At 35.4% G+C, this 57,671-nt stretch carries 59 protein-coding genes (1 of these 59 running past the window's edge); 41 read left to right on the top strand and 18 right to left on the bottom strand.

The window, feature by feature from the left end:
- The first annotated feature begins 88 nt into the window (after positions 1–88).
- From CD118_RS11935 to pglS, 3 genes are all read left to right on the top strand, one after another.
- Positions 89–262, top strand: coding sequence for a hypothetical protein (locus CD118_RS11935; protein ID WP_016425549.1), 174 nt, complete (start codon positions 89–91; stop codon positions 260–262).
- 244 nt (positions 263–506) lie between these two features.
- Positions 507–1,076 carry a hypothetical protein gene (locus CD118_RS00400; protein ID WP_060829662.1) on the top strand — a complete coding sequence of 190 codons (570 nt, stop codon included), beginning with the start codon at positions 507–509 and terminating at the stop codon, positions 1,074–1,076.
- Positions 1,077–1,134: 58 nt separating this feature from the next.
- Positions 1,135–2,187 (top strand): 6-phosphogluconolactonase, encoded by a 1,053-nt coding sequence (gene pglS / locus CD118_RS00405; RefSeq protein WP_050345407.1) that lies wholly within the window; start codon positions 1,135–1,137, stop codon positions 2,185–2,187.
- A gap of 106 nt (positions 2,188–2,293) precedes the next feature.
- Here pglS and CD118_RS00410 read toward each other — a convergent pair whose 3' ends face one another.
- The 4 genes from CD118_RS00410 to CD118_RS00425 all read right to left on the bottom strand — a co-directional run bounded on the left by CD118_RS00410 (position 2,294) and on the right by CD118_RS00425 (position 5,845).
- The gene (locus CD118_RS00410; protein ID WP_103356063.1) at positions 2,294–3,673 is read right to left on the bottom strand and encodes an aldehyde dehydrogenase; all 1,380 of its coding nucleotides are present in this window, start codon (positions 3,671–3,673) and stop codon (positions 2,294–2,296) included.
- Between the two features lie 323 nt (positions 3,674–3,996).
- Complete coding sequence (locus CD118_RS00415) at positions 3,997–4,278, bottom strand: GNAT family N-acetyltransferase (protein ID WP_050345408.1); 282 nt, start codon at positions 4,276–4,278, stop codon at positions 3,997–3,999.
- 32 nt (positions 4,279–4,310) lie between these two features.
- The gene (locus tag CD118_RS00420) at positions 4,311–5,237 is read right to left on the bottom strand and encodes a manganese-dependent inorganic pyrophosphatase (RefSeq protein ID WP_206167709.1); all 927 of its coding nucleotides are present in this window, start codon (positions 5,235–5,237) and stop codon (positions 4,311–4,313) included.
- Positions 5,238–5,293: 56 nt separating this feature from the next.
- The gene (locus CD118_RS00425; RefSeq protein WP_103356065.1) at positions 5,294–5,845 is read right to left on the bottom strand and encodes a cysteine hydrolase family protein; all 552 of its coding nucleotides are present in this window, start codon (positions 5,843–5,845) and stop codon (positions 5,294–5,296) included.
- An 82-nt stretch (positions 5,846–5,927) separates the two neighbouring features.
- Here CD118_RS00425 and CD118_RS00430 point away from each other — a divergent pair, with 82 nt between their 5' ends.
- Positions 5,928–7,034, top strand: coding sequence for a glycosyl hydrolase family 28-related protein (locus tag CD118_RS00430; RefSeq protein WP_103356066.1), 1,107 nt, complete (start codon positions 5,928–5,930; stop codon positions 7,032–7,034).
- Positions 7,035–7,171: 137 nt separating this feature from the next.
- Here the strand turns inward: CD118_RS00430 and CD118_RS00435 are convergent, their stop codons facing one another.
- The gene (locus CD118_RS00435; protein ID WP_103356067.1) at positions 7,172–7,975 is read right to left on the bottom strand and encodes a prephenate dehydratase; all 804 of its coding nucleotides are present in this window, start codon (positions 7,973–7,975) and stop codon (positions 7,172–7,174) included.
- Between the two features lie 44 nt (positions 7,976–8,019).
- Positions 8,020–9,090 (bottom strand): nitric oxide synthase oxygenase, encoded by a 1,071-nt coding sequence (locus tag CD118_RS00440; protein WP_060829666.1) that lies wholly within the window; start codon positions 9,088–9,090, stop codon positions 8,020–8,022.
- 433 nt (positions 9,091–9,523) lie between these two features.
- Here CD118_RS00440 and CD118_RS00445 point away from each other — a divergent pair, with 433 nt between their 5' ends.
- The 10 genes from CD118_RS00445 to CD118_RS00490 all read left to right on the top strand — a co-directional run bounded on the left by CD118_RS00445 (position 9,524) and on the right by CD118_RS00490 (position 21,051).
- Positions 9,524–10,999, top strand: a complete 1,476-nt coding sequence (locus CD118_RS00445) for a nicotinate phosphoribosyltransferase (RefSeq protein ID WP_050330522.1) — start codon at positions 9,524–9,526, stop codon at positions 10,997–10,999.
- The gene (gene nadE / locus CD118_RS00450) at positions 10,992–11,813 is read left to right on the top strand and encodes an ammonia-dependent NAD(+) synthetase (protein ID WP_103356086.1); all 822 of its coding nucleotides are present in this window, start codon (positions 10,992–10,994) and stop codon (positions 11,811–11,813) included. Before CD118_RS00445 ends, nadE begins: the two co-directional genes overlap by 8 nt.
- A 66-nt stretch (positions 11,814–11,879) precedes the next feature.
- Positions 11,880–12,449: a DUF2179 domain-containing protein gene (locus CD118_RS00455; protein ID WP_016425537.1), complete on the top strand. Its 570-nt coding sequence runs from the start codon at positions 11,880–11,882 to the stop codon at positions 12,447–12,449.
- Complete coding sequence (locus tag CD118_RS00460) at positions 12,439–12,612, top strand: NETI motif-containing protein (RefSeq protein WP_082165719.1); 174 nt, start codon at positions 12,439–12,441, stop codon at positions 12,610–12,612. The genes CD118_RS00455 and CD118_RS00460 overlap by 11 nt, the downstream gene beginning before the upstream one ends.
- Before the next feature lie 329 nt (positions 12,613–12,941).
- Positions 12,942–14,237: an adenylosuccinate lyase gene (gene purB, locus CD118_RS00465; protein WP_103356068.1), complete on the top strand. Its 1,296-nt coding sequence runs from the start codon at positions 12,942–12,944 to the stop codon at positions 14,235–14,237.
- 66 nt (positions 14,238–14,303) lie between these two features.
- Positions 14,304–14,606 carry a YerC/YecD family TrpR-related protein gene (locus CD118_RS00470; RefSeq protein WP_016425534.1) on the top strand — a complete coding sequence of 101 codons (303 nt, stop codon included), beginning with the start codon at positions 14,304–14,306 and terminating at the stop codon, positions 14,604–14,606.
- Between the two features lie 336 nt (positions 14,607–14,942).
- Positions 14,943–15,632 (top strand): heptaprenylglyceryl phosphate synthase, encoded by a 690-nt coding sequence (gene pcrB / locus CD118_RS00475; protein WP_050330524.1) that lies wholly within the window; start codon positions 14,943–14,945, stop codon positions 15,630–15,632.
- Positions 15,632–17,824 (top strand): DNA helicase PcrA, encoded by a 2,193-nt coding sequence (pcrA, locus tag CD118_RS00480; RefSeq protein ID WP_103356069.1) that lies wholly within the window; start codon positions 15,632–15,634, stop codon positions 17,822–17,824. The genes pcrB and pcrA overlap by 1 nt, the downstream gene beginning before the upstream one ends.
- A gap of 3 nt (positions 17,825–17,827) precedes the next feature.
- Positions 17,828–19,831 (top strand): NAD-dependent DNA ligase LigA, encoded by a 2,004-nt coding sequence (gene ligA / locus CD118_RS00485; protein WP_050345414.1) that lies wholly within the window; start codon positions 17,828–17,830, stop codon positions 19,829–19,831.
- Between the two features lie 11 nt (positions 19,832–19,842).
- Positions 19,843–21,051 (top strand): CamS family sex pheromone protein, encoded by a 1,209-nt coding sequence (locus CD118_RS00490; protein WP_050330529.1) that lies wholly within the window; start codon positions 19,843–19,845, stop codon positions 21,049–21,051.
- 216 nt (positions 21,052–21,267) lie between these two features.
- On the opposite strand, the gene putP is transcribed toward CD118_RS00490, so the two are convergent.
- Positions 21,268–22,821, bottom strand: a complete 1,554-nt coding sequence (putP, locus tag CD118_RS00495; RefSeq protein ID WP_060829670.1) for a sodium/proline symporter PutP — start codon at positions 22,819–22,821, stop codon at positions 21,268–21,270.
- Between the two features lie 357 nt (positions 22,822–23,178).
- Between putP and gatC the strand changes: the two genes are divergently transcribed.
- The 6 genes from gatC (at position 23,179) to CD118_RS00530 (ending at position 30,181) form a co-directional block, all read left to right on the top strand.
- Complete coding sequence (gene gatC / locus CD118_RS00500; protein ID WP_050345415.1) at positions 23,179–23,481, top strand: Asp-tRNA(Asn)/Glu-tRNA(Gln) amidotransferase subunit GatC; 303 nt, start codon at positions 23,179–23,181, stop codon at positions 23,479–23,481.
- Positions 23,482–23,483: 2 nt separating this feature from the next.
- Positions 23,484–24,944 (top strand): Asp-tRNA(Asn)/Glu-tRNA(Gln) amidotransferase subunit GatA, encoded by a 1,461-nt coding sequence (gene gatA / locus CD118_RS00505; RefSeq protein WP_103356070.1) that lies wholly within the window; start codon positions 23,484–23,486, stop codon positions 24,942–24,944.
- A 13-nt stretch (positions 24,945–24,957) separates the two neighbouring features.
- Positions 24,958–26,385: an Asp-tRNA(Asn)/Glu-tRNA(Gln) amidotransferase subunit GatB gene (gene gatB / locus CD118_RS00510; protein WP_050330535.1), complete on the top strand. Its 1,428-nt coding sequence runs from the start codon at positions 24,958–24,960 to the stop codon at positions 26,383–26,385.
- A 717-nt stretch (positions 26,386–27,102) separates the two neighbouring features.
- The gene (locus tag CD118_RS00520) at positions 27,103–28,035 is read left to right on the top strand and encodes a diacylglycerol kinase (protein ID WP_103356071.1); all 933 of its coding nucleotides are present in this window, start codon (positions 27,103–27,105) and stop codon (positions 28,033–28,035) included.
- Positions 28,036–28,189: 154 nt separating this feature from the next.
- On the top strand, positions 28,190–29,551 hold the full coding sequence (gene rlmD / locus CD118_RS00525) for a 23S rRNA (uracil(1939)-C(5))-methyltransferase RlmD (protein ID WP_103356072.1): 1,362 nt from the start codon (positions 28,190–28,192) through the stop codon (positions 29,549–29,551).
- Between the two features lie 75 nt (positions 29,552–29,626).
- The gene (locus tag CD118_RS00530) at positions 29,627–30,181 is read left to right on the top strand and encodes a metalloprotease family protein (RefSeq protein ID WP_050330539.1); all 555 of its coding nucleotides are present in this window, start codon (positions 29,627–29,629) and stop codon (positions 30,179–30,181) included.
- A gap of 172 nt (positions 30,182–30,353) precedes the next feature.
- Here the strand turns inward: CD118_RS00530 and CD118_RS00535 are convergent, their stop codons facing one another.
- Entirely contained in the window at positions 30,354–30,707 is a 354-nt protein-coding gene (locus tag CD118_RS00535; protein ID WP_060829673.1) for an SdpI family protein, read from the bottom strand.
- 289 nt (positions 30,708–30,996) lie between these two features.
- Here CD118_RS00535 and dinB point away from each other — a divergent pair, with 289 nt between their 5' ends.
- Positions 30,997–32,067: a DNA polymerase IV gene (dinB, locus tag CD118_RS00540; protein WP_103356073.1), complete on the top strand. Its 1,071-nt coding sequence runs from the start codon at positions 30,997–30,999 to the stop codon at positions 32,065–32,067.
- Here dinB and CD118_RS00545 read toward each other — a convergent pair.
- On the bottom strand, positions 32,062–32,622 hold the full coding sequence (locus CD118_RS00545; RefSeq protein WP_103356074.1) for a 3'-5' exonuclease: 561 nt from the start codon (positions 32,620–32,622) through the stop codon (positions 32,062–32,064). The two genes, dinB and CD118_RS00545, sit on opposite strands and share 6 nt — an antisense overlap.
- 228 nt (positions 32,623–32,850) lie before the next feature.
- A complete protein-coding gene (locus tag CD118_RS00550) occupies positions 32,851–33,354 on the bottom strand; it encodes a ferritin (protein WP_016425518.1) in 504 nt (167 codons plus the stop codon).
- Positions 33,355–33,548: 194 nt separating this feature from the next.
- Here CD118_RS00550 and murT point away from each other — a divergent pair, with 194 nt between their 5' ends.
- On the top strand, positions 33,549–34,868 hold the full coding sequence (gene murT, locus CD118_RS00555) for a lipid II isoglutaminyl synthase subunit MurT (RefSeq protein WP_050330543.1): 1,320 nt from the start codon (positions 33,549–33,551) through the stop codon (positions 34,866–34,868).
- Complete coding sequence (gene gatD, locus CD118_RS00560; protein ID WP_050345420.1) at positions 34,861–35,583, top strand: lipid II isoglutaminyl synthase subunit GatD; 723 nt, start codon at positions 34,861–34,863, stop codon at positions 35,581–35,583. The genes murT and gatD overlap by 8 nt, the downstream gene beginning before the upstream one ends.
- Before the next feature lie 93 nt (positions 35,584–35,676).
- Here the strand turns inward: gatD and CD118_RS00565 are convergent, their stop codons facing one another.
- Positions 35,677–36,675 carry an FUSC family protein gene (locus tag CD118_RS00565; protein WP_050345421.1) on the bottom strand — a complete coding sequence of 333 codons (999 nt, stop codon included), beginning with the start codon at positions 36,673–36,675 and terminating at the stop codon, positions 35,677–35,679.
- A 97-nt stretch (positions 36,676–36,772) separates the two neighbouring features.
- Here CD118_RS00565 and map point away from each other — a divergent pair, with 97 nt between their 5' ends.
- From map to vraR, 5 genes are all read left to right on the top strand, one after another.
- Positions 36,773–37,534 carry a type I methionyl aminopeptidase gene (gene map, locus CD118_RS00570; RefSeq protein ID WP_103356075.1) on the top strand — a complete coding sequence of 254 codons (762 nt, stop codon included), beginning with the start codon at positions 36,773–36,775 and terminating at the stop codon, positions 37,532–37,534.
- Positions 37,535–37,631: 97 nt separating this feature from the next.
- Positions 37,632–38,021: a hypothetical protein gene (locus CD118_RS00575; RefSeq protein ID WP_103356076.1), complete on the top strand. Its 390-nt coding sequence runs from the start codon at positions 37,632–37,634 to the stop codon at positions 38,019–38,021.
- Between the two features lie 12 nt (positions 38,022–38,033).
- Entirely contained in the window at positions 38,034–38,735 is a 702-nt protein-coding gene (vraT, locus tag CD118_RS00580; protein WP_050330548.1) for a cell wall-active antibiotics response protein VraT, read from the top strand.
- Entirely contained in the window at positions 38,732–39,775 is a 1,044-nt protein-coding gene (gene vraS / locus CD118_RS00585; protein WP_050330549.1) for a sensor histidine kinase VraS, read from the top strand. Before vraT ends, vraS begins: the two co-directional genes overlap by 4 nt.
- Positions 39,765–40,394 (top strand): response regulator transcription factor VraR, encoded by a 630-nt coding sequence (gene vraR, locus CD118_RS00590; protein WP_050330550.1) that lies wholly within the window; start codon positions 39,765–39,767, stop codon positions 40,392–40,394. Before vraS ends, vraR begins: the two co-directional genes overlap by 11 nt.
- 54 nt (positions 40,395–40,448) lie before the next feature.
- Here the strand turns inward: vraR and CD118_RS00595 are convergent, their stop codons facing one another.
- The 4 genes from CD118_RS00595 to CD118_RS00610 form a co-directional block, all read right to left on the bottom strand.
- Positions 40,449–41,021 carry a beta-class carbonic anhydrase gene (locus tag CD118_RS00595; protein WP_050330551.1) on the bottom strand — a complete coding sequence of 191 codons (573 nt, stop codon included), beginning with the start codon at positions 41,019–41,021 and terminating at the stop codon, positions 40,449–40,451.
- A gap of 33 nt (positions 41,022–41,054) precedes the next feature.
- Complete coding sequence (locus tag CD118_RS00600) at positions 41,055–42,314, bottom strand: YihY/virulence factor BrkB family protein (protein ID WP_060829677.1); 1,260 nt, start codon at positions 42,312–42,314, stop codon at positions 41,055–41,057.
- A gap of 291 nt (positions 42,315–42,605) precedes the next feature.
- Positions 42,606–42,893: a YtxH domain-containing protein gene (locus CD118_RS00605; RefSeq protein ID WP_060829678.1), complete on the bottom strand. Its 288-nt coding sequence runs from the start codon at positions 42,891–42,893 to the stop codon at positions 42,606–42,608.
- 7 nt (positions 42,894–42,900) lie between these two features.
- A complete protein-coding gene (locus CD118_RS00610; RefSeq protein ID WP_050345426.1) occupies positions 42,901–43,359 on the bottom strand; it encodes a low molecular weight protein-tyrosine-phosphatase in 459 nt (152 codons plus the stop codon).
- Between the two features lie 132 nt (positions 43,360–43,491).
- On the opposite strand from CD118_RS00610, the gene CD118_RS00615 reads away from it, so the two are divergent.
- From CD118_RS00615 to CD118_RS00625, 3 genes are read left to right on the top strand one after another with little or no spacing between them, the layout of a single operon-like run.
- Positions 43,492–43,695, top strand: coding sequence for a DUF1128 family protein (locus CD118_RS00615; RefSeq protein ID WP_050330555.1), 204 nt, complete (start codon positions 43,492–43,494; stop codon positions 43,693–43,695).
- 18 nt (positions 43,696–43,713) lie between these two features.
- Entirely contained in the window at positions 43,714–44,946 is a 1,233-nt protein-coding gene (locus CD118_RS00620; RefSeq protein ID WP_103356077.1) for an aminopeptidase, read from the top strand.
- A 20-nt stretch (positions 44,947–44,966) separates the two neighbouring features.
- Positions 44,967–45,488, top strand: coding sequence for an acyl-CoA thioesterase (locus CD118_RS00625; protein ID WP_060829679.1), 522 nt, complete (start codon positions 44,967–44,969; stop codon positions 45,486–45,488).
- Positions 45,489–45,682: 194 nt separating this feature from the next.
- Here the strand turns inward: CD118_RS00625 and yfkAB are convergent, their stop codons facing one another.
- Positions 45,683–46,819, bottom strand: coding sequence for a radical SAM/CxCxxxxC motif protein YfkAB (gene yfkAB, locus CD118_RS00630; protein WP_060829680.1), 1,137 nt, complete (start codon positions 46,817–46,819; stop codon positions 45,683–45,685).
- A gap of 113 nt (positions 46,820–46,932) precedes the next feature.
- On the opposite strand from yfkAB, the gene CD118_RS11940 reads away from it, so the two are divergent.
- Positions 46,933–47,094 carry an SE1561 family protein gene (locus tag CD118_RS11940; protein ID WP_164905411.1) on the top strand — a complete coding sequence of 54 codons (162 nt, stop codon included), beginning with the start codon at positions 46,933–46,935 and terminating at the stop codon, positions 47,092–47,094.
- 76 nt (positions 47,095–47,170) lie between these two features.
- Positions 47,171–47,686, top strand: coding sequence for a type 1 glutamine amidotransferase domain-containing protein (locus CD118_RS00635; RefSeq protein ID WP_103356078.1), 516 nt, complete (start codon positions 47,171–47,173; stop codon positions 47,684–47,686).
- 267 nt (positions 47,687–47,953) lie between these two features.
- On the opposite strand, the gene CD118_RS00640 is transcribed toward CD118_RS00635, so the two are convergent.
- Positions 47,954–49,699, bottom strand: coding sequence for a pyruvate oxidase (locus tag CD118_RS00640; RefSeq protein ID WP_103356079.1), 1,746 nt, complete (start codon positions 49,697–49,699; stop codon positions 47,954–47,956).
- A gap of 197 nt (positions 49,700–49,896) precedes the next feature.
- Between CD118_RS00640 and sgtB the strand changes: the two genes are divergently transcribed.
- From sgtB to CD118_RS00665, 5 genes are all read left to right on the top strand, one after another.
- Complete coding sequence (gene sgtB, locus CD118_RS00645; RefSeq protein ID WP_050330561.1) at positions 49,897–50,703, top strand: monofunctional peptidoglycan glycosyltransferase SgtB; 807 nt, start codon at positions 49,897–49,899, stop codon at positions 50,701–50,703.
- A 186-nt stretch (positions 50,704–50,889) separates the two neighbouring features.
- Positions 50,890–51,693, top strand: a complete 804-nt coding sequence (recX, locus tag CD118_RS00650) for a recombination regulator RecX (protein WP_050345429.1) — start codon at positions 50,890–50,892, stop codon at positions 51,691–51,693.
- On the top strand, positions 51,686–52,000 hold the full coding sequence (locus CD118_RS00655) for a YfhH family protein (RefSeq protein ID WP_037559167.1): 315 nt from the start codon (positions 51,686–51,688) through the stop codon (positions 51,998–52,000). The genes recX and CD118_RS00655 overlap by 8 nt, the downstream gene beginning before the upstream one ends.
- Before the next feature lie 14 nt (positions 52,001–52,014).
- Complete coding sequence (locus CD118_RS00660) at positions 52,015–53,544, top strand: ATP-binding cassette domain-containing protein (RefSeq protein WP_103356080.1); 1,530 nt, start codon at positions 52,015–52,017, stop codon at positions 53,542–53,544.
- 8 nt (positions 53,545–53,552) lie between these two features.
- Positions 53,553–54,326 (top strand): teichoic acid translocation permease, encoded by a 774-nt coding sequence (locus CD118_RS00665; RefSeq protein ID WP_103356087.1) that lies wholly within the window; start codon positions 53,553–53,555, stop codon positions 54,324–54,326.
- Positions 54,327–54,403: 77 nt separating this feature from the next.
- Here the strand turns inward: CD118_RS00665 and CD118_RS00670 are convergent, their stop codons facing one another.
- Positions 54,404–55,381, bottom strand: coding sequence for a metal-dependent hydrolase (locus CD118_RS00670; protein WP_060829685.1), 978 nt, complete (start codon positions 55,379–55,381; stop codon positions 54,404–54,406).
- A 90-nt stretch (positions 55,382–55,471) separates the two neighbouring features.
- Between CD118_RS00670 and mutY the strand changes: the two genes are divergently transcribed.
- The 3 genes from mutY to CD118_RS00685 all read left to right on the top strand — a co-directional run.
- Entirely contained in the window at positions 55,472–56,515 is a 1,044-nt protein-coding gene (gene mutY / locus CD118_RS00675; protein ID WP_103356081.1) for an A/G-specific adenine glycosylase, read from the top strand.
- Between the two features lie 63 nt (positions 56,516–56,578).
- Entirely contained in the window at positions 56,579–57,121 is a 543-nt protein-coding gene (ntdP, locus tag CD118_RS00680) for a nucleoside tri-diphosphate phosphatase (RefSeq protein ID WP_050330565.1), read from the top strand.
- A 420-nt stretch (positions 57,122–57,541) separates the two neighbouring features.
- Positions 57,542–57,671, top strand: the 5' portion of a protein-coding gene (locus CD118_RS00685) for an ABC transporter ATP-binding protein (RefSeq protein ID WP_103356082.1). 1,607 nt of this gene lie beyond the right edge of the window; the window shows 130 of its 1,737 coding nt (coding positions 1–130); the start codon lies at positions 57,542–57,544; the stop codon falls past the right edge of the window.

A 57,671-nucleotide genomic window follows, 5' to 3' on the forward strand; every position in this document is an offset into this window, starting at 1 on the left:
ATACAGTCAAGAATAGGGTATAAAGTTAATGATTGTAATATTTTATGTTATGATGATATTAAATAAATGATGATGAGGTGAAATATTTATGTGGAACTTTATTAAGGGCTTATTTAAGTTTATATTTATTTTCACAGCTACAGTGACTGTTGTCTTCGGTGTGGGTGCAGCTGTACTCGCATATGTTTTCAAAAAAGACTTTGAAGATATTGAAAATAAAACAAAAGAGATTGTATCCGATATTGAGTCTAATGTTAACTAAAGTATAACAACTAAACAATTCAATTTTAATGCGTGTCGATAAAGGTCACATTAAGTTGTTTTGAGCTCGTCTTTATACGTTGCTCCAATGTGATTTTTGGTTTACCGGATTAACTTTTACGGGAGGTAGCGACTTTGAAATCAAAATCAAATTTTAGATTTCGGTCCTACCTCTTTTTTATACAGACATTTAGGACACTGAAAGAATAAAGGCTTTGAAAATATTTATTATAAAGGTGATCAGTTTGTATCAAACACATAATGCATTAATTTCATATCAACTTAATGAAGCGACAAACTTTCAATTAGCATTGTTAAATCAACAATTATTAAATGAGCGTTATCAAGAACAACGTTTTCTTGACATGATTCAGGCCGTTTTCCAGACACACTATGAGACAAGCAATATCACAATTGGTGTAAGTGACGATAGACAATTAAGAGAAAATGCATACCAATTTAAACGCTTATTAGAAAAGGACTTGATGCATACGGGATGTTCAGAGTTTGTAATCAGGGTTGTAGAGTGGAAAGAAGATTGTAAAAGTATGAAAAAATTTGAGCGTGCTTTTGTTGAAAATGAGCCAGATGTATGGTTTGTCTTTTCGAAACCGCTTAGTTTTTGTCGATTGCTAAAAAGATTGTATCGAAATCCTCTTTTTGATCCTCGACGTACATATTGCATGAGTAATTTATGTTCAAATCATTTAGTTCAAACATTAGGGTTTAAATATTTTGAAGGTATGAAAGGCATCACATCAATGGGGAAAGTGTGGACAGCTGAAGACGGAGAGTTGCTAATTATACCTTCGTAATGGGACAGCGTATTAAAATTTGATAAAATAGCATTAAGAAATTTGAGAGGGGTACGACATGACAAAAGGATATATTGGTTCTTATACTAAGAAAAATGGAAAGGGCATTTATCGATTTGAGTTAGATGATCAACAAGGTAACATTGACAAAGTTGAAACAGGATATGAATTAAATGCTTCGACGTATTTGACGCAGTATCAAGATATGTTACTCGCCATTACGAAAGACGATCAAAATGCTGGCCTAGCTTCTTTTAAGATTAGTAAAGATGGGAGCTTAGAAAAAAAGAGTACTTGTTTAGAATCTTTTAAAGGCTCTGGTTGTTATGTAGCGGTATCACCAGATGGAAAATATGCTTTTGAAGCTGTTTATGGAGATGGTGTTGCACGTATTTATGAATTAGATGCTGAAAACCACACTATTAAACGTTTAATTAGAGAAATCAGTCATGATTATCCGCACGGGCCAAACGTGGAGCGTCAAGAAAAATCCCATGTGCACTATTTAGATGTCACGCCTGATCATCAATATGTGGTAGCTGTTGATTTAGGTTCGGATTTGTTAGTGACATATCATTATGGTTCCGAAGGCATGGAAGTTGCTTATCGCACACAATTAGAACCTGGTGATGGCCCTAGACATATTGCTTATCATCAAACGGGGCGTTACGCCTATGTAGTTAATGAACTTTCAAATACGGTTGTTGTGATGCAATATGAAGACGGTCGATTCACTGAATTGGAACGTCATTTAACAATTCCTGAAGATTTCTTGCAACCGACTAAATTAGCTGCAGTACATCTTTCACATGATCAACGTTACTTATATATTAGTAACCGTGGACACGATAGTCTTGCTATTTTCAAAGTATTAGCTGAGGGTAGCAAACTTGAGTTGGTTGATATTATCTCAAGTGGCGGTGTATTTCCAAGAGATTTCAATATTACTGCAGATGATGCATATCTCGTTGTGGCACATCAAGAAGAAGACTCTAAAATTGTCGTATTTGAAAGAAATCGAGACACGGGATTGTTGACATTAAAAGATGATCAACAAGTTGCAGAGGAAGGCGTTTGTGTTAAATTTTTAAACGAAACTGACCTCTATTAGCGAATAAAAGCACGATAAGATAAAGAAAAAGCACATGTTGAGAATGGCAAAAATGATGTTGTCATTTTCTCTCATGTGCTTTTATTAATGCGTTTGAAATAGAATATTACTTTTTAAACAACTTTTTAACGTAGCCCAGTTTACCTTTATAAGGTGGGAACAATAACCCGGTCTCCAATTTTGTTGTTTTAAAAATATAAGGTTTTTGATGTGAAAACGTTTCAAATGAATAACGTCCATGATAGCGTCCGATGCCTGATGCACCCACACCACCAAAAGGAAGGTTTGGATTTGCTAATTGAAGTAAAGTATCGTTAATGGCACCGCCGCCAAACGATAATTCAGTAAGTATTCGATTTGTTGTATTTTCGTCTTCGCTAAATAAGTATAACGATAATGGTTTAGGTTTTGATTGAATATATTGAATGGCTTCATCAAGGTTTTGATAAGTCATAATTGGTAAAATCGGACCAAATATTTCCTCAGCCATAATGGCATCTGAAGACACTACATTATCAATAAGAGTCGGTGCAATATAACGGTCGGTCGCGTCCGTTTCACCACCTAAAATAATTTTAGCTTCATGGGTTTGAATCAATTGTGCTAAACGATTAAAATGGCGTCCGTTTACAATACGCCCGAAATCTTCACTCTCACGGGGCGCGCGTCCATAAAACTCACGTATTGTCGTCGTCAAAGCTTTAATAAAATCTGCTTTTACTGTTTCATCAATCAACACATAATCAGGTGCTACACAAGTTTGACCTGCATTTATAAATTTACCAAAACAAATTCGTTCGCTCGCTACTTTTAAGTTGGCGGATTTATCTATAATTGTAGGCGATTTTCCACCAAGTTCTAATGTCACTGGTATAAGCTGTTTTGCGGCCGCTTCATAAACAATTTGGCCAACTTTTGCACTACCGGTAAAAAAGATATGGTCAAAAGGTAATTGTAAAAGTGCTTGAATCGCATCAGCACCACCTTGAACAACGCTGACGTATTCTGGCTCAAAACTTTTAGTGATAATGGTTTCAACGACTTCAGCAACATGAGGTGTGAGTTCTGACGGTTTAACGATAGCGGTATTGCCAGCAGCGATTGCACCAATTAAAGGTTCAAAAACTAATTGAAACGGATAGTTAAAAGGGCCAATAATCAACACGGTACCTAAAGGCTCACTAATGACAAAGCTTTTAGTAGGAAAGAGAAATAAAGGAGTGTCGACAGATTGTTTTTTGGCCCATTTATTTAATGACTTACGTGTATGTTTAATGCTATTCAATGTATAGCCTACTTCAGTTGCGTAAGCTTCTACTTCATTTTTGCCTAGATCCTTCTTTAAAGCCTCTAGTATGGCATCTTCATGTAATTTAATTTGCTTTGATAATTGTTTTAATGCTTTTTTACGATATTTGAGGGGCACGGTGATGCCTGATCGAAAATAGTCTTTCGTCGCATCAAATTGGTTTTGATAGCTGTTCAATGAGATAACTCCTTTCAAATGATATTTAATTAATAAGAGGGAATGCTGCTTAAGTTTGTATGGGATGTATACAATCAAATAAGAATGACACAGCATAACTTGAGTATCAATTTGATGATAACATCGGATACAAAGAAAGGGACCAGAATAGAAATCTGACTACGCGTTTAGATTTCGTATTCTCGGCCCCAAGTTAAAAAGATAAAGTGTTGGTGTACAAAATAAAAATGATATGGACACTTATAAATGGCTAAATCATTTAGATAGAATATACAACCACGCACCTTATGAGTCATCAAGGAAGACTTTTAACAAAGTTCTCCTTACTCAGCTAAAAGCGGTGCAAGAGATTCATCTTTTTCAAATTGACGCGCCACATAACTACAAGATGGAACAATTTTTAAGTTTTCATCTTCGGCTTTTTGAATGACTTCGTTGAATAATTTTTTTGCAACGCCACCGCCACGGAGTGATGGATCTACAAAAGTTTTGTTGACATCGATTGTATTTTCATCAAGATACTTAAATGTAATCTCAGCTTGCGGTGTGTTTTCATTTTCACCAATATAAAACTTGTGATGTCCTGCTTTAATTTGATTTGTCATGCAACCACATCCTATTCATTTGATTTTAAACTTTATGATAAAGCTTCAGTAATCGGTGGAACAATTTGTTTCTTACGTGATACGACACCAGGTAAGAATGCCGTATTGTTGTCGAGAGCAGTGTTGAAAGCTTCTCCGACTTTATCTTTTTCTGCACCAACAACAATAATTTTAGAATTGCTGTTTAAAATATCTGTAATAACAAGAACGAAGATATCATAACCGTTTTCTGCGCTTGCTTTATTCATTGCATTTTCAAGTGCTTCTTGGCGTACGATAACTTCATCGATATCGACAGTATTCACTTGTGCAATACGTACGGTATGTTCACCCATATTGAATGATTTTGCATCTGTATTTAATATGCTATCTTCTGTTTTGTTTGTAGTAGAAGCGCCTGCTTTTAACATGTTTAAGCCATATTCTTCTAAATTTACATCTGCAATTTTTGCTAATGCTTTTGCAGCATTAACATCTTGTTCTGTACATGTTGGTGATTTGAATAATAGGCTATCTGATACAATTGCAGAAACCATTAACCCTGCAATTTCAGGGCGGATTTCATAGTTGCGCTCATTATACATTTTGTATAAAATCGTCGCCGTACAGCCCACAGGTTCAGCGCGGTAATATAATGGACCAGCAGTTTCGAAGTTTGAAATTCTATGGTGATCAATCACGTGATTGATTTTTGCTTTCTCGATTGTTTTAGCACTTTGTTGGAATTCATTGTGATCCACTAAAATAACGTCTTTTCCTGTTAAATCATCTGTCAACAATTCAGGTACTTCTACATTAAAGTAATCTAACGCATATTGGGTTTCAGGCCCTAACTCTCCAATACGGAAGGCTTTGGCCTCTTTATTACCGTGTTGTTGTTCAAAGTCAGCCATGATGATTGCCGAACAAATGGCATCAGTATCTGGGTTTTGATGACCAAAAATATATGTTGTCATTATTCAATCTCCTTATTAATTTACTATATTCATATCTATTTTAGCATGGCAAACAGTAATTATTCTACCGCTGCGCCTAAAGTATCTTTAAAATGTGTTAAAGCCCATTCATGGCCCGTTAAATTAAATGATGCCACACCATTTTTAGGTATAATTAGTTGATAGTTTAAATTATATGCGCTCGCTGCTGTGTGAAGAACACAGATATCTGTACAAACCCCTACAATTTCAAGTGTATCTACATGGCGTTCACGTAATAAGCTATCCAACGGAGTACCATAAAAGGCATCGTAACGTCGTTTATCTATAAAATAGACGTGTGATTCGTCTTTAATTTGGTTATATATTTCTAGTACACGACCATAAAGATCACGTCCATGTGTTCCCTCAATGTTGTGTGGTGGGAAACTTTTTGTCTCAGGATGATAAGGATCATTTTCATAATGTAAATCCATCATAAAGAAAATGTTCTCTTTTGATTGATGGTAAGATTGAATGCGCTCTACGATAAAAGGTTCAATCGCTTGACCCGCTTCACCGCAAGTCAGTTTCCCATCATCAGCCACAAAGTCATAAGAATAATCCACTACAATTAAAGCTTTATTTGACATTAAACATCCTCCTAAAAAGGGTATATAGAAGTTAAACAACATTATTCACAGTATAACTTAATTCAGAAAGGATGGCACGAAAATGATTTTAAACATTTTAGATTTTGGTGCAACAGGAAAAAATAAGTTGCTCGACACGATTGGCATTCAACGTGCTTTAAATATAGGTAAAAAAAAGAATGTGACGGTTTATATCCCTGAAGGTACATACCATATCGCTAAAGCCTTAAAAATATATGAAGGTACAACTTTAATACTTGATGCAGAAGCGGAATTATTAAGGGTAAGTCGAGACGCATTATTAAAAAATGGCTCGAGCCGAAAAAAGTACTATCAATATGATGGTAATAGCCATATTAAGATAGAAGGTGGCACTTTCAATATGAATGGTGTGTACTATCCTTATAATAATACAGCAATGTGCATAGGTCATGCACAAGATATTGAATTAAGCCATATCACTTTTAAAAATATTGTAGGTGGGCATGGTGTGGACGCTTGCGGATTAGATGGTGTGTACATTCATGATTGTAATTTTTTAGGTTTTCATGATGTGAATGGTGACCGTTGGTTCTCGGAAGCAATTCAACTTGATATGTTTGTTGAAGGTGCTTTTCCGAAATTTGGAGTGCATGATGGCACGATTACTAAAAATGTAGTGATTGAGAATTGTTATTTTGGAAATTCGTTCGAGGGGCAAATGCAATCATGGAATCGTGCAATTGGTTCACATGCAAGCCGTTATAATTATTTTTATGAGAACATTGTTATCCAAAATAATATTTTTGACTCAACGCAAGATTATGCGCTCACACCTTTGAAAGGAAAAGATATCTTTATTCATAATAATTTATTTTTAAATTGTAGTGGGGGAATTCGGTATTTAGGTGTCTATAAAGGTCAAGATATGCAAACTTTAGATGGTACTTTTGAAGGAAAGCAAGGGGGAGAAGCGTTTTATGTCATGCACAATCAATTCCTCAATATTTCTGAGAAAGACGCACTGCATATTAGAAGTCATAAAGATGCACCACACAAAAGTGTATACATCATAGGGAATGAATTTTGGGGTGACAAGCAAGCGAATCAAATGACTGCTATTAATGAATTAACAATTGTAGAAAATAGACAGTTATCTCATATCAATCAACGTGATGTTAGTCAACTCATTTTGGATGAACTAGAATGAGCGCATAGAATGAAGCATAGGATGTAAAAGAGAGAGTAGATGATGGCAAAATGAATGACTTGAATTGGAAATGCTGAAGTTATAAGCAAATCCAATTACGTCATTTGATGTGGTATGAAAAGGAAAAAATAAAGAGATTAATTGAACCGACCCAAGTTTTTCAGTTCAAAGTCGAGTGTTTTTAAGATAGTTGTGATTTTATTGACAACTTCATCATTAGGACACTCGGCTTGTACAAAAAAGCGATACATACCAAGCTTAGTTTTTAAAGGTCGAGATTCTACCCATTTTAAGTTGACCTGGAACATCGCAAAAGTATTTAAAATATTTGCAAGAAGTCCTGGTTTGTCTTCAGTAGGTGTAATGACAAGTAACCAATCTTTACCTGACTGGTGCGCCACTTCAGATGCATGTTTGAGGACAAGGAAGCGCGTCATATTATGTGGATAGTCTTCGATATGCGTTTGAAGGGCATGGTAACCATACATTTCTCCGCTTCCAATAGGCGCAATCGCCCCGGTCGTTGCATTGATTTCTTTCAGTGAAGCGACTGTACTCGGCGTATAATCATAATCAAATTGATGCGCATGGATAAATTTTTGCGTTTGACTTATCGCTGGACTAATCGAATAAACTTTAGTAATATCCGCAAGCGATTGCTCAGGTAATCCATATAAAGCAAACGCAATATCTAACAAAATTTCATCCACGACGACAAAGGGATAATCGGTTAATATATCTGCAATGATATTGATTGTTCCTTCTATCGAATTTTCTATTGGGACAATGGCAGTTGCCGTTGTTTCTTTTTGTAGAGAAGTCATGACCTCATATAAATTATCTTTTTCAGCTAAACAGTCGTCTTGTTGTGATTGAGCCATCAATTTGAGTGCGGCTAAATAGGAAAATGTCCCTTTAGGACCTAAATAATAAAGTGTCATGCAATCATTCCCTTACCGATATTTGTACTTTATTGTACACGAATTTAGTGAAATGGACACCCAGATGATGACGATTTTTTATAAAAAAAGTTAGGGACTCTAATCTCATTTTGATAACCATGATGATAATTTGAAGTTAAAGTTGGAGATAATGGGGGTGCTAACCATGACCATTTTCCTGTTACAGTTCGTCCTTGTTGTTGTTCGGCTTGTTCAAATTTTTCAAATTGCTTAGCTGCAGTTAAATGGTCAACCATAGAAACGCCTGCATTTTTAAAAGATTGGTAGACAGCATCATTGATTTCAACTAACACCCGATCTTTATTAAATGAAGTGTTTCGTAAATTAGAAAATCCCATTGCTGTAGCAAATTTTTCTAATAAGTCATAACGGTAACTGTCTGTGAAATTTCTAACTGCAATTTCATTCACCATATACCAACCATTAAATGGCGCAGTTGGATAAGTAATCCCGCCAATTTTTAGATCCATATTTGAAATAATCGGCACCGCATACCATTTTATACCTAACTCAGAAACTTTAGGGAATTGCGCATGACTAATAGGAACCTCTAGGATTAAGTCACTAGGATATTCATAATATTTAATTTTTTGACCCGGTAATTGATACATTAAAGGTAATACATCGAAATCTGTATGTTCACCTGACCATCCAAGATGTTGGGCGAGTTGCGTCATTTCTTTTTCAGAGGGGTCTCCCTTTTCTTCGTAGCCCGCATAACGAATCAATTGATTATTAAATATTTTTGGTCCTTCAACGTCAGATTGCGCATAAATTGTAATATAAGGTTTAATACGGCCATGATTCGTTGCTGTAGAAATGTGCGAGCAAATCGAATCTATAAATGATGCTTCATCTTTAATATGACGCGCGTCTTCAACGATTAAACTCTCCCAAAAAAGACGACCGATACAACGATTTGAGTTACGCCATGCCACACGGGCACCATATGTTAATTCTTCTGAAGTATGTGTATAAGTCCCTGTCTCATTAATGGATAATGCAATTTCCTCTAAACGGCGATCACGCGCTTGTATTGGTAAATTTAATTCTTCATACATTTGTTTTATAAATGCTTGTGCTTCTTTTAACATATGCCCACCTCAATGGATATTATAATGAATTTATATGCCGTCGTGACACGTTTAGCTGAATTGTCACAATTTTGTATCAGTTGAACGTCATTAGTTGATAATATGGTTCTTACTCCCTCACTTTATCATGCTTTTGAATCAGGTTCGAACTTGTCGAACTTTTAATTTGAATACAATACGCCCAATGCCCATATCAAGCAGATTTCCTTAACTATTTAATTAACTATTTAATTAAACCTATTGTATGAGCACGCATCTGACCACGTTCATTAATTAAAGGATGCGAAAGTGATATATTTTTTAATGGATGTCCCAACCGCTTAAACAGACAAAATTCCACAGAATTGCAGTGTCGAATAAAGAATCCCACGATATTGTGTGATATTATAGGTATGATAAAAACGATTGTTAAAGGAGAAGTGGGAGTAACATCATGTATCAATATAAAGATGATAGTTTAATGTTGCACAACGATTTGTATCAAATCAATATGGCAGAGTCTTATTGGTTTGATGGCATTCATGAACGTAAAGCAGTTTTTGATTTATATTTTAGAAATATGCCATTTGGGAGTGGCTATGCTGTTTTTAATGGATTACGTCGTGTCATTGAATTCATAGAAAACTTACATTTTTCTGAATCAGATATTACTTATTTAAAGTCCATTGGTTATCAAGATGACTTTTTGAGCTATTTAAAAGAATTAAGGTTTACGGGTAATATCCGTTCAATGCAAGAGGGTGAACTCTGTTTTAGTAATGAACCCCTCATGCGTATAGAAGCACCTCTCATTCAAGCGCAACTTATTGAAACTGCGCTATTAAATATTATCAATTTCCAAACGTTAATCGCTTCTAAAGCAAGTTTAATTAAACAAGTTGCAGTCGACGATGTTTTAATGGAATTTGGGACTAGACGTGCGCATGAATTTGATGCTGCTGTTTGGGGTGCAAGAGCTGCTATTATTGGCGGTTTTGATTCAACAAGTAATGTTCGTGCAGGAAAATTATTTAATATACCGGTCTCTGGTACACACGCCCATGCATTTGTACAAACTTATGGCGATGAATATACAGCATTCAAGAAATACGCTGAAAGACATAAAAATTGTGTCTTTCTCGTTGATACATTTCATACGTTGAAATCTGGCGTACCGAATGCAATTAGAGTCGCTAAGGAACTCGGTGATCAAATTAACTTTATCGGTATTCGACTGGATTCTGGCGACATTGCTTATTTATCGAAAGAAGCCCGTAAAATGCTCGATGAAGCTGGTTTTAAGGATGCTAAAATAATTGCTTCAAATGACCTCGATGAGCAAACGATTGCCAGTTTAAAAGCTCAAGGTGCTGAAGTAGATTCTTGGGGTGTTGGTACAAAATTAATTACGGGTTACCAACAACCTGCTTTAGGCGCAGTTTATAAAATGGTTGCGGTTGAAGATGCCAATGGTCAACTTGTGGATCGCATCAAATTATCAAACAATGCTGAAAAAGTGACGACGCCAGGCAAAAAGAAAGTTTATCGTATCATTAATACGAAAAACAACAAATCTGAAGGGGATTATATTACTTTAGACAACGAAGACCCAAATCAAGAAGAACGGCTTAAAATGTTTCATCCTATTCATACTTATAAAATGAAGCGTATTAAGCATTTTAAAGCGATTGATTTGCACCATGATATATTTGAAGAAGGGCAACTTGTCTATGACTGCCCGTCAGAATTAGAAGCAAAAGCTTATTTGAAAAACAATTTAAATTATCTATGGGAAGAAAACAAACGCTATTTAAATCCTGAAGAATATCCAGTTGATTTAAGTACGTTATGTTGGGAAAATAAGCAAAAACGTATATTTGAAGTGGCTGAAAATGTTAAGGAGATGGAAGACCGTTATGACTATGAGTAAAATGCAGTCTATCATTGTAGATGAAATGAAGGTGAAACCTGTCATTGATAGTGCTGAAACGATTAAGAAAATTAAACATTTCATAGAACAATATGTGAAATCACACCCTTTTGTGCATACTTTAGTATTAGGAATCTCTGGCGGGCAAGATTCTACATTAACTGGAAAACTTCTTCAACTTGTAGCAGAAGAAATGAGAGCAAACTCTGGAAGAGATATTCAATTTGTTGCAGTGAAACTACCGTATGGTGTTCAAAAAGATGCCGATGAAGTTGAAGATGCGCTCAACTTTATTGCACCTGACCGTATTATCACTGTGAATATTAAGCCAGCTGTTGATCAAAGTGTTGAAACGTTAAAACAAGCTGGTATCGATTTGACTGATTTTCAAAAAGGAAATGAAAAAGCGCGCGAACGTATGAAAGCGCAGTATGCGATTGCTGCGAATTTATCCGGTATTGTCGTCGGTACAGACCACTCTGCTGAAAATATTACTGGCTTTTTTACAAAACATGGTGATGGTGCAGCTGATATTGCACCGCTATTCGGTCTTAATAAACGACAAGGGCGACAGCTATTAGCGTATCTGAACGCTCCAGCACATTTATATGAAAAGCAGCCGACAGCAGATTTAGAAGATGATAAACCACAATTGCCAGATGAAGAGGCACTGGGTGTTACTTATCAAGCTATCGATGATTATTTAGAAGGAAAAACAATTCGTCCCGAAGAAGCGGCTATCATTGAACAACATTATATAAAAAATGCACATAAACGTGAACTGGCTTACACACGCTATACGTGGCCTAAATAAATGTAATGACAAAATAATGTGAACTTGATACAATGAGCTAGATTTTATTATGAAAAGAGGTTGCGTATGAGTGTAATCAATGATAATCCTTGGATGATGCTCATTTCGATATTTGCCATCAACGTCGCATATGTGACAGCATTAACAATGCGAATGATATTAACACTTAAAGGTTATCGTTATATCGCAGCTGTTGTCAGCTTTGTGGAAGTACTTGTTTATGTCATTGGTTTAGGAATGGTGATGTCAAATTTAGATCAATTTCAAAACGTGATTGCTTATGCACTTGGTTTTTCTGTTGGTATTATCGTTGGTATGAAAATCGAAGAAAAGCTGGCACTTGGCTATTCTGTAGTGAATGTGACAACAGCAGATTATGAGTTAGATTTACCAAGACAACTCCGTGATTTAGGTTATGGCGTTACGCATTTTGGTGCACATGGTCGTGATGGCGACCGCTTAGTTATGCAAATTTTAACGCCACGTCGCTATGAATTGAAACTGATGGATACCATTAAACAATTGGATCCAAAAGCATTTATTATTGCGTATGAGCCACGTAATATCCATGGTGGATTTTGGGTTAAAGGTGTTAGAAGTAAAAAAGTAAAGGCGTATGATACAGATGAAATTTAAAGTGGAAGCGGATGAAACGATTCAAGATTGTTTAGCTAGAATGAGGGCAGCTGGCTATATGCCGGTTAAGCGTTTTGAAAAGCCTGTATTTAAAGAAAATGCAAATGGTGAGATCGAAGTATTAAGACAAGAAATAGAATTTACAGGTAAGAAAATGAGTTGAGATGTGATGTCGTCTCGACTCATTTTTTTTGCTGACTATGTGCCTATTTATCTGGAATGAAGTCATAATAAGCTTTTTGAAAGCAAAAGAATCTTTTGATTCACGCCCTAAATCTGAAACATCTGGTGATCTATCTAAGGTTGAAAGCGTACATTTATAATTAGAAAATCTTTATAGTTCGTGAATTAGGTGTTTTAAGCATCAATGTAATGTAAAATTAGCTATGTTTACACTTGATTACGAACGATAAATTTGTTTGAATAGATAATGTACATGATTTTTAGTTCTGATATAATGAAACTAAATTAGAAGATTGGAGTTTATATAAGATGATTGAACGTTATTCAAGAGAAGAAATGGCTCAAATTTGGACTGATCAAAACCGTTATGAAGCATGGTTAGAAGTTGAAATTCTTGCTAGTGAAGCATGGAGCGAACTGGGTTACATTCCAAAAGATGAAGTTAAAAAAATTCGTCAACATGCACGTGTAGATGTTGAAAGAGCAAAAGAAATTGAGCAAGAAACACGCCATGATGTCGTTGCTTTTACAAGACAAGTTTCAGAAACTTTGGGTGAAGAACGCAAATGGGTTCATTATGGTCTAACTTCAACTGACGTGGTTGATACAGCATTAAGCTATCAAATCAAGCAAGCGAATGACATTATCGAAAAGGACTTGGAACATTTTATTGAAATTTTAGCAGCTAAAGCTAAAAAATATAAAACGACTTTGATGATGGGACGTACACACGGCGTTCATGCAGAACCGACTACATTTGGTTTGAAAATGGCGCTATGGTATGCGGAAATGGAGCGCAACTTAGAACGCTTCAAACGTGTAAGAACAGAAATAGAAGTCGGTAAAATGAGTGGTGCAGTCGGTACTTTTGCGAATATCCCACCTGAAATTGAAGCATATGTTTGTAAACATTTAGGAATTGGAACAGCGCCAATCTCTACACAAACATTGCAACGAGATCGTCACGCATACTATATTGCGACATTAAGTTTAATTGCAACTTCTCTTGAAAAATTTGCTGTCGAAGTGCGTAACCTACAAAAAACAGAAACACGTGAGGTTGAAGAATCATTTGCAAAAGGTCAAAAAGGTTCTTCTGCAATGCCGCATAAACGTAATCCAATCGGCTCTGAAAACATCACTGGTATAGCACGTGTCATTCGTGGTTATTTAACGACTGCATACGAAAACGTAGCATTATGGCATGAACGCGATATTTCTCACTCTTCAGCTGAGCGCATTATGTTACCAGATGTTACAATAGCATTGGACTATGCCTTAAATCGTTTTGCAAACATTATTGACCGATTAACAGTATATGAAGAAAATATGACTGCAAACATAAATAAAACATTCGGTTTAATCTACTCACAACGCGTCCTTTTAGCATTAATTGATAAAGGGATGGTTCGTGAAGAAGCTTATGACCTTGTTCAACCAAAAGCGATGGAATCATGGGAAACAAAAACACCATTTAGAGAACTTGTAGAAGCAGATACGCGAATTACTGACAAGTTATCAAAAGAAGCTTTAGATGCTTGCTTTGACCCTAGACATCACCTCAATCAAGTTGATACAATATTTAAAAGAGTCGGCTTAGAGTAAATAGATGGCTCAAAAACGATTTAATTGGTTAAGTAGTGTTAGATTATATAAATAGGGGCTGTTTGCATGCAAATTGAAAAATTACGTGGAAAAGCATTAGATGAGTTGTTTGATGCGATTTTGACATTAGAAACACGAGAAGAATGTTATCAATTTTTCGACGATTTATGTACTGTCAATGAGTTACAATCTTTATCTCAAAGACTTCAAGTTGCCAAAATGATTAAGCAAGGTTATACCTATGCAACAATTGAAAAAGAATCTGGTGCTTCAACAGCTACAATTTCACGTGTGAAGCGCTCTTTACAGTGGGGCAATGATGCCTATACAATGATATTAGAGCGTATGAACATTGAAACAGAAATGTAAAGCACTAAAACACTATATTAATCGTGCTCCTTACAGCATTTCCATTCATGGAAGTTGTAAGGAGTATTTTTAAGTGTGCATCATATTTTGTAGAGAAGCATTCATTCTATTTTTGATAAACGAGATCGTATTGTTCATCGTATACGGTCTCGCTTTTTATGAGTAGTGCCATGAGGATAATGTGCCATTAAGAAGACATATATCAATGAGCTTTTCTCCATTTAAAAAAGGTTCAAAAAATGAATCGAAAAACTATATTGAAAAGGTGATGAACTTTAGATATCAATAGTCAAAAGTGTTATAATATAAGTTACGAAAAATAAAGGAGTCAGGTTCATGTATGATATAAAAGAATGGCGTCACATTTTTAAACTTGATCCAGCGAAAGAAATATCAGATGAAGATTTAGAGATGATTTGTATGTCTAATACAGACGCAATTATGATAGGTGGCACGGACCAAGTGACAGAAGATAATGTCATACATTTGATGAGTCGTGTGCGCCGTTACCCATTACCATTAGCATTAGAAATTTCAAATCTTGAGAGCACGATGCCAGGGTTTGATTTTTATTTTATACCTACTGTTTTGAACAGTAACGATGTAACATTTCATAACGGCTTGCTACATCGTGCCTTAAAGGCATATGGTCATATGATTGATTTTGATGAATTGATTTTTGAGGGTTATGTTGTGTTAAATCCAGATAGTCAAGTGAGTCGACATACGCAAGCATCGGCAAACTTAGATGAAGACGACGTTATTGCGTATGCACAGATGGCTGAAAAACTGTACCGGTTACCTATCCTTTATATCGAATATAGCGGTCAATATGGTGAACCTGAAATGGTACAAGCTGCCAAAGATGAATTAGAGCATACCCAACTCTTTTACGGTGGTGGGATTACCAATTTTGAAAAAGCGAAGGAAATGGCAGCGATTGCAGATACAATTATAGTGGGTAATGTCATCTATGAAGATATTAAAGCAGCTATTAAAACGACTAAAATAAAGGAGAGAACATAATGAATCCACTCGTAAAGAATATGAATAAAGAACAGAGTGAAGCGGTAAGAACGACAGAAGGACCGCTTTTAATTATGGCAGGTGCGGGATCAGGCAAAACACGTGTTTTAACACACCGCATTGCTTATTTACTAGATGAAAAAGATGTATCTCCTTATCACATTTTAGCCATCACATTTACAAATAAAGCAGCAAAAGAAATGAAAGAACGTGTTCAAGCGTTAGTGGGAGAAGCAGCAGAAGTGATTTGGATGTCAACTTTTCACTCGATGTGTGTGCGTATTTTACGCCGAGATGCAGATCGAATAGGGATTGAACGAAATTTTACAATCATTGATCCTACTGATCAAAAATCAGTCATAAAAGATGTGTTGAAGGCGAATAATATTGATCCTAAAAAGTATGAGCCACGTATGTTTATTGGTGCGATTAGCCAATTAAAAAACGAATTAAAAACACCTGCACATGCGATGGAAGAGGCGAATGATTTTTATAGTCGAATGGTCGCTACGGTCTATGAAGGTTATCAAAAGCAACTGATTCGAAATCAAGCGTTAGATTTTGATGATTTAATTATGACAACAATTAAATTATTTGAGCGTGTTCCTGATGTATTAGACTATTATCAAAACAAATTCCAATATATACATGTAGATGAGTATCAAGATACAAATAAAGCGCAATATACTTTAGTGAATTTAATTGCGCAAAAGTTTAAAAATTTATGTGTCGTGGGTGATTCAGATCAATCCATTTATGGTTGGCGTGGTGCAGATATACAAAATATTTTATCATTTGAAGAAGATTACCCAAATGCACGCACAATTTATCTTGAACAAAATTATCGTTCTACTAAAACTATCTTAACTGCAGCTAATGAAGTGATCCGAAACAACACTGAGCGTAAACCTAAAGGCTTGTGGACAGCCAATCAAGAAGGCGAAAAAATTCATTACTACGAAGCGGTAAGTGAAAGAGACGAGACAGAATTTGTCGTCAGAGAGATATTAAAACAACAGAAGAAAGGGAAACATTATAAAGATATCGCAGTTTTATACCGCACAAACGCGCAATCACGTGTGCTTGAAGAAACGTTTATGAAATCTAATGTACCTTATGTCATGGTGGGTGGACAAAAGTTCTATGATCGTAAAGAAATCAAAGATCTTTTAAGTTATTTACGTCTTATCGCAAATAGTGCTGATGATATCAGTTTACAGCGCATTATTAACGTGCCAAAAAGAGGGATTGGCCCATCGTCTGTTGAAAAAATTGCCACTTATGCAGCTCAAAATGATATGAGTATGTTTGAAGCGCTTGCGGAGGTTGATTTTATCGGTTTATCTAAAAAAGTGACTCAAGCTGCTGCAACATTTTATGAACTGATGAGTCATTTAATGAAAGAGCAAGAGTTTCTTGAGATTAGTGAATTAGTTGAAGAAGTGCTTGAAAAATCTGGATATCGTGAAATGTTGGAACGTGAACAAACGTTAGAAGCGAGAAGTCGATTGGAAAACATCGATGAATTTATGTCTGTTCCTCATGATTATGAAGAAAATACACCGTTAGAAGAGCAATCATTAATTAACTTTTTAACAGATTTATCATTGGTTGCAGATGTGGATGAAGCCAACTTAGAAGATGGCGTTACTTTGATGACTATGCACTCAGCGAAAGGATTAGAGTTCCCAGTTGTATTTATTATTGGGATGGAAGAGTCAATATTTCCACATATACGTGCAATCAAAAGTGAAGATGATCATGAAATGGAAGAAGAACGAAGAATCAGTTATGTGGCCATCACGCGAGCTGAAGAAGAGTTGTATTTATCCCATGCTTCATCTCGGACGTTATATGGACGACCACAATCCAATCCTAGATCTCGTTTTTTGAACGAAATCCCAGAATCCCTGTTGAATCTTCCTGAACAACGTCAATCTACAACAATAGGATCACGTAAAAAGCCAGTTAAACGTGGATTTAGCCAGCGTACAGTTCAAAATCGTAACCAATCTGCCGTTTCATCAGATTGGAAAGTAGGGGATAAAGTGACGCACAAAACTTGGGGTGAAGGCATGGTGTCCAACGTAAATAATAAAAATGGTTCGGTTGAATTGGACATTATTTTTAAATCTGAAGGGCCTAAACGTTTGTTAGCACAATTTGCACCGATTTCTAAAAAGGAGGATTAAGGGATGACAGAACTAAAGCAACGTGTTGAAACTTTGCACCGATTGCTACATCAGTATAACTATGAATATCATGTTCAAGATAGCCCAAGTGTCCCTGACAGTGAATATGATAAATTGTTGCATGAGCTTATTGATATTGAAGAAAATCATCCTGAACTAAAAACTTCTGATTCACCTACTGTCAGAGTAGGGGGGCAAGCACAATCATCATTTGAAAAAGTTCGTCATGATACGCCAATGCTGAGCTTATCGAACGCATTTAACGAAACAGACTTAAAAAAGTTTGATCAACGTGTGAGAGATGCTGTCGGAGAAGTGGAATATATGTGCGAGTTGAAAATCGACGGTTTAGCGGTTTCCTTGAAATATGTGAATGGTAAATTTGTTCAAGGATTAACGCGAGGCGACGGTACCACTGGTGAAGACATTACAGAGAATTTAAAAACGATTCAAGCCATTCCCTTAACTTTAAAAAAGAATATCTCTTTTGAAGTTAGAGGGGAAGCTTATATGCCACGAAAATCTTTCCTGAAGCTTAACGATGCTAAATCGGAACGTGGTGAGCAACCATTTGCCAATCCACGAAATGCAGCTGCAGGCTCTTTACGTCAGTTAGATTCAAAATTAGCAGCTGCAAGAAAATTAGATATTTTCTTGTACAGCATCAATGACTTTACAGAATTAGATGCTACGACCCAAAGCGAAGCGCTAGATGAACTGGATACTCTCGGTTTTAAAACAAATCCAGAGCGACGTAAAAAAGGGACAATGCAAGAGGTCATTAATTATATTCATTATTGGACAGAACAGCGTGAGCAGTTAGCTTACGATATCGATGGCATCGTTATCAAAGTTAATAACATTGATTACCAAGAGGAAATGGGCTTTACTCAAAAATCTCCAAGATGGGCGATTGCTTATAAATTTCCGGCTGAAGAAGTCATCACGGACTTATTAGATATTGAGTTGAGTATTGGTCGAACAGGTGTAGTGACACCAACGGCTATTTTAGAGCCAGTACGTGTGGCCGGAACAACTGTTTCAAGAGCCTCTTTGCATAATGAAGATTTAATTCATGAAAAAGATATACGTATCGGTGACAGTGTTGTTGTGAAAAAAGCAGGAGATATTATCCCTGAAGTGGTGCGTGTCATATTGGATAGACGGACAGATGGTGTAGTTAAGTACCATATGCCAACACATTGTCCAAGTTGTGGTCACGAATTGGTGCGCATAGAAGGCGAAGTTGCATTGCGTTGTATTAACCCTAAATGTCAAGCACAACTCGTTGAAGGGTTAATTCATTTTGTATCAAGACAAGCGATGAATATCGATGGTCTTGGTACGAAAATTATTGAGCAACTGTATGAGCAACAACTTATCAAAGACGTAGGTGATATTTTTTATCTGACAAAAGAAGATTTATTGCCATTAGAACGAATGGGTGAAAAGAAAGCGCAAAATTTACTCAATGCGATTGAAAAATCAAAAGAACAGTCGTTAGAACATTTATTGTTTGGTTTAGGTATTCGTCATTTAGGTGTAAAGGCGAGTCAAGTCATCGCAGAAAAATATGAAACGATGGACCGATTATTTAAAGCAACAGAAGCAGAACTTGTTGCAATTTATGATGTGGGTGAAAAATTAGCACAGTCCTTGATTACTTATTTAGAAAATGATGATATTCGTGCGCTCATTGAAAAGTTAAAGGCAAAAGATGTGAACATGACTTTTAAAGGACAAAAACTATCTGAAATCGAGGGTCATCCTGAGTTTGCAGGTAAAACGATTGTTCTCACAGGTAAGTTACAACAAATGACGAGAACGGAAGCTTCTAATTGGTTGAAATTACAAGGTGCAAAAGTTACAAGCAGTGTCACAAAATCAACAGATTTAGTTATTGTAGGTGAAGATGCAGGATCAAAATTAACAAAAGCAGAATCACTTGGTACAATGGTGTGGACGGAACAAGATTTTATAGAGAAACAATCCGAAATTAAAGCGTAAGGAGTTAGGCGATGAAAAAGTCAATTGTGCTTGTTTTAGGTTTATCGCTTGTGTTAACAGCGTGTTCACCTGTTAATGATAAAGATTCCAAATCTTCAAAGCAAAACACCGAATCTCAACAACAAGATCGTAATAAAGTGAAACAAATTGCGACTGATAAAGATGTTCAAGGAGACGATTACCGAACAATCCTTCCTTTTAAAGAAAGTCAAGCGCGTGGTCTTATTCAAGAAAATATGGCGAATAGCTATAATGGAGAAAATTTTGAAGATGGTCTGCTTGATATTAGTAAAACGGTCTATCCGACTGATGATTATCTTTATCAAGATGGTCAATATTTAGACAAAGATACCATTAAAGCCTATCTTAAGCCTAAATATACAAAAAAAGAATTGGATAAAATGAGTGATAAAGAAAAGAAAGAGAAAAACGCGACTGAAAACTTAGGTTTAAACCCTTCAGTAAATGGCGAAACAGATGAAGAAAAAATCGCTAAAAATTCGCCAGCATATCTCTCTAACATCCTAGAGCAAGATTATTATGATAATGGCGATACGAAAGGAAATAATATTAAGGGTATGACTATAGGTCTTGCGATGAATAGTATTTATTACTATCAAAAAGAAAAATATGGTGAGACCTACAATGAAAAGTTAGACAAAAAAGAAGTTAAAGAAAAAGGTCAAGAAATGGCGGAGGAAATTCTATCAAGACTGAGAGAAAATGAAGACTTGAAAGATATACCAATTACATTTGCTGTTTACATCCAGTCTGGACAAGAAGACATTATACCCGGCCATTTTGTAAGTTATGCCACTTCAGAAGAAAATGGCTCTAAATTATCTGAATGGCAAAAATTAGATCAAAAAACTGTTTTACTACCTTCAGGGGATGCTGAAGATTTAAATGAAAATTTAAATGCGAACTTCAAAGACTTTAACAATAGTCTACAATCTTATTTTTCTAACTTTACACAGGCAGTTGGTAAAGCAGAATTTAAACATAAAAAAGTAAAAAAACTTGTAGTGGATTTACCTATTGACTATTATGGCAAGGCTGAGTTAATTGGTATTACACAATATGTAACACAATTGGCGGAAAAAGACTTCAAAGCAGTCGATAATTACGAAATTCATATTAAAGATGGAAGTGAATCACGCGCACTTATTTCAAAAACAAAAGATGATAAATCGCCTCAAATTCATATTTATCAAAATTAACGTTATGATGAGACTCTTGAGGAAACAGGGCAAGCTGAAGACTACAGGCTGAGGCTGTCCCCTAGGAAAGCAAAGTCATTCGATAAGAAGTTTTATATCAAAAGGAAGCGCCAAGATGATTGTCTATTAATAATCATCTTAGCGCTTCCTCTTTATATTGGGATTTATTTCCCAGATGCTTTATATAATGAATAGTGTGTATGAGGCAATGAAGCGTTATTGATGTGCTTTCGCTTCTTGAAGTTGACGTTTGACTTCGTTTAAGTCTTGTTCAACAAAATCACCTGGTTTTTTCGTAACTTTTGAGACGAGTATTGTAACAATTAAACTTGCTAGAAAACCTGGAACGATCTCATATAAATTAAAGAAGTCATTGAACTTTCCATAAGGATGTGCAAAGACAATCCATAATATCACTGTGAGTGCACCAGCAATCATACCACTGATTGCGCCTGTTCGAGACAATCCTTTCCAATAAAGAGATAAAATCATTAAAGGACCAAATGCAGCACCAAAACCTGCCCACGCATTTCCTACTAAATTTAAAATCGTATCATTTGGTGTCCATGCAATTGCAATAGCAGCTAATGCTACAATGATTACTGAGATTCGACCGACTAAAACAAATTCTTTTTCATGCTTTTCTGTATCTGCTTTGTCCTGACGAATGAGCTTGTAGAAATCCTCTGTTAACGAACTAGATGTAACGAGTAATTGTGATGAAATTGTACTCATAATGGCTGCTAAAATAGCGGCTAACAAGAATCCGCCTACCAATGGATGGAAGAGGACTTGGCTCATCAATATGAACAAAGTTTCAGGGTCTTTAATTGTGACACCTTGAGCCGGTACAAATGCGATTCCTAATAAACCAACAAATACGGCACCTAATAAACCGACAGCCATCCAGCTAATACCGATACGGCGAGTGAAACGGAATAATTTAATCGAACGGATGGACATGAAACGAACGAGAATATGAGGTTGACCGAAGTAACCTAGTCCCCAAGCAAAGAATGAAATAATACCAATCAAAGTTGTACCACGGAATAAATCGAGGTTTGTCGGTTTCATCTCTGCGATGGAATGAAAAGTATCTAATCCGTTAAGTTTAAGTAAGACGACAATTGGCACCATGACCATTGCCACTAACATGATGACCCCTTGGAAGAAATCTGTAATTGAAACAGCAAGATAACCACCAAAGAAAGTATAGAGAATGACAATGACAGCGATAAGCACGAGGCCAGTATGATAATTTAAGCCAAATGCACTATCGAATAACTTTCCTCCTGAAACAAGTCCAGCATGCGTATAAAGTGTAAAGAAAACAACAATAATTAAACCAGAAATAATTTTAATTAAATTGGATTGATCGTTTAATCGGTTTTTAAAAAAGTCTGGCAATGTAATCGCATCGCCCGCTATTTCAGTGTGTACACGTAATCTTGGTGCAACGACTAAATAGTTAATATAAGCACCTAAAGTTAAACCGATGGCAAGCCACAACGCGGACAAACCTGTTGAGTACACTTCTCCCGGCAACCCCATAATCATCCAACCACTCATGTCGGATGCACCAGCAGATAATGCTGTGACCCACGGTCCAATATTTCTGCCACCTAACATGTATTCACTTAAGTTGCTTGTTGCTTGTTTGTATCCGTAGTAGCCAATGCCAAGTAAGATGGCAAAATAGATGATAATCATGATGTATGTTTGCCAGTCTGGATTGACTTGGCTAGATAAAGTAGAACCAACTAAAAACATATGAATCCTCCCCTTTTGATTTAAGTGACATATGGTTTATTATACAGAATAAAAAATGAATGAACAGCAGTATTTCGCTTTTTAAGATAAAAACAATTTCGAAATATGTTGGGAACAGTTGGTGATTATGAATCGATTGTATTATTCATTATAAAATAGTTTAGCGGACGACTTGGAATCGACTAATTAAAACGTTTGAATTTTGACCGACCAAAGCTAAAGAGGGATAGCTTAGATAAAAAAATCAAATTAAAGGCCAGTAAATGGTTTAATGAACTTTGAAATATTTTAGATTTTTAGCTTAGAATTTGGTACAATTTATAGATAAAAGAGTATTTTTAAGGAGGCTATATCATCATGGCTGAAATTACCAAAGACCAGGTTGCACATATTGCTAATCTTGCGCGTTTAAATGTGACTGAAGAAGAAACAAGTGATATGCAGCAAACATTAGAAGGTATTTTAAATTTTTGTCATCAAATTGATGCTGTCGATACAGAAGAAGTGAAACCAACGCATCATGTATTAGATCTACAAAATGTTTTACGTGAAGACGTGGCAGGACAAGGGTTGCCACAAGAAAAAGTATTGAGTAATGCAAAAGAAGTTGAGGCTGGACAATTTAAAGTACCGGCAGTTATGAATGGGGAGGACGCATAAATATGAGCATCCGTTATGAGTCTATTGAAAATCTGCAAAAGATGATCAAGGAGAATCAAATTAAGCCTTCAGAAATTGTGAAAGATATTTATCAAGCAATCGAAGAAACTGATCCTACAATCCAATCATTTTTAGCGTTAGATAAAGAAAATGCAATTAAAAAAGCCGAAGAATTAGATGAATTACAAGCGAAAGGCGAAATCAATGGTAAATTGTTTGGTATTCCAATGGGTATCAAAGACAATATTATCACAGAAGGTCTTGAGACAACTTGTGCAAGTAAAATGTTAGAAGGTTTTGTACCGATTTATGAGTCTACAGTGATGAAAAAGTTGCATCATGAAAATGGTGTGTTAATCGGTAAAGTCAACTTAGATGAGTTTGCTATGGGTGGATCTACAGAAACGTCTTACTTCAAAAAAACTGTTAACCCATTCGATCATAAAGCTGTACCTGGTGGCTCTTCAGGAGGTTCAGCAGCAGCAGTCGCAGCTGGTTTGGTGCCATTCACATTAGGTACTGACACAGGAGGTTCTATCCGTCAACCTGCAGCCTACTGTGGTGTTGTTGGTTTGAAACCTACTTATGGTCGTGTTTCTCGTTACGGCCTTGTCGCATTTGCCTCATCGTTAGACCAAATTGGTCCAATTACAAGAAATGTGAAAGATAATGCGCTTGTTTTAGAAGCCATCGTTGGTGAAGACGAAATGGATTCAACAAGTGCACCAGATGGATCAACTGATTTCACATCAGAAATTGGGCAAGATATTAAAGGAATGAAAATAGGTTTACCTAAAGAATATATTGGCGAAGGTGTCGACCCAGAAGTCAAAGAAGCGGTATTGAAAGCGGTAGAAACGTTTAAATCTTTAGGTGCAATTGTTGAAGAAGTATCATTACCTAGAACATCTTATGGTATCCCTTCTTACTATGTGATTGCCTCAGCGGAAGCATCATCTAACTTAGCACGTTTTGATGGTATTCGTTACGGTTACCACTCTAAAGAAGCACAAACATTAGAAGAATTATACAAACTTTCAAGAAGTGAAGGTTTCGGTCAAGAAGTAAAACGTCGTATTTTATTAGGTACGTATGTATTAAGTTCAGGCTATTATGATGCCTATTATAAAAAAGCACAAAAAGTCCGTACATTAATCAAACAAGATTTTGAAAGTGTATTTGAAGACTATGATGTTATTTTAGGACCGACAACACCAACTGTCGCATTTGATATTGGAGCTGAAATCAACGATCCATTGACAATGTACGCAAACGATTTGTTAACTACGCCTGTCAACTTAGCAGGTTTACCTGGTATCTCTATACCTTGTGGTTTAGCAGAAAATGGTCGTCCTATCGGTTTACAAATTATTGGTAAGCCATTTGATGAAAAAACAGTTTACCGTGTGGCACATCAATACGAAACGCAATTTAATTTACACGATCAATATCAAAAATTATAAGGAGTGGCAATCAATGCATTTTGAAACAATAATCGGACTTGAAGTCCATGTTGAATTGAAAACAGACTCAAAAATGTTTTCGAATGCACCAGTAGCATACGGTGCTGAGCCAAATACAAACACAACCGTGATCGATTTAGGTTATCCTGGTGTCTTACCAACGGTTAACCGTCGTGCAGTGGACTGGTCAATGCGTGCAGCGATGGCCTTAAATATGGAAATTGCTACAGAATCTAAGTTTGACCGTAAAAACTATTTTTACCCAGACAATCCAAAAGCCTATCAAATCTCTCAATTAGATCAACCTATTGGAGAAAATGGTTATATTGATATTGAAGTGAACGGTGAAACAAAACGTATTGGTATTACAAGATTGCATATGGAAGAAGATGCAGGGAAATCAACACATAAAAACGGCTACTCACTTGTTGACCTAAACCGTCAAGGGACACCTCTTGTTGAAATCGTTTCAGAACCTGATATTCGTTCACCAGAAGAAGCATATGCTTATTTAGAAAAATTACGTTCTATCATTCAATATACAGGTGTATCTGACTGTAAAATGGAAGAGGGTTCGTTACGTTGTGATGCGAACATCTCTCTACGACCTTACGGACAAGAAAAATTTGGTACAAAAGCCGAATTGAAAAATTTAAATTCATTTAACAATGTTCGTAAAGGTTTAGAATATGAAGTTAAACGCCAAGAAGAAGAACTCTTAAATGGTGGCGAAATTCTACAAGAAACACGTCGTTTCGAGGAATCAACAGGTAAAACAATTTTGATGCGTGTTAAAGAAGCATCAGATGATTATCGTTATTTCCCAGAACCAGACATCGTGCCATTGTACATTGATGAAGACTGGAAAGCGCGTGTTCGTGCCTCAATCCCTGAACTTCCAGATGCACGTAAAGATAAATATGTGAAAGAATATGGTTTACCTGAATACGATGCACACGTTTTAACATTAACAAAAGAAATGTCTGACTTCTTTGAAGAAGCAGTGGCTGAAGGTGCAGAAGTGAAGCTCATTTCAAACTGGTTAATGGGCGGGGTTAATGAATATTTAAATAAAAACCAAATTGAATTACAAGATACAGCACTTACACCATCGAACTTAGCAGGCATGATCAAATTGATTCAAGATGGTACGATGAGTAGTAAGATTGCGAAAAAAGTATTCCCTGAATTAGCTAAAAATGGTGGGGATGCTAAGCAAATCATGAAAGATAAAGGGCTTGTTCAAATTTCAGATGAAGGTGAAATTCTTAAATTTGTTCAAGAGGCAATTGCAAGTAATCCACAATCTGTTGAAGACTTTAAAAACGGAAAAGGAAAAGCGATGGGCTTCTTAGTAGGTCAAATCATGAAATTATCTAAAGGACAAGCTAATCCACAATTAGCAAACCAATTGTTAAAACAAGAATTAGAAAAGCAATAAGGGTTTAATTTCAATATAAAAAACGGGACTGGGTTTTCACGCTCAGCCCCGTTTTTTATATTAAAAAAAGACTTCCTCAAGTACAAACGTATTATCTAAAATTTAGTCTTAAAATCATAAATGTCCTATCTACTTTTTAAAAACCGATTGTTAGATTATAGATTCTTTTTAAAAAGCATATATACCCCATACACAGATGTATTAACAAGAAATGGTATTAAACAATAAGTAAAAATGACAAAAAAATCTCCATCGGCTTTCAAAATAAAGAAAAACAATATAAGTGAGAAACAGCTAATTATCAGTCCTAAAAAAGGTAAGCTTCTCATATAAATATCCAAATTTTCCTTCGCCTTTTTCACTAAGTTACCTCCGATATTCATTTCATTGCAGAAATTCTTAAATAATGTTTATACACAAAAAATACATGATTAATTATATTTAATCAAATAAAATCATAACTATAAACTAGTTTCAAATAATTAATCTTGAAATAAAGGTTGATAATATACCAAATGTTTTAAGTGCATAGAAATAGTTAGATTTACAGCATCAAAAGCCTTTAACGTCAACCTTAAATGTCTATGTGTGATGGGAACAATAGAGGAGCAGTCGCTACTTTGAATAAATTTGATTAAATTTAGACGTTTTTAGCTTTCAATACAACAATGTTTACTATAATATAAGTTGTGAGTACTGAAAAATTGAGGGATAGAAATGAGAAAACGCGCGAGAATAATTTATAATCCTACATCAGGAAAAGAAATGTTTAAACGAGCTTTGCCTGACGTGCTTGTTAAAATGGAACAGGCTGGTTATGAAACAAGTGCCTATGCCACACAAAGGGTAGGCGATGCAACGGAAGAAGCTGCGCGAGCTATAGATGCGCATTATGATTTGTTAGTTGTTGCAGGTGGTGACGGGACATTAAATGAAGTCGTGAATGGTATTGCCGAAAAGCCACAACGTCCTAAGCTTGGATTGATTCCTATGGGAACAGTTAATGACTTTGGAAGAGCGCTCCATTTACCTACAGATATATTTGAAGCGGTTGATGTCATTTTGGAAGGCAAAACAGTTCAAGTCGATATTGGAAAAATGAATAGTCGCTATTTTATTAATTTAGCGGGTGGCGGAAAAATCACAGAGGTTTCGTACGAGGCACCTAGCAAGTTAAAATCAATAGTTGGCCCATTTGCATATTACATTAAAGGATTTGAAATGTTGCCACAGATGCATGCGGTTGATGTCCGAATTGAATATGATTCACATGTTTTTGAGGGTGAAATTATGTTGTTCCTACTTGGATTAACGAATTCAATGGCAGGATTTGAAAAACTAGTGCCGAATGCCAAATTAGATGACGGTAAATTTACTTTATTAATTGTGGAAAAAGCAAATTTAGCTGAACTCGGTCATATTATGACTTTGGCTTCTAGAGGGGAACATATTAAACATCCAAAAGTACACTACCATAAGGCACAGTCGATTAATATTTCTTCGTTCAGCGATATGCCATTAAATGTAGATGGTGAGTACGGGGGTCAGTTACCTGCGAACTTTTTAAACTTAGTCCGTCATATCGAGGTCTTTTCGCCAGGGCAAGATCGCAATGAATTACTGATTGACGAACCGACGCAGTCTGAATAAAATGGATGAAGTGTTACCATCGTATCGTGTTATACTATCTTGATGAAGCAACACATCAACGTGGGGTGGAATTTTAAATCTAGTGTTAGATTTGATTCCACTCCTTTATCTTTGGTTAAAAGGACTTCTAATTCGAAAAAGTGAGTTGAATAACATGGGTTTAGTCAAAAAAAATGAAGTTTATGAAGGGGAAGTTGTGGATCTCACACATGAAGGACATGGTGTAGTCAAAAAGGAACGTTATCCGATATTTATTCCACAAACTTTAGTCGATGAGAAAATAAAATATAAAGTTATTAAAGTTAAAAAGAATTTTGCGATAGGGAAGTTAATAGAAGTTCAATCACCAAGTCAAGACCGTGTCGAACCGCCTTGTGTCTATTATCAACAATGTGGTGGGTGTCAATTACAACATCTTTCTTATGAAGCGCAGTTGGAGATGAAAAGAAAACAAGTGATTAATCTTTTCCATCACAAAGGGAAGATGACACATGTGCCTATTCATCCTACAGTTGGAATGGAGCACCCTTGGCATTATCGTAATAAGTCACAAATTCCTGTAGGTACAGGGCGTCATAATGAAGTCGAAATGGGATTTTATCGTCAACGCAGTCATCAAATTATTGATATGGAACAGTGTCTCATTCAATATGATGATCAAAATGAAATGATGAATATGGTGAAGGATTTATTGAAAAAATATCACATCGCGCCTTATGATGAACAACAACATAAAGGATTAGTCCGTCATTTAGTTGTTAGAAAAGGCTATTATACACAAGAGATTATGGTTATCTTTGTGATAAATGGGACGAAACTTCCATATCAAGATGAAATTGTAGCGGCATTAACACAAAAATTTAAAAATATAAAAAGTATCAAGTTGAACTTTCAACATGATCGATCCAACGTGGTTATGGGAAAAACATCTCGTACAATCTATGGTCAAGAAATCATTGAAGATCAATTGGAACAACTTACTTTTGAAATTGGAGATTTGTCATTCTATCAAATTAATGTCACACAAACACAAAAGTTATACGCGAAAGCACTCGAATATGCTAAGTTAACAGGTCGTGAAACTGTGCTAGATGCATATTGTGGCATAGGGACAATTGGCTTATTTATGGCGCCACATGCGAAACATGTGTATGGGGTAGAGGTGGTACCTGAAGCGATTGAAGATGCGCAACGAAACGCACAAAAAAATCATATTTCTAATACGACATTTGTTGCGGGTGCTGCTGAAGATGTTATCTTGAAGTGGCAGAAAGAAGGTATTCAACCCGATGTTGTTACCGTCGATCCCCCTCGTAAAGGCTGTGACGAAACATTTATTCAGACTTTGAATCAACTTGCACCTCAACGCATTGTATATGTCTCTTGTAATCCAAGTACGCAGTTAAGAGATATCGAAAGTCTCACCGATCAATATGAATTAAAAGAGATAACGCCAGTAGATATGTTTCCTCATACAACACATGTTGAAACTATGGCACTTTTAGAAAGAAAATAGGGCTTTAGTCGCTACAACTGTATACAATTGTAAGTTATAATAGAGATAACAGATACATCATAAGAGGGTGAATGCATGTATAGAATTGACCTTTTTCATAATAGGCAAGTGATGAAGCGCTTCTTATTGCTTCAGGTTATAGTTGTGTTAGCTTTTATCGTATTGAGTTATAAATGGGCGATGATTGTCACTACAATTCAAGAACAACGCTTTTTTACAAATATAATTATCGGTATTTTAGGTTTTTTGGTTATCGTTTGTTTTCATGAGGGGATGAAAACATTACTTTTTAAGATGATTTCAAATGAACAATCACGTTCCTATCAACTGAAAAACGGTGTACTTTTAACATTTTTGCCTGAGTATTTCTTTAATCGAATTACGTTTTTAACGGTAATGTTACTGCCATCCGTTTTAATTTGTTTATTGTTATTTGTTATTTTCATCAACCTGCCTTATACATCTGTTATATTTGTTTTTGCGATTTACATGGGTTATTGTTTAATTTCTTTTTACCTTGTTTTTATCGCGTTGAAAGATAAAAAAGCACAGTATTTTGAAATGACAGAAGACGGATTAATATTATATCAACAGAAGCCAACGCACTATACAAATAAAATGAATGATTAAAATCTTCAATGATAAATGCACATGTGAAGATCAACAATCGACCACACTAAAACGAACGGCATGTCACAGTGCACCGTTCATTAAAGTGTAGTCGATTTTTATTATGAAATGAGTTATAAAGTCAATGGGTCTAACATCATTATCCAGGGGAATTCCGAAGCTAATTAGATATTTATTTTTGCTGTGTCTTAGCAAATTTTCGTACTTTAATCTCTGTGGTGATAACGATGATAAAAGTGATGAAGATAATGACAAAAGCTTGTATGATGATTGATGTTTCTTGAATAAAGTGAAGCAAATCATAAATCAACCAACCGATGCCGATAATGAGTGAAATTATATTGATCTTGAGAAAATCCTTTAAAAATTGGCGCTGAGCAAATAGCCAAATTTCTTTCGATTTTAATGTCGTAGGCGTTCTAAAACCAATCCATAGGTTGGGTTGATCACCAATATGATTTTTTAGCGCAAAGTGTATTAATTTTATAACGAGTAAATAAATCAAATTGATGACTGTTAATAACATAGGTTTCCATCTCCTTTGTTAGGTAGGCTGTATAGTTGCTAATCTCTATTATTATAGTATTTTTTAGCAACTTATAGCATAATTATTTTTGGTAATTGGGCGATTGGTTTTAATTTGTTTTTTAATATTAAATGTTTTGATGTAACTATAATCATATTTGTCTAAGTAAATAGAGCGCGATTTTCACGAGTTAGATTTAAAGAGCCAGTCAAATTGATAGAACAAAACAAATCTATCCGTTTAAATTAAAGTATGTGAAGGAAAGCGATGGATGAGAGGAGGGTGTTATATGGGCGAGCGTCGTATTATTCATATTGATATGGATTTCTTTTTTGCACAAGTGGAAGTACGTGACCATCCAAAATTACGAGGAAAGCCTGTTATTGTGGGTGGAAAAGCAAGTGGTCGGGGTGTGGTTTCTACAGCATCTTATGAAGCTAGAGCTTTTGGTGTACATTCAGCCATGCCTATGGCGAGAGCCCACCAGTTATGCCCGGACGGTTATTATGTTACGCCGAGATATGAAGTGTATCGAGAAGTTTCTCAACAAATTATGGATATATTTAAAAGTTATACAGATCAAGTGGAACCTTTGTCTTTAGATGAGGCTTTTTTAGACATTACTGATTTAGTACGACCCGACCTTCCTGCATCTCGTATCGCTCAATTTATACGGCGAGACATTTATGAGAAAACGAAGCTGACTTCAAGCGCAGGTGTCTCATATAATAAGTTTCTTGCCAAATTAGCCAGTGGGATGAATAAACCCAATGGACTCACAGTCATTGATTATGACAATGTACATGATATTTTAATGGGGTTAGATATCGGTGATTTTCCAGGTGTAGGGAAGGCATCAAAAGTGAAGATGCAACAGCATGACATTTTTAATGGAAAAGATTTATATCAAAAATCAGAAAGAGAGCTTGTGCAACTTTTTGGAAAGAAAGGCCAACATCTTTATGAGCGTGTACGGGGGCGTGATCAGAGAAGTGTTAAATCAGAGCGGATTCGGAAAAGCGTGGGGGCAGAACGTACTTTTTCAATCGATACGAATGATGACGAAGAGATATTACAAAAAATTGAAATGCTGTGTGATAAAATTGCCGAGCGACTGGAAAAATTGAATCAAGCGGGACGAACTGTGACAGTGAAAATTAAGACGGATCGCTTTGAAAATTATTCCAAACAACGAAGTTTAAATACACCAGTCAGAGAAGCGGAAGACATTTATCAAGTGGCTTACGAACTTTATTATGAGCTTAAAGAAGCAGATACACCGATTCGATTAATCGGGGTCACAGTCGGTAGTTTGCAAGATGCGTTTTTTCGAAATATGACCATTTATGATTATTTATAATGAATCTTTATCGGTCAGTTGTTTACCGTAAATTTGAAGCACATTTTCTAAACTCGGATAGTGTTTTAAAAGGCGATAAGTAATCATGGCACATGCTTTAGCATCATTTAAAGCGTCATGGTGACCATGAAAATCCAATTTAAAATGTGACATCATATGTTTAAGTCCGTGTCGTTTGGAAGCAACAGTACGTTTTGATAATTGATAAGAACAAAAGTAAGTCATTGCAGGCGTTTGTATATTTGCAGCTTGAATGCTAGCATGCAATACAGACATATCAAATGCAGCATTGTGCGCGACAACAGGTAAATTATCTATAAATTGCAACATATAAGGATACACATACGCAAAATCAGGTGCATCTTGTACATCGCTTTGATGAATACCATGTATTCTAATATTTTGCGGTGAGAAGTAATCTTTCGGATTGACTAATGTGTAAAATGTTTCAGTCAGCTGATTATCAATCACTTTGACCATACCCACTGAACAAATGCTTGTTCTTTTATAATTGGCAGTTTCAAAATCGAGTGCTACAAAGGCATTACTTGCCATGTCATTCAACTCCGTTAAAAAAGATATATAAATATTAACATAATCTAAGAAATCATAAAAATAATTTTCATAATGATAGATTGCATGATGAATATAAATAAGACATCCATCAAAACAATAGCGTAGAGATGGATGTCTCATTTAATTTTAAAAGTTTCGCATGATAAAAATATAAATCGTTGTTTAACAGCAACCGACTTTGCTGAATATAACTGATTCTTATTTCAATTATGCTTGGTCGTTAAATCGACGTGAAGCTAATTCTTTTTCGTATAGGTAAAGGGTATTTGCATCATCGCCAATACGTTTTAAATAATCGATATGCGTTTCAAACATCGCTTCTTCTTCAACTTGTTCATCTAAGAACCAGTTTAAAAATGAAATTGTGGCATAATCTTTTTCTTCACGTGCGATTTCAGAGAGTTCATAAAAATGTTTTGTGACATGTTGTTCTTGTTTGAGTCCATCTTCAAACGTTTCAAGTATAGAATTAAAGTCAACTTTAGGTGCATTCAAGTCACTGAATACAGCTTTTTCACCACGATCATTGATGTAATCATAAATTTTTTGACCGTGAAAACGTTCTTCTTTAGCTTGTTCTATATAAAAATTTGCAAAGCCCTCATAAGAATGATAGTCACAATATGCAGCCATAGCCATATACGCATGAGCTGCAAAATATTCATGATTCATTTGTTGATTTAAAGCATCTAGTAATTTTTGATTTAACATAAAAGTCACCCCATTGTAAGATTGTGCCCCACAGACATTTTACCTTTTTTAACCCATTGATGCAAAAATGCAATTCGAGTGGGTGACGATAAATATATCCTAAAAATAGGGACGTTAATCTTCATCGTTTAATTTATTTTGTAAAATCGCGCGTCATGGTATAATGTTTTAAGTAAATTGGAGGAGAAAGTGCTATGAGACAATGGACAGCAATTCATATGGCAAAACTTGCCAGAAAAGCAAGTCGTGCAACAGGCCGAAAAGGGACAGATTTGCCAGGTCAAGTTGCGAGAAAAATTGATAAAGATATTTTACGTAAATTAGCAGGTCGTGTTGATGAAGTTGTATTTGTGAGTGGCACAAATGGTAAAACGACGACCTCTAATTTAATCGGTCATACATTAAGAGCGAATAACATTGAAATTATTCACAATAATGAAGGAGCAAACATGGCAGCTGGCATCACTTCAGCTTTCATTGTTCAATCTTCAAATCAAACAAAAATTGCAATTATAGAGATTGACGAAGGTTCAATACCTCGTGTTTTAAAGGAAATGACGCCAACGAAAATGGTTTTTACTAATTTTTTCAGAGATCAAATGGATCGTTTTGGAGAAATTGACATTATGGTGAACGGTATTATTTCAGCGATTCAAGGTAAAGGTATTCATCTGTTATTAAATGCAGATGACCCGTTCGTCAGTCGCTTGAAAATTGCGAGTGATCACGTCACTTATTACGGAATGAAAGCGCATGCGTATACGTTTGAACAGTCTACGATGAATGAAAGTCGTTACTGTCCGAATTGTGGGGCGCTTTTAAACTATTCCCATATTCATTATAATCAGTTGGGTCATTATACATGTCGATGCGGTTTCAATCGCCAAACCCCAAAATACGAAGTGAAATCATTTGCAATTGATCCTTTTATTAAAATGAATGTCAATGATGCGACATTTGATATGAAAATAGCTGGGGATTTTAACGCGTATAATGCGTTAGCGGCCTATACAGTTTTAAAAGAGCTTGGTTTAGATAATGAAGCTATTAAAAAAGGTTTTGAAACATATACGTCTGATAATGGTCGAATGCAGTATTTCGAAAGAGGTACAAAAAAAGCGCTCATTAATTTAGCTAAAAACCCTGCAGGTATGAATGCTTCCATTGCGATGGGAGAGAAATTAAATGAATCTAAAGTATATGTAATCAGTTTAAATGATTTTGCGGCAGATGGTAAAGATACATCATGGATTTATGACGCCGATTTTGAAAAGTTAAGCGAGCAAGAAATTGAAGCGATTATTGTGACAGGGGCAAGAGCGGAAGAATTACAATTACGCTTAAAAATTGCGGAAGTAAATGTTCCAATTATTCTTGAAAAAGATATCTATAAAGCTACAGCAATGACTATGAATTATGATAGTTTTACAGTTGCGATTCCAAACTACACGTCTTTAGCACCAATGCTTGAACAATTAAATCGCTCGTTTGAGGAGGATGAGCCTAATGCATGAGTTAACGGTTTATCATTTTATGCCAGATAAATTAAATTTATATAGTGATATTGGTAATATTATGGCGCTCAAATATCGAGCAAAACAAAGAAATATTCAACTTCATGTCGTAGATATCAACGATACAAGTGATATTGATTTATCAAAAGCGGACCTGTTTTTTATCGGAGGTGGCAGTGACCGAGAACAAAGCTTAGCGACTGAGTCATTGCGTAAAATAAAAACAGAGTTGAAGACAGCCATTGAAGATGGAATGCCAGGATTGACAGTTTGTGGTGGATATCAATTTTTAGGAGAAAAATATATTACACCAAGCGGTGAAGTACTCGAAGGTTTACACATTCTTGATTTTTATACAGAGGCGAATCAAGAGCGATTGACAGGGGACATTGTAATCGAAAGTGAGACTTTTGGTACGATTGTAGGTTTTGAAAATCATGGTGGACGGACGTATCATCAATATGATGCGCTAGGGACTGTGACCTATGGTTATGGTAATAATGATACAGATAAAAAAGAAGGTCTACATTATAAAAATTTGTTAGGAACCTATTTACATGGTCCAATTTTACCAAAAAACCATGAAATGACGGACTATTTATTGAAAGCTGCTGCAGAACGAAAAGGTATTCCGTTTGAACCCCTTCATATTGATAATGCTGAAGAAGAACAAGCTAAACAAGTATTAATTGACCGTACACGAAAACAAAAATAAGATTGATAAACAATAAAAGCGTGGGATAAGAACTTTCTGAGTTCTACTATCTCACGCTTTTATTGTTAGACTATCTAACGTTTGTTGTCTTAGTTATTTTACCCTGTATCTCAAAAGAAGAAGACGATATATCAACAATATCTCATAAATGGTATGACTTTTAACTTGGTTTTGATCAAAGTCATTTAAACTTTTAACTGAATTTTTAAGTGTTGTAGCCGCCTTTCTTTCTGGCATAAACGTTCCGCATTTGAAAATTTGATCAATGCGTTGAGAAATTGAAATAATAGCGATTTTTTCATCATGACTAAATAACATCATCGCATCTTTTGGTAAATAGATGATGTTGGATAAATGGGTAATCATTAGTCGATTTTCATGTGCCCGGTTGGTTAATTTACGAAGACGCAACCATTCTTCAGAGTGATTTCTTTCTTTATGATATTTCAATTCATCACGTTGATAACCTAAAAGTTCTTCAATACGGGTGTTTAACACATGAAGTGCTTCGACTGCTTTATCACTTTTATCGGATTGAAATAAACCTAACATAAGTTCCTTCATCCGTTCATCAAATAAATGATATATTTCTCTTTCAGATTTTTCGATTAAGGCATCAATTTGATTGTAATATTTGGGAGGCATAATCACAAAGTTGACCAATCCAGCCGTGACTAAGCCTATAATTGCAGTAAGTAAGCGAGAGAAAAAGTTGAATGTATAATTGTCGTGAATATCTGGAATCATCGCTAATGCGGTTAAAGTGGCAACGGTAATTCCCACATGTAAATTAAATCTGATACATAATAAAATAGTAAGTGTCGCAGTTAATCCATATGTAAATGCGGAATCATCGCCCAAAAAATAAGTACAGACGACAGCGATAAATGCGCCCATTACTGTGGCTGGAAGCCTCTTATAGCCTTTTCGAATGGAAGCCTTAACGGTGGGTTCTATTGTCACAACTGCTGATAAAATAGCGAAAATGGGGTTAAGATTCAGTGATAAGCAAAACAATGCAGTTAAAAAAGTGGCTAAGCCGGTTTTAAGTGTGCGGGCACCTACTAAATTTTTGTACCATTTATCCTTCATAATTCAAAATCTCCTGTTCCATAGTTCATTATTAGTATATCAAAAATTTTTTGTTATAATAAGGACTGTATAAATTTTTAAAAGGAACGGGATAAAAATGATAGTAAAAACTGATGAAGAATTACAAGCTTTAAAAGAAATTGGTGCAATTTGCGCAAATATTAGAGATACTATGAAAGCAGCAACAAAACCAGGCATTACAACAAAAGAGCTAGATAATATTGCGAAAGATATGTTTGAAGCTTCAGGTGCGATTTCTGCACCGATTCATGATGAAAATTTTCCTGGCCAAACTTGTATTAGTGTGAATGAAGAAGTCGCACATGGAATTCCAAGCAAACGTGTGATTCGCGAAGGAGATCTTGTGAATATTGATGTATCTGCACTGAAAAATGGTTATTATGCAGACACAGGTATTTCATTTGTCGTAGGCGAGATAGATCAAGAAATTAAACATAAAGTATGTGAAGTCGCTCAAGAAGCGTTTGATGCTGCCATGAAAAAAGTGAAACCAGGCGCAAAGTTGAGTCAAATCGGGAAAGCTGTTCATGCGACAGCGCGTAAAAATGATTTGAAAGTCATTAAAAACTTAACAGGTCATGGTGTAGGTGAATCTTTACATGAAGCGCCTGCACATGTTTTAAACTATTTTGATCCTCAAGAAAAAACGTTACTCAAAGAAGGTATGGTACTTGCAGTCGAACCTTTTATTTCTTCAAATGCAACTTATGTTACAGAAGGTAAAAATGAATGGGCATTTGAAACTAAAGATAAAAGTTTTGTTGCGCAAATTGAACATACGGTGATTGTCACAAAAGATGGACCAGTATTAACAACAAAAAGCATCGATGCTGAATAGATTGAGACTTAAGTCTTAAATAGAAATGGTTCTGTAGCCTATTCCTTAAGGCGCAGGACCATTTTATAATAGGGGTAACATATGAGGTGATTTGATTATGGTACAACTATTAAGAGCCTATTTTGAAAGATTTTTTTATGAACTTTATCATCAAGTATTCAATCAATATTTAAACCACTTAGATTTGAAAATACATGATATCGACCAAGCTTTGTATTATATGCAACATAAAAAAGTACAGTTACAGTTGATGATTGACAGAAGAACAATTGAATTAGAAAATAAATATATCGATCTGATGGATCAACATCATATTCATTGTGCAAAAAATATTTATGGCGTTGATATTAATACAATTAAAGATGATTTGAACGAAATTGAAAAAGAGTATGCGCAATTAGAAGCATTTTACCAACAGTTGAATGAAGATAAAGATTACGTAAAGAGGGAATGCGATTTACTTCAATTATTGTTACGTGCATACTAGAAAGGTGGAAATATGACACAAAAATATATTTCGACCGAGTTGCTCATTATATTTACTGCTCTTATGATTATAGCCAATTTTTACTATATCTTTTTTGAAAAAATCGGCTTTTTATTCGTGTTATTACTCGGTAGTATTTTAATGTATGTCGGTTATATTTATTTTCATAAAGTGCGTGGATTGCTCTGTTTTTGGATTGGGACGTTAATGATTTTATTTACATTACTATCCAATAAATACACGCTGATTATTTTATTTATTTTTATTATCATCGTAGCGGTACGTTATATTATTTATAAACGTAAACCTTTAGAAATATTATCTACGGATGATACGACTGAAAAACATAGTTTTATTAAACAAAAATGGTTTGGTGACCAAAAAACACCAGTTTATGTGTATAAATGGGAAGATTTGCAAATTCAACATGGCATGGGTGATATTGTAATAGACATGACGAAAGCGGCCAATTTGAAGATGCAAAACCATGTTGTCATTCGTCATATTGTAGGTAAAGTACAAGTCATTGTACCTTTAAATTATAATGTAAAGTTAAATGTTTCTGCATTTTATGGTAAAGTGACGCTCGACCGTCAACAATGTAAAATCGAAAATGACAACATTCAGTTAACCTCACAACATAAAGCTGAAAATTATACCGTTAATATTTTCGTCTCAACATTTATAGGTGATGTTGAGGTGGTTTATCGATGAACCATTACGTTCGTGCCATAGGCTCAATGTTGATTTTAGTCTACAGTATGTTTACTGCTTTTTTCTTTATTGATAAAGTTTTTACTAATATCATTTATTTTCAAGGTATGTTTTATACCCAGATTTTTGGGATTCCCGTATTTATCTTTTTAAATTTAATTGTTATCTTTCTCTGTATTATTGTGGGTAGCGTACTTGCCTATAAAATCAATCAACAAAATGATTGGTTGAAGCAACAAATTGAACGTGCATTTGAAGGGGAAACAGTAGGTATAAATGACCAACATATCGAATTATATAATGAGACGATTGAACTGTATCAGGCCCTTGTTCCTTTAAATCAAGAACTTCATAAAATGCGTATTAAAACTCAAAATTTAACGAACGAATCTTATAATATGAACGATTTGAAAGTGAAAAAAATTATTGAAGATGAGAGACAGCGGTTGGCTAGGGAATTACACGATAGTGTATCCCAACAACTCTTTGCGGCAAGTATGATGTTATCCGCGATTAAAGAAACGGAGTTAACTCCACCGCTAGATCAGCAAATTCCAACTTTAGAAAAAATGGTTCAAGATTCTCAGTTGGAGATGCGGGCGTTATTGTTACATTTGAGACCGATAGGACTTAAAGACCGCTCGTTAGGTGAAGGTATTAAATCATTAGTTACAGATCTACAAAGAAAAGTTCCAATGAAAGTTGTACAAGAAATTGACGAATTTGAAGTGCCTAAAGGGATAGAAGACCACTTATTTCGAATCACTCAAGAAGCAATCTCTAATACATTACGTCATGCTAAAGGAAAACAAGTTACTGTCGAATTGCTCAATCGTGAAGACTATTTATTACTGCGTATTCAAGATGACGGTATCGGTTTTAATGTAGATGACAAATTAGAGCAAAGCTATGGACTTAAAAATATGCGTGAACGTGCAATAGAAATCGGGGCAACATTTCATATCGTTTCATTGCCAGACGCTGGGACGAGAATAGAAGTAAAGGCACCACTTGATAAGGAGGTACATAATGACAATTAAAGTGTTATTTGTAGATGATCATGAAATGGTTAGAATTGGAATATCTAGCTATTTATCCACGCAACCGGATATTGAAGTTGTAGGGGAAGGAGCTTCAGGGAATGAGGCTATTCAAAAAGCACATGAACTTCACCCAGATTTAATTTTAATGGACCTTGTGATGACAGACATGGATGGTGTTGAAGCGACAACACAAATCAAAAAAGATTTACCACACATTAAAGTGGTCATGCTCACAAGTTATATTGAGGATAAAGAAGTCTATCGTGCCCTAGATGCAGGTGTCGATAGTTATATTCTTAAAACGACAAGTGCAAGTGATATTGCGGAAGCGATACGAAAAACGAGTCAAGGCGAGTCTGTATTTGAAGCAGAAGTACTTGTGAAAATGCGAAATCGTATGAAACAAAGAGCGGAATTATATGAGTTATTGACTGAGCGTGAAATGGAAATACTATTATTGATATCAAAAGGATATTCAAACCAAGAAATCGCAAGCGCTTCTCATATTACGATTAAAACAGTGAAAACGCACGTGAGTAATATTTTAAGTAAATTAGAAGTACAAGATCGCACGCAAGCAGTGATTTATGCTTTTCAACATGGATTAATTGAATAATATAGAAAGCGGGACAGAAATCGTTTTGACTTCTGTCCCGCTTGTTTAAAAACATTAGATTGAATTTTTTCCGTAACCATCATGGACAAGATCTAACGCACCAGTGTGCGGATCAATGACTAATCCATGAACAGGTACCTTCTTGTCAAATAGGGGGTGAGAATAAATCATTTGTATATTCTTTTTAACATTTTCATAAACGTCATCAAAGCCTTTTAAAAAGTTAGGAACATCAATGCCAGAGTGCTCTAATATATCAAACGTCTTTTGATCGACACCCCGTTGTTCCATTGTTTTCATAACAGTGTCGACATCAATATTCCCCATACCACAATCTTTATGCCCCATAATAATAATTTCTTCAGCACCCAGTGCATAAATACCAACAAGTAAACTACGCATCGTTGAACCATAAGGATGACTAATTGTAGCACCAGCATTTTTAACGACTTTTAAATCACCGTTTGTAAAACCAAGTGCTTTTGTTGATAAATCTTGTAATCGTGTATCCATACAAGTCAGCAATACAGCCTTTTTAGATGGTGTTTTACTTGTACTATATTGTTCATAAGCTTTGCTTGCCACAAAGTCTTTATTGTATTTTAAAATTTGATCTAATAATGTCACCCTAAGCGCCTCCAATGTGTTTCAAATCCAGTCTTATTTATCGTCAGTTGTTTTAATATGCTTTGAACGTCCCGTATGGGAATGTTCAACTTTTTTAGATTCTGAATCTATTGATGATTTTACATCTTGATTTTGATGTTGTTCAAATTTATCCGACTGTGTCCCATAGTTATTGTACGCAGTCGCTAAATCATCGTCCTTATTGGCCTCAAGTTCATCATACGTTTCTTCTTCAGGTGTTTTTCCTTTAATTACTTTACGCTGATGCATTATCGCATTTACTTCAGCACCAATAATTAAAATGAAGCCAGTGATGTATAACCAAAGCATTAAAACAATGACACCACCGATACTACCATAAGTTTTAGAATAGTTACCAAAGTTTGAAACGTAAAAACCAAAAGCAAGTGTACCTAAAATCCATGCAACTGTTGAAAATAACGCGCCAGGTAGTACGGATTTTAGTTTGATTTTCACATTAGGTGCAACGGTATATAAAATTACAAATACGATAAATATGACTAAAACAGGCAACGCTGTACGAATAAGACTAAATACCCAACGTACTTGCTCGTCTAAACCGAGTGGCCCAAATAACAAGTTCCCGATTTGTTGACCAAAAGTAAATAGAACGAGTGTGACAGGTAGAGTAATTCCAACGAGTAAAGTGAAAAATACTGCTAATGCTTTTGATACGATAAAGTTACGACTATCTTCAACATCATATGCGACGTTAAAAGAATTCATTAACGCAGTGATACCGTTCGAAGCTGTCCACAAAGCCAAAATTAAACCGACTGAGAGCAATCCACCACTAGCATTGCCCATGACATCATTTATGATACTCGTAATGATGGAGGCTGTATCGGCAGGCGCTTTATCTTTAATTTGATCAATAATTGCTTGTCTATCGATATTGAACATTGGAACTAAAGATAAAATAAAGATAAGCATTGGGAACAATGAAAGCATGAAGTAATAAGCCAACTGTGCAGCGAGACCAGAGGCATCATCTTTTCCTATACGATAAATCAAATAACTAACAAAATTAGGGCGGTCAGTATATTTTACTGGTTTGTTTATTCTTGAGACAAAGAAGGTTTGGTTGTCTTTAGATGCTTCTTTAGATTGAAACTGTTGAGGCTTAACATAAATACGGTCTTCTTCAATTTCACCTTTTGCATCGCCTTTACGATTAGGATGCTGCCCTTCATTTTTAGAATGATGGTCATTTGAGAACTTGCTTTTCACCTCATCTACAAGGCTTTTTGATTTTTCTTCGTTTTTTGACATATCGAAGCTCCTTCTTTTGATATTAAAAAAGGCAATCTCTGAGTACATTCTAAAAGAATGCATTGAAATTGCCCGTGATAAGAGCGTAACGCCAACGAACTGTACATGTTTTACGGCATAGAGCGGGTGAGCAACTATAGTCCATCGACAAATGCGTGAAATTCAAACTTCATTTAAATTTCTATTAATCTGGTTATTGTAGCTCACACGTTCATAGCGTTGGCATGCGGTGTTGAAGTTGACGTGAATCTGTTGTGCGCTTATCCCCGCTTATTGTTTAAAAGTATTTACTTATAAACCGATTTGTTTATTGTTTTTACGTTCAACGAATGTATCTTTAGCTTGACGCAATGAACGTTCTAATTCTGGATTGTTACGACGAATTTCATCAATTGTATCTTTCCAATAGAAGAACTCATCTTTCAATTCTGCAAGTTTAGATGGCTCGCTTGAACGTTCACCTGTTTTAATTTGATGAACTGATGATTTAAGTGAACGACGTGTGTTTTTGTCGATCAATGCAATCGCTCCACCAATTGTAGCGCCAATTAAAATCCCCGGTAATAATTTGTTTTGCATAATGTTGTTACTCCTTTCGCGTATCCTGAATAATATAGTCTATTAAATGATCACAAGAAGATTGTATCATCTCATAGACGCCTTCAAAATTATTTGTGTAATATGGATCAGGTACATCTGTTTCTGTCATATCACTAAACTCTAATAATTTAAATAACTTCCCTTTAAGATGAGGATTAATTTTTTTAATATTATCTACATTGCTTTGATCCATTGCAATAATGTAGTCAAAATCATCTTGTGCTGTAAATAATTCACTAATCATACCATCAAATGGGATGTCGTGCGCTTTTAAAATTTTTTGAGTACCCTCATGAGGGGGCTCTCCTAAATTCCATTTGCCCGTTCCTCTTGAGTATACTTCAATGTTGTCAATATTGCGATCTTTAAGGCGTTGACGCATAATTGCTTCAGCCATTGGAGATCGACAAATATTGCCTAAACATACAAAAGCAACTGTTGTCATGTAGATAACCTCCGTGTCCTAATCTATATGCCCATTTTAGCTGTTTTTAAAACAATACGAAAGTAATTCTGTTAAAAATTTTTCAAATATTCGTCACTTTGATAAAATATTGTAGACGAAAGGATGGTAATCATGTCAAAGACAATTGAAGAAATGATTATAGAAATACGCAATCGATTAAACTTAGTAAATCCAGGTTTGATTGATCCAGATAACTACAGCGAATCCCATCGCGAAGATATAGAAGATATTTATGCTTTTGTATCAACAAAAAAGGATTTTACACCTCGTGAAATGTCCGGTATTACAGAGGCATTGGGTGATTTAAGAAAATAGACAATTGGGGGTATTTTAATGACAATTGAAGAAAGATTACAGCAATACGCAAGATTACTCGTCAACGTTGGAATGAACGTTCAGAAAGGACAACCTGTGTTTATAAGAACGACAGTTGAGGCTGTAGATTTTACGAGACGTATCGTAGAAGAAGCTTATCTTGCAGGTGCTTCTGACGTCAGAGTGAAATACGCCGACCCACAACTGAAACGTTATGCATACGAATATGAACCCGCTTCATTTTTTGAAAAAGATGTGAAGGCCTATGATGTAGAAGAACGTATGGATTATGCGAATCGTGGTGCAAGTAACTTAGCACTGATTACCGAAGATCCTAATTTGTTGAATGGCATAGATACGAATAAACTTAAAGCCGCTCAATTAAATCATAGTCATGCTTTTAAATCGTATATGGTGGAATCACAAAAAAATGCATTTCCTTGGGTTGTGGCTTGTTATCCATCAGAAGCATGGGCGCAGCGTGTTTATCCAGATTTAGAGCCACAAGCTGCTTTTACGAAGTTTTTAGATGATATATTGAATATCGTCAGAGTTGATGGAAATGATCCAATCGCCAATTGGGAGCAACATACACAATTATTAAAAGAGAAAGCCGATTACCTTAATGATAAAGCCTATGATGCACTTCATTTTATCTCTGAAGGTACAGATTTAGTCGTTGGCTTGGCGAAAGGTCATATTTGGGAAGATGCAACGAGCTATACACCTGATGGACAAGCATTTATCGCTAATATTCCAACTGAAGAAGTCTTTACAGCGCCTGACTGCCGACACGTGAATGGTACTGTTTCGAATAAATTGCCTTTAAGTTATAATGGTACAATTATTGATGGCTTCAAACTGACATTTAAAGAAGGTCGTGTCGTTGATTTTGAAGCAGCAGAAGGTCAAGAAGTGCTTGCCTCTTTATTAGATACAGATGAGGGCGCACGCCGCTTAGGTGAAGTGGCTTTAGTTCCTGATGATTCACCGATATCTAATCGTAATACTATTTTTTATAATACATTATTTGATGAAAATGCCTCTTGCCATATCGCATTAGGTGCAGCTTATGCTTTTAACCTAAGAGGAGGCACAGAGATGACGAGCGAAGAATTAAAAGCACATGGCTTAAATGATTCGCTTAAGCATGTCGACTTTATGATTGGTAGCCGTGATTTGGATATTTACGGAGTTAAAGCAGATGGATCTGAAGAGTTAGTTTTTAAAGATGGAAACTGGGCAAATTGATATTAAAAGAGGTTTAGAAAATGACAAATGTTGAAAAAAGAGCAATGCAAGATTCAAAAGTATATAAATCTAGACAAGTATTTCCAACAGATACCAATCATCTAGGCACACTGTTTGGCGGTACAATGATGGCCAATATCGATGAAATTGCTGCAATTTGTGCGATGAAGCATGCAAATAATACTGTTGTAACTGCTTCAACGGATTCTGTCGACTTTTTAAAACCGATTAAAAATGGTGATATCATGACTTATATCGCTATGGTATCTTATGCAGGGAGTTCTTCAATGGAGATTTGTGTTCAAATTATGATTGAAGATATTCATAACAATAAGCAAGAGCTAGCGGCATTAAGTTTTTTAACTTTTGTTGCTTTGGATGAGGATGGCAAACCTACAAAAGTACCTGACATCTATCCTGAAACAGAAGCTGAGAAATGGTTCCATGAAACAGCTGAAATACGGGTAAAACGTCGTAAAGAAAGAAGAAAAGAAAGCAAAAAAACATTACAATTTATTTCTGACTTAAAACGTAAGCAGTAAAAACGATTAAATTGAAATAGTATCAATCACGATGATACGCTACTTGAGGATGGTTTAAATACAAGTTTGACGTAATAGTAAACCATACGTTTAGAGTTTAGTTAAAAAGAAAGGCAGAGATGTTTTACAGAAGTGACCATTCTACTTTTGTAAACACATCTTTGCCTTTTTAGTATATGGATATTTTCAATGAATTAAGAAAAAATATGGTGCATCCGTTGTTCTTGTTTTTTAAAATCAACGTTTGAGTAATACATATTTTTAACTAGAATGTTAGGACCTAAGCATTCAAATTGAGGACAATGGCAATTAATCGCTTTTGATAGTGGCGTCGCCATCCAACGCTGAAATACATCTGTTAAACGGTCTTGTTTAATGTTTGAAATTGTACCGGTTTCATCGCCAAAATCTGTAACAATAACGTTACCAGTAAATACATTTACATTTAAACGGCTTCTGCCATCCGGATCATTACGAGTCGATACATTTGGGGCTTGTTTCAATTTTTCTCTTAATTGTGCATCAGCTTCATCTTGTAAACAAGGAAAAATAGGTAATGTTCCGAACAACATCCAAGTGTCTTTATCGCGCACATCTAATAGATGTGAGATAGCAGATTTCATCGTATTAAGATCAAGTACTTCCAATTGACTCGCAAAATCAGCAGGGTACATGGGATGCACTTCGTGACGTTGACATTTCATATCGTGAACTACTTCATGATGAATCGATTCTAAATAAGGTAAAGTGCTTTTATTTAACATTGTTTCTGCTGACACAAACATCCCTTGACGACTTAAATTCTGAGCGTTTGAAATCATCTGTTCGTAGAGTTTTAATTTCGCCTTTAATGGGGGCTGTTTATCCATTGCGCCAAATCCAACTTCAGTAAATGTATCAATTGTGCCCCAGTTATGTGAAATGTGTAACACATCGATATATTCAGCAATATCTAAATATCGATCTAATGGAAGGGTTAAATTAGAATTCAATTGTACATAGATACCCCGTTGATCGGCATATTTTAATAATGGTTTAACAACTTCACGAATAGACTTTTTAGAAAACATAGGTTCTCCGCCAGTAATAGAAATCGTGCGCAAAGTTGGAATTTCATCTAGTCGTTGCATAATGAGCGACATTGGAAGCGGGTCAGGGTCTCTCGTCTGTAACGTGTAACCCACGGCGCAGTGGCTACAACGCATATTGCACAAGTTCGTTGTTGTAAATTCAACATTACTGAGTACAGGTTGCCCGTATTGATTGATATCTGAATAGGGTTCCCACGGATCATTCTTAATAGTAATAGGATCCTTTTTGGTGCTTATCATAATCAAAACTCCTCATCTTAAAATACATGATTGTTTGATATTGGCTATTGAGGAATATCAATTTCATGTTAATATAGCTATGACAATGCAATTATAAAGGAGAATCGCAAAGTATGAAAGAGCCACAAACGATGAATCAAATAAAAGAAAGATTATCTCAATTTTTAGAAGAATTAGAACATACCAAACCTGATAAGGTGAGTGTTGAAGATATCGATGAGTGGATTCATTTATTAGACCAGCTCGAAGTAAAAGTGAGTCAATTACGTAAATAGTTTATTTTGTGATGTTTAGTCAAATTCAATCCGGGTATCTAATACATTAGATACGATAAAGAAAGGTGATTGAATCATGGCAAAAAAAATAGCAGTATTATTAGCAGACCAATTTGAAGATATTGAATTTACAAGTCCAAAAGAAGCTTTAGAAGAAGCTGGACATGAAATAGAAGTAATCGGAAATGCTGCCAATTCGGAAGTTGTTGGTAAACATGGTGCAAAAGCGACTGTTGATGTAAGTATTGCTGATGCAAAACCTGAAAATTATGATGCGATACTATTGCCAGGTGGTTTCTCTCCAGACTTATTACGTGGAGATGAAGAACAACGATATGGTACTTTCGCAAAATACTTCTTAAAAGAAGACGTACCAACATTTGCCATTTGTCATGGCCCACAAATTTTAATTGATACAGATGAATTAAAAGGTCGTACATTGACTGCAGTGCTTAACGTACGTAAAGATTTATCAAATGCAGGCGCTAAAGTGGTGGATGAGTCAGTTGTCGTGGACAAAAACTTAGTGACAAGTAGAGTTCCTGATGACTTAGATGACTTTAACAGAGAAATTGTTAATGCATTAAAATAATTCAAGACTCAATTTCAGAAGGCTACCGTCAAAACTTATTTTGACGGTAGTTTTTTTGTTTTAATTAGAATTACATTTTTTAAATGAAGAAGTGGACAATAAAAAAGGAGCAAGGTAGAAATCGAAAGCATTTCCAACTCGCTCCGAATTATAACTAGCATACAAATTCTCTAGCAAAAACCTGTATGCCTTTCCTTAATATGAGATCTTCGCCTTCAATATAGCTCGCTTATGCTTGGAAGTATTAGTACTTGTATCAACAATTAATTAAAGAAAACGTTTAACAGCTGTAGACAATGAAGGTATTTCGTTAAAAATAAATTTACGCTCTTCAGTTAAACTGCGATATGCCCATTTTGCATAATTTAGCGCTTGATCTGGCAAGATTTTACCAGGGAGTGGCGCAGCGTTTTTATCGACATAAACATTAACGATAGTCGGTCTATGTTGTTGTACAGCTGTTTGTACAATAGCATCAATATCGTCAGGATTGTCAAGTGTATAACCAACACCACCACAAATTTCTGCAAATTTAGCAAAGTCCATATCACTAAAGTCTATGCCATACTCTAATTCTCCAGCTTCTTGCTGTTCGTATTTAATGAATGATAATTCCGTATTGTTGAGCACAAATAGTACCATCGGCAAGTGGTATTGAACAGCGGTAGCAAAGTCTTGCATTACCATTTCAAAAGCACCGTCACCCGTAATGCCAATCACTTGGCGTCCTGGATAAGCAATGCGTGAGGCGATTGCAGTTGGAAGTGCACAGCCCATCGTACCGAGCCAACTTGAAATAACAAAATGGTTATTAACGCCAAGATTCAGGTAACGTGTTGACCACACAGTAGATGTTCCTACGTCAGCTGCAATGACCGTATCGTCAGTGATTACTTTATTTATTGCATCCATTAAGCGCTCTGGGCGAATAGGTTTAGCTGTATTTTTCTTGTCTTCATTCATCCAGCCTTCCCAAGTTTCTTTATGGTCTAACATTTCAGATAAAAATGGACGGTCAGAAACTGGGTCAATCGCTTCAATCAGGGCTTGGAGTGCCAGTTGACTATCACCTACAATAGGGGCATCAACATTAAAACGGTGTCCGATAGCTTCAGGGTTTTCATCAATTTGAATAGCTGGAATATCTTTCTTAGGTAAATAGTCTACATACGGATAATTCGTCCCCGCTAAAATAAGCAAGTCTGCGTTTTGCATCGCTTGATACGATGGTTTTGTACCAATTTTACCGATATTTCCTAAATTATAAGGATGTTGATCGCCGACAATCGTTTTAGACGGTAATGTGACAATTGTAGGGATTTTACCTTTTTCTATAAATTGACGTACTTCTGCTTTCGCATTTTCAGTTCCTTTACCAACAAGGATAACTGGACGTTTACTGTCGTTAAATAAACGTGCTGCTTTTTGGATTTCATGCGTAGCGGGTTGCTGTCTTTCTTTTTGATAGGGTTTAACTTCTGAAGGGAAGTTGTCATCGATTTTAGTGTTCAAAATGTTGTTAGGAAGTGTAAGTACCGCAACCCCTCTCTTTTTATAGGCTGTACGAATGGCTTCATCCACAATTTGGAAGACATTGTCAGCATCACTGTCTTTTAATTGGTAATTATAGACAGCAACATCTTCAAATAAATTTGGCAAGTTAATTTCTTGGAATGTTTTTGTACCGAGTTTATCACTGTCGGCTTGTCCTGAAAGGATTAATTGCGGTACATTGTCGAGTTTGGCATCATACATGCCGTTTAATAAATGTACTGCACCAGGACCACCTATTCCTAATGCAACCCCAATTTTACCTGTAAGTTTTGTATAAGCTGCAGCTGAAAGACTCGCAACTTCTTCATGACGAACATGAATAAATCTGATTGAATCTTCAGCACTTTTGAGTCCATCCACAACTGCATCAATAGAATCTCCAGGAATACCATATACATGATCGATATCCCAAGTTTTTAATGCTTTTATAAGTGCCATATTCGCTTTTACTTTTCCCATTTATTACGACTCCCTTTCCAATATAGTAACCTATAAGACTCATATACCCATTTTTTCATTTTATGCATCAATATTCAAAATACGTGCTTATCCTCATCCTACAGACTGATTTTTGGTTAAAAATATAGATAAATTCTATTGGACTTGATAAACTCACAGTAATTAGTGAATTGAAATGAGAAAGTAGGTCATCATGGATGAGAAGAAAAGACCGAATGGGGAAGTCTACCGCACAACCCCATGACAATGCGCCACATTACAATACGTATTACCAGCCTGTGGGTCAACCACCTAAAAAACAGAAGCCAAGACGCATTTTTCGTACATTGATTTTTGTCTTAATTTTTATTGCTGCATTGTTTATTGGTTTGATGTATATGCTCTCACAGCAAGCGGATGTATCTGATTTAAAAAGTATAGAGCAAAAAGATAGTTATGTGAGTGCAACACAAATGCCTAAATATACGAGAGGCGCCTTTATCGCAGTTGAAGATAAACGGTTTTACCATCACTCGGGTGTCGATTATAAAGGGAGCATTCGAGCCATTTTTGCGTCGATAAAAGATAAAAATCGTTTGCAAGGGGGAAGTACGATTACCCAACAGCTTGCTAAAAACTTTTATTATGATAATCAACAGACGGTGACAAGAAAATTAAAAGAAATGTTTGTTGCGAGACGCATTGAAAGAACATATAGTAAAGAGCAAATTTTAAGTTATTATATGAATAATATTTTTTATGGAGACAATCATTATACGATTGAATCTGCAGCACGTTATTATTTCGGAACAACAACGAATCAACAAAATACGAATTTACCTCAAATCACTGTACTACAAAGTGCTATCCTTGCAAGCAAAGTGAATGCACCTTCAGTATATGATGTTAATGATATGTCACCCGCTTTTATTAATCGAACTAAAATGACGTTAGAAAAAATGAAGCAACAAAATTATATTAGTGGACAAGAATACACTGAGGCGTTGCAACAACTTGGTGCTTAACACAAATATATGGCATAATAAAAGAGTGCATAGAAGTTTTTAAAATTGATCCATTGATAGTATATGGCTGAGTTAAGTCTAGCTTATATTAAGCATTCTTAATGTGAGTCAACCAGACAGGGGTGGGACAATGAAATCTAATCGATTTCTGTTCCACTCCCTTTTGTGATGATTTGGGGTGATAAGATGAATAAAATAACTAAAATAGAAGTTCAAAAAAACAATAAAGAGAGATTTAATATTTATATAGATCAAGTTTTTGCAATGGGCATTTCAATGGATACGCTTGTAGCCTTTAATTTAAAAAAGGGTGACATCGTTGATAAAAATCAAATTGATGCGATCAATCAAGAAGAGTATGATAGACAAGCGATTAATCAAGCAATGCAATACTTATCTTATCGTAAACGTACACGTAAGGAGATTAAATTACATCTCTTAAAGCAAGACTTTCCAGAGACGGTCATCGCGCGTGCTATAGATTATTGTGAGCATCTTCAATTAATAGATCATCGTGACTATATGATAAGCTTAAAAAATACATTACTTCGTACGACGGATAAAGGGCCTGAAATTTTTCGACAGAAGTTAATAGAAGCTGGCATAGAAGCGGATTTAATTGATGAAGGCGTTCAATTATATGAAGAAGAGCAGCCCATAGATGCTATTGTGGCATTAGGTGAAAAAATTATGAAACAGAAAAAAGGACCTGTCTCCAAGGTGAAGTTGAAGATTCAACAATCACTTCAACAAAAAGGATATCGTTTAGAGACGATTTATAAAGTAATGGATCAACTCGAAATAGAACAGGATTCAGAAATGATAGACAAATTATTGCAACGTGATTTAGAGAAAGTCTATAATAAAAATCAGAAGAAATACAGTGGGCAACCTCTTTATATGAAAACTGTAGAAGGGTTGTTGAGAAAAGGCTATCAATACGATGAGATTAGACAAAAATTATCAGAAAGTGGTATCGAAAATGAGTGATAAACGTTTAAGTGAAATGGATAGGCAAGAGATTTTACATGTGATCCAAACGAGTAAAGAGAAAATGCGAAAAGCAGAAATGAACGGTATCATGAATGAGTATGATGTCTATGCCAATAAAGTCGTTATTGCTGAAAGCTACCTTATCGATACGGATAAGATAGAAATAGGTAAAATATATAAATTGAAAGATGGTACAGAAGACTTTTTTAAAGTTGAACGTTTGAAAGGAATCTTTGCTTGGGGGTTTAGAATTAATCATAGTGACCCCGAAGAAGGATTGCCAATTTCATTATTAAAATTATAAAAGGGGTAGCGCGCATGGGTAGTTCAATTGTCTTGAAGATGATTAATGTAACACATTATTATCGCAATCAAAAAAAACAAAATGTGCTTAAACCTTTTAGTTATCAGCCCGAAGATATTGAGCTGAATAATATTTCGCTATATGTCTATGAAGGTGAAGCTTTAGGTATCATCGGTGAAACGGATGCTTCCAAATCATTAGTAGGTGAAATATTAGCAGGCACGGTTCAACCTGATAAAGGTCGAATTGTAAGAAAAGCTTCGATGTTTTATGCAAATATGAATCAAAAATCAGTTGAGGATACAACGGTTGAAGATTATGTCAATGACGTCGTTCAACTTTATCCTTATGATGCGGCTGCACACAAGGTGTCACAAATTATTAAATATGCACATCTAGAAGAGGTTAAAACAGAGCGAGTAAGTCAACTTACAGATGCACAATATGCACAATTGCTATTTAGTTTGGCCCGTTCTTCTGATGCTGAAATTGTGATATTAAGTCATATTTTAAGTTATTTGAATGAACCGTTTTTTGAAAAAGCAAAACTAATGATGCAAGAATATGTTGAGCGTGAGTGGACGTGGATTACAATCGACAATGATGTTGAAAAAGTGAAAGCTGTGAGCAACTATTTGGCTTGGATATCGCATGGTCAATTAAGAAAAGAAGGTGCCATTAGCCAAGTTTATCCTAAATTTATGGCACATCAGCGTGACATGGATTCACTTAAAACTGATGAAGAGAAAAAGCATTTTGATGAAGATTGGAAGCGAAATCGCAGTAGAATGCCGGAACTCACCTATAATTTTAAAAGAATTGAGCGTTATCATCACGCAAAGCCGCCTGCTTTTCTTTCAAGAATCTGGTTATGGTCTATCTTATTTTTGGTTGGCATGTGTGCGGCAAGTTTCCTCGTAATTAGTGGGGTAGGTAAAATAGACAGCACACAAATAACAACACAACCTACAATTTCCAAACAAGCAAAAGATCCTTATGAAGAAAAACTTGCATATGGGATTGTTAATGAAAGTTCGGTCACTTTAACGTCTTTAGAGCATGGACGCAAAACGATTACGATGCCGCACTATGCGATAGCAACTATCGTAGGTGAAAATAAAGCGACATATAAAATACAAGTCAACGGTTCTTTTTATAAAGCTGATAAAGGAAAGTTTGAATATTTTAATCCTGCTGCTTTATACAAAGATGTGAATCGCAAAGATTTAGAACCTTATATGAAAAGTAATTATATCAATTATGTTGATTACTTTAATGGGGAATTACATAAATCTCATGAGAAAGTGAATGATACACTTGTACCTGGAAAGAAAGACCGCTTCGTTGAGCCAGTCATTGAACAACCGATTTCAATGTTATTTGACGACCGTAATCATTTAATGGGCTTTACGTATCCAATTGTGGACAAGTCAAAATTAGAAGATAAATACCATATTAAAAGTGATGTATGGATAACGAAAACGGATGAGGGCTATTTTATTGCAGATTTGAAAAATTCAAAATGGCTTTATATCGAATTGTAGGTGGAAAAATGGTTGAGAATTTAATTCGTTTTTACAAAAGCATTCCTAGAATATACCGACATAGTATATATCGCCTAAAAATGCATAGAAAATGGACGTTATTGACTTTCGCTATAGGTATCCTACTGACATTAATCATCACGATGATTTTTAGGTGGTTAGGAACTGTTGATGTCAAATTAGCGACAATAGATTATAGACTTACAGGCTTAATGACTTTCGGCGTCATTTGGATTGCCATCTTTATTAATTACCGCTTTTTTCCGAGAGACTATTATGTGACCCGTCATTACAATAGTACACCGTTTTTTCACGTGTTATTGTCGAGTGCGCTCTATAGTTTAGTCTTACTCATATTAACGCTTGTGATGGCTTGGTTAAAACCTCTCAATACAGACACAACAGTAATCGGTGTGTTGTTCTATATTGTAATGAGTTTGTTTTTTATTACGGTGATCTCATGTTTATTAGGAATGATTTATATTTTATATCCAAAATTAGATAAAGTATTTTATATCGTGTCTTTAATCGTATTTTGTCTATCGCCTATTTTGTATATTCCAGATGGCGGATGGCAAACACGGTTATTGATGCTGAATCCTATCTTTTATTTAGTGAACGGAATGCAACAGTCAGTGATTATAGGTAAAGATGCAATTAATAATTTGGGATATCATATTTACTTCTTTTGTTTTATGGGCTTAATGATTGTCTTTAGCTTCGCATTGAAGGATTACGTGACACAGTTGAGACCCAATGAACATCAACAACTTAAATCTTAATTTAATCAATGGATTGAGTGAAATTCATCAAAAAACCTAGTCCCGTATAATGGGGACTAGGTTTTGTCATGTATGATTCAATGTGCATATAACTTTTTCATCAGCTTTTCTTCGCTAAATACCCAACCCGTATACGAATGTACAACTTTCATTTCTTTATCGAGATGGGCGATAGCAACAAATTGATAATGTCCTTTTTTTAAATATCGTAAGTCAATAAATCGAAGCTCAGTTGTGTCATTATCAATATGTTTAATATGCCAACGGTAAATCGAAGAAAAATTTAAAAATGCTCTTATATTATGATCATATTGTGCATATTGCATAATTTCTGGACTTGGATAAGGTTGGCGCTCAACTTTATCACTAAACACGATACTTCGACCATAACTACGTCCGACATAATCATGTTTTTCTGTTTGAATTGCAATACGCCACTCTTTAAATCGAATGGTCGGTGCGACAAACACTTTGATCGGAGTGCCTAAATGTTCTACTTGATTTAAAGCTTGTTTTTTTAACCAAAAACGCATTTGAAAGCGCAAAATGTAATAAAGAATCAAGATGATTAATACAGGTCCGAAAACAACATAAGGATGTAATCCTAATGCCCATAATAAAATGCCGATAAGCAAAATTGTAAAAATAATAGGGTCAAACGTGTTAATAACACTAAGTTGTATCCATTTATTTGTAATAGGCCGCAATGCTTGTGTACCGTATGAATTAAATATATCAACAAATACATGCAAAAATACAGCGAGTTGTGCCCATAACCAAATATGAAATGGATCTAAATCTTTAAAAAACACATAAACTAATAAAGTTAATAGTAAAGGCCAAAATATTGTAAATGGAATAGAATGGGTAATACCTCTATGATTCGAAATATAGGTTGCGTTATTTTTTAATTTTAGTACAGTATCACTATCAGGAATTAACGAACCAGCAATTAATACAGTAGCAGTTGCAGCAAAATTTCCGCCTAATGCTGTATCTGTTGTTGCTACTGCTGTTAGGCCTATACCGATAGCAATATGAGTAGCAGTATCCATATTGTCTCACTCTTTTCAAAATATCTTAATCTTATTATAATCTACAACTGAGTTGAAGGTAAATTATTCAAATTTAAAAGGGGAATAGAAATGTTAAATGAAATTTCTTTTAAGCCGCATTTGTTAGAATGGTTTGGACTCGAGCAACGACAAATGCCTTGGAGAGAAACTAAAAATCCATATTACATATGGGTGAGTGAAGTCATGTTACAACAAACACAAGTCGATACGGTTAGAGATTATTATCAACGTTTTATCAGACAATTTCCACGTATTGAAGATTTAGCCGCAGCAAAAGAAGAAGACGTATTAAAATTATGGGAAGGCTTGGGATATTATAGTCGTGCACGTAATTTTCATACAGCTGCTAAAGAAGTCGTTGATCAGCATAATGGCATCGTACCTCAGCATCCTGATACATTTTTGTCTTTAAAAGGTGTTGGTCCCTATACACAAGCGGCAGTGATGAGTATAGCTTATGGTTTACCTTTAGCCACAGTTGATGGCAACGTTTTTCGTGTGTGGTCTCGCTTGAATGATGATAGTCGTGATACAGCGTTGCAATCGACCCGAAAAGCATATGAGCAAGAACTATTGCCATATGTTGCTTCTGAAGCAGGCGATTTTAATCAAGCGATGATGGAATTAGGCGCTCTTGTTTGTACGCCGAAATCACCTCTATGCATGTTTTGTCCAGTTCAAGATCACTGCGAAGCATACGCAAATGGGACAGTGTTAGAGCGTCCTGTGAAAACTAAAAAACTAAAGAAAAAAGAACTGAACTTTGATGTTTATGTAATTCAAGACCATCTAGGCCGTTATTTAATTGAACAAAGAACATCTTCATTGTTAAAAGGAATGTGGCAATTTCCAATGGCTGAACAAAACAGTCAAACATCATCCGAAGCTGTTATCGCAGCTTCATTAAAAATTAAAGAAAAAGACGTCATGATATTAAAGCATCAATTTACACACCTTACTTGGAAGCTTCATGTCCATTTGGCAGAAATTGCACAAGAAGATGAGCGCAAGGTGGCAGAAGAAAGACTTTGGTTGGTGCCTGAACAAAAAGAACACTATTCTTTTCCAGTCCCAATGACTAAAATTTTTAAAAAGCTTCATCAAGCTGAATAATTAAGTAACCGGATTGATTGTGATATAATAGTCGAGGTTATAACAATTAAGGAGGTGTGGCAAGTGGTCAAGTCGTGTGTACCTCGAGAAGGGGAATCGATTAAAATACAATCTTATAAACATGATGGCAAAATTCATCGTGTCTGGTCAGAAACGACTATTCTCAAGGGAACAGCCGATGTGGTTATTGGTGGAAATGATCATACATTAGTGACCGAAAGTGATGGCCGAACTTGGATAACGCGTGAACCTGCGATTGTCTATTTTCATTCAGAATATTGGTTTAATGTCATATGTATGTTTAGAGAAGATGGTATTTACTATTACTGCAACTTATCATCTCCGTTTGTCTGCGATGAAGAAGCCCTTAAGTATATCGACTATGATTTAGATATTAAAGTCTATCCGAATGGTAAATATCACTTACTTGATGAGGATGAATATGAACAACATATGAATCAAATGAATTATCCGAAAGATATAGATTTGATTTTAAGACGTAATGTAGATATTCTTCAACAATGGATTGAACAGAAAAAGGGACCATTTGCCCCAGATTTTATTAAAGTGTGGCGTCAACGTTTTCAAAAATATAAAAATGTTTAAAATTAAGCGTGTAAATATCATGAATTTTGTCGATTTTGAAGTTTAATTTTGCAAATGGTTCGATAAGCAATAGAGTAGATGCTATGAAAACATCTTCTTACATATCCTGTTTAAGACGGTGTCATGGGATACATCGGATGGTGTATATCGTTCAAACAATGATTTTAAATACGGGAGTAAGATTTGGAAGCGAATGGTGTTCCGTCTTACTCCCGTTCAAATCGTTGTATTTTATATCAATACAATCATATTATATTGACCGATTACCTATTTTAATCAATATATGAGGTTCAGTGAGATGATGATGACGGTTGTTCGATTGAAGCAATACGCAGAATAGCTGACTTATTTGAAAACGAATTATCAAAAATGTGCGCACAAATTCTTAATTGGAAGCATATAATTTTGGGGGGCAAGCGCATGATTAAGCGTTATTTAGAGTTTGTGAAGCCGTATAAATGGCTAATATTTGGAACAATTATTATAGGGATATTAAAATTTGGTATTCCTTTACTCATACCACTCCTCATCAAGTTTGTCATTGATGATG

Origin of the sequence: Staphylococcus coagulans (assembly GCF_002901995.1) — a bacterium.
Taxonomy (GTDB): Bacteria; Bacillota; Bacilli; order Staphylococcales; family Staphylococcaceae; genus Staphylococcus; species Staphylococcus coagulans.

Excerpts from the sequence above, each read along its gene's own strand:
- CD118_RS00610 (WP_050345426.1), bottom strand. The coding sequence starts at position 43,359 with ATGACAACAGTTGCTTTTGTATGTTTAGGCAATATTTGTCGATCTCCA.
- CD118_RS00445 (WP_050330522.1), top strand. The coding sequence starts at position 9,524 with ATGTATCAATATAAAGATGATAGTTTAATGTTGCACAACGATTTGTAT.
- mutY (WP_103356081.1), top strand. The coding sequence starts at position 55,472 with ATGTTAAATGAAATTTCTTTTAAGCCGCATTTGTTAGAATGGTTTGGA.
- CD118_RS11935 (WP_016425549.1), top strand. The coding sequence starts at position 89 with ATGTGGAACTTTATTAAGGGCTTATTTAAGTTTATATTTATTTTCACA.
- murT (WP_050330543.1), top strand. The coding sequence starts at position 33,549 with ATGAGACAATGGACAGCAATTCATATGGCAAAACTTGCCAGAAAAGCA.
- CD118_RS00660 (WP_103356080.1), top strand. The coding sequence starts at position 52,015 with ATGGGTAGTTCAATTGTCTTGAAGATGATTAATGTAACACATTATTAT.
- pglS (WP_050345407.1), top strand. The coding sequence starts at position 1,135 with ATGACAAAAGGATATATTGGTTCTTATACTAAGAAAAATGGAAAGGGC.
- CD118_RS00460 (WP_082165719.1), top strand. The coding sequence starts at position 12,439 with ATGAAATTTAAAGTGGAAGCGGATGAAACGATTCAAGATTGTTTAGCT.
- vraT (WP_050330548.1), top strand. The coding sequence starts at position 38,034 with ATGACACAAAAATATATTTCGACCGAGTTGCTCATTATATTTACTGCT.
- vraR (WP_050330550.1), top strand. The coding sequence starts at position 39,765 with ATGACAATTAAAGTGTTATTTGTAGATGATCATGAAATGGTTAGAATT.
- CD118_RS00470 (WP_016425534.1), top strand. The coding sequence starts at position 14,304 with ATGCAAATTGAAAAATTACGTGGAAAAGCATTAGATGAGTTGTTTGAT.
- purB (WP_103356068.1), top strand. The coding sequence starts at position 12,942 with ATGATTGAACGTTATTCAAGAGAAGAAATGGCTCAAATTTGGACTGAT.
- gatB (WP_050330535.1), top strand. The coding sequence starts at position 24,958 with ATGCATTTTGAAACAATAATCGGACTTGAAGTCCATGTTGAATTGAAA.
- CD118_RS00530 (WP_050330539.1), top strand. The coding sequence starts at position 29,627 with ATGTATAGAATTGACCTTTTTCATAATAGGCAAGTGATGAAGCGCTTC.
- CD118_RS00440 (WP_060829666.1), bottom strand. The coding sequence starts at position 9,090 with ATGTTAAAAGAAGCACAAGCATTTATAAAACAAATGTATGAAGAATTA.
- vraS (WP_050330549.1), top strand. The coding sequence starts at position 38,732 with ATGAACCATTACGTTCGTGCCATAGGCTCAATGTTGATTTTAGTCTAC.
- gatC (WP_050345415.1), top strand. The coding sequence starts at position 23,179 with ATGGCTGAAATTACCAAAGACCAGGTTGCACATATTGCTAATCTTGCG.
- putP (WP_060829670.1), bottom strand. The coding sequence starts at position 22,821 with ATGTTTTTAGTTGGTTCTACTTTATCTAGCCAAGTCAATCCAGACTGG.
- pcrB (WP_050330524.1), top strand. The coding sequence starts at position 14,943 with ATGTATGATATAAAAGAATGGCGTCACATTTTTAAACTTGATCCAGCG.
- CD118_RS00545 (WP_103356074.1), bottom strand. The coding sequence starts at position 32,622 with ATGGCAAGTAATGCCTTTGTAGCACTCGATTTTGAAACTGCCAATTAT.
- CD118_RS00615 (WP_050330555.1), top strand. The coding sequence starts at position 43,492 with ATGTCAAAGACAATTGAAGAAATGATTATAGAAATACGCAATCGATTA.
- CD118_RS00635 (WP_103356078.1), top strand. The coding sequence starts at position 47,171 with ATGGCAAAAAAAATAGCAGTATTATTAGCAGACCAATTTGAAGATATT.
- map (WP_103356075.1), top strand. The coding sequence starts at position 36,773 with ATGATAGTAAAAACTGATGAAGAATTACAAGCTTTAAAAGAAATTGGT.
- CD118_RS00670 (WP_060829685.1), bottom strand. The coding sequence starts at position 55,381 with ATGGATACTGCTACTCATATTGCTATCGGTATAGGCCTAACAGCAGTA.
- CD118_RS00415 (WP_050345408.1), bottom strand. The coding sequence starts at position 4,278 with ATGACAAATCAAATTAAAGCAGGACATCACAAGTTTTATATTGGTGAA.
- CD118_RS00665 (WP_103356087.1), top strand. The coding sequence starts at position 53,553 with ATGGTTGAGAATTTAATTCGTTTTTACAAAAGCATTCCTAGAATATAC.
- CD118_RS00625 (WP_060829679.1), top strand. The coding sequence starts at position 44,967 with ATGACAAATGTTGAAAAAAGAGCAATGCAAGATTCAAAAGTATATAAA.
- gatD (WP_050345420.1), top strand. The coding sequence starts at position 34,861 with ATGCATGAGTTAACGGTTTATCATTTTATGCCAGATAAATTAAATTTA.
- CD118_RS00425 (WP_103356065.1), bottom strand. The coding sequence starts at position 5,845 with ATGTCAAATAAAGCTTTAATTGTAGTGGATTATTCTTATGACTTTGTG.
- CD118_RS00640 (WP_103356079.1), bottom strand. The coding sequence starts at position 49,699 with ATGGGAAAAGTAAAAGCGAATATGGCACTTATAAAAGCATTAAAAACT.
- CD118_RS00490 (WP_050330529.1), top strand. The coding sequence starts at position 19,843 with ATGAAAAAGTCAATTGTGCTTGTTTTAGGTTTATCGCTTGTGTTAACA.
- CD118_RS11940 (WP_164905411.1), top strand. The coding sequence starts at position 46,933 with ATGAAAGAGCCACAAACGATGAATCAAATAAAAGAAAGATTATCTCAA.
- CD118_RS00520 (WP_103356071.1), top strand. The coding sequence starts at position 27,103 with ATGAGAAAACGCGCGAGAATAATTTATAATCCTACATCAGGAAAAGAA.
- nadE (WP_103356086.1), top strand. The coding sequence starts at position 10,992 with ATGAGTAAAATGCAGTCTATCATTGTAGATGAAATGAAGGTGAAACCT.
- gatA (WP_103356070.1), top strand. The coding sequence starts at position 23,484 with ATGAGCATCCGTTATGAGTCTATTGAAAATCTGCAAAAGATGATCAAG.
- CD118_RS00575 (WP_103356076.1), top strand. The coding sequence starts at position 37,632 with ATGGTACAACTATTAAGAGCCTATTTTGAAAGATTTTTTTATGAACTT.
- CD118_RS00620 (WP_103356077.1), top strand. The coding sequence starts at position 43,714 with ATGACAATTGAAGAAAGATTACAGCAATACGCAAGATTACTCGTCAAC.
- CD118_RS00430 (WP_103356066.1), top strand. The coding sequence starts at position 5,928 with ATGATTTTAAACATTTTAGATTTTGGTGCAACAGGAAAAAATAAGTTG.
- sgtB (WP_050330561.1), top strand. The coding sequence starts at position 49,897 with ATGAGAAGAAAAGACCGAATGGGGAAGTCTACCGCACAACCCCATGAC.
- CD118_RS00655 (WP_037559167.1), top strand. The coding sequence starts at position 51,686 with ATGAGTGATAAACGTTTAAGTGAAATGGATAGGCAAGAGATTTTACAT.
- CD118_RS00600 (WP_060829677.1), bottom strand. The coding sequence starts at position 42,314 with ATGTCAAAAAACGAAGAAAAATCAAAAAGCCTTGTAGATGAGGTGAAA.
- CD118_RS00535 (WP_060829673.1), bottom strand. The coding sequence starts at position 30,707 with ATGTTATTAACAGTCATCAATTTGATTTATTTACTCGTTATAAAATTA.
- CD118_RS00550 (WP_016425518.1), bottom strand. The coding sequence starts at position 33,354 with ATGTTAAATCAAAAATTACTAGATGCTTTAAATCAACAAATGAATCAT.
- ligA (WP_050345414.1), top strand. The coding sequence starts at position 17,828 with ATGACAGAACTAAAGCAACGTGTTGAAACTTTGCACCGATTGCTACAT.
- yfkAB (WP_060829680.1), bottom strand. The coding sequence starts at position 46,819 with ATGATAAGCACCAAAAAGGATCCTATTACTATTAAGAATGATCCGTGG.
- CD118_RS00605 (WP_060829678.1), bottom strand. The coding sequence starts at position 42,893 with ATGCAAAACAAATTATTACCGGGGATTTTAATTGGCGCTACAATTGGT.
- CD118_RS00455 (WP_016425537.1), top strand. The coding sequence starts at position 11,880 with ATGAGTGTAATCAATGATAATCCTTGGATGATGCTCATTTCGATATTT.
- rlmD (WP_103356072.1), top strand. The coding sequence starts at position 28,190 with ATGGGTTTAGTCAAAAAAAATGAAGTTTATGAAGGGGAAGTTGTGGAT.
- recX (WP_050345429.1), top strand. The coding sequence starts at position 50,890 with ATGAATAAAATAACTAAAATAGAAGTTCAAAAAAACAATAAAGAGAGA.
- pcrA (WP_103356069.1), top strand. The coding sequence starts at position 15,632 with ATGAATCCACTCGTAAAGAATATGAATAAAGAACAGAGTGAAGCGGTA.
- dinB (WP_103356073.1), top strand. The coding sequence starts at position 30,997 with ATGGGCGAGCGTCGTATTATTCATATTGATATGGATTTCTTTTTTGCA.
- CD118_RS00565 (WP_050345421.1), bottom strand. The coding sequence starts at position 36,675 with ATGAAGGATAAATGGTACAAAAATTTAGTAGGTGCCCGCACACTTAAA.
- CD118_RS00435 (WP_103356067.1), bottom strand. The coding sequence starts at position 7,975 with ATGACACTTTATTATTTAGGTCCTAAAGGGACATTTTCCTATTTAGCC.